The organism is Streptomyces sp. NPDC052910 (assembly GCF_055585605.1).
Genome location: NZ_JBVJJR010000002.1, coordinates 1,050,517 through 1,108,187, shown reverse-complemented (window position 1 = coordinate 1,108,187; position 57,671 = coordinate 1,050,517). Strand labels below are relative to the sequence as shown.

The following is a 57,671-nucleotide window of genomic DNA, read 5'->3' as shown; positions in this document are numbered from 1 at the left end:
CGGGAAGATCAAGTCCAGCCGCGAGTACGCCAATCCGATCGAGCACATGCGGTCGCTGGGCATCGAGACGCCGCACATCAAGCGCGACTGGATCCAGGCGGACCACTGACCCGCGCCCGGCCGACGCCATCCCCCGACGCCACCGCCCGACGCCATCCCCGACGCCACCGACCGACGCCACCGCCCGACGATGCACCACCCGACACCGGAGGACCGCGAACCATGGCCACAGGCGCAGAGGCCCAGCGCGCTGCCGTCGACCTCATCACCGCAGCCTGGCGCACCCAGGCGGTGTTCGCGGCGGTCAGGATCGGCCTGCCCGACCTCGTCGCCGCGGGCGACACCGACGACGCCTCGCTCGCCCGGGCCACCGGGATGGACGAGGACGTGGTCCACCGCCTGATGCGGCTGCTCGTCCTGCTCGGCGTCTTCAGGAAGGACGACGGCTATGCCGTGACGGAGGTCGGCGACCTCCTGCGCGACCGCCCCGGCTCCCTGCGGGACATGTGCCTCCTGTACGGCGACGAGTTCTACGCGGCCTGGGGGCACGCCGAGGACGCGTTCCGCACCGGCGCGTCCGGCTTCGAGAAGGTCCACGGCCTGCCCCTCATCCCGTACCTGCGCGAGAATCCCGAGGCGGCGGACCGCTTCCAGCGCGCCCTGCGGGCGGGCAACTTCTACTTCGACTCCGTCCCCGAGGAAATCGACTTCTCGGCGGACCGGCACATCGTCGACATCGCGGGCGGCAGCGGCCAACTGCTCTCCACGGTACTCAGCGCCGTGCCGCGGGCCCGCGGCACGCTCGTGGACCTCGCCCACACCCTGCCGATCGCCCGGGCGCACTTCGAGCGGACCGTCGGCACGGAACGCGTGGACCTGGCGGCCGTCGACATGTTCTCCGGTGACCTGCCGGCCGGCGCCGACACCTATCTCCTCTCCCGGGTCCTGGGCGACTGGGAGGACGAGCCGTGTCTGCGCCTGCTGTCCAACCTCCGCACGGCGATGTCCGGACGGTCCCGTCTGATCGTCATCGAGCGGCTGACGCGCGACGACGGCACGGGCCTGCTGCCCGCCCTGTGGGATCTGCACCTGCACGTCCTGAACGGCGGCCGCCAGCGCACCCCGGACGCCACCCGGGCGCTGGCCCGGCGGGCCGGCCTGGACGTCGAGCGGAGCGTCCCCCTGCCCGGCGAGAACACGGCGCTGATCCTCAAGAAGCTCCCGGCCTGACCCCCATCGCAGATCGCGGCGCGGACCCGGCGCAGACCCCGGCGTTCCGCCCGACTTCCGTTCCGGACAGGAAACATGGCCATGACCCACTCTGCCGACGTCATCATCGCCGGTGGCGGCATCGGCGGCCTCACCGCCGCCCTCAGCCTGCACGCCGCCGGCATCGCACCCCTCGTCCTGGAGACCGCCCGGGAGATCAAGCCGCTCGGCGCGGGCATCAACCTCCAGCCCGCGGCCGTCCGCGAACTGGACGAACTGGACCTGCTCGACGAACTGGCCGCCCTCGGCGTCCCGGCCGAGCGGCACCTCTTCGCGGACGGCCGCGGCCGCACGCTGTTCACGGAGGCGCGGGGAACGCGGGCCGGCTACCACTGGCCGCAGTTTTCCGTGCACCGCGGCGAGCTCCAGACGATGCTGCGGGACGCGGTCGTCAAACGCATCGGCCCCGACGCCCTCCGCACCGGTGTCCGGGTCGCGGGCTTCGAACAGACCCCCGGGAGCGTCCGCGTCCATGCGCTGGACCGCGCCACGGGCACCGCGCTCGGCCTCTCCGCCGAAGCCCTGGTCGCCGCCGACGGCATCCACTCCACCGTCCGCGCCCTCCTCCACCCCGGCCAGGGCCCGCTCCGGTGGAACGGCGTGACCATGTGGCGCGGCATCACGGAGGCGGACGCGTTCGCTCCCGGCAACACGGTCGTCATCGCCGCCGACGCGAAGAACACCCAGTTCGTCGCCTACCAGATATCCCGCGACGCCCTCGACCGCGGCCGCACGCTGATCAACTGGGTCTGCCTGGTCCCTACCGGCGAGCCGGGGCCCCTCGCCGCCGGCGTCGACTGGAACGCCCCCGGCACGCTCGACGACATCGTGCCGCACTACGCCGACTGGCACCTCGACTGGGCGGACCTGCCCACGCTCCTCGCCGGCAGCGAACGGATCCTCGCCTACCCCATGGTCGACCGGGACCCCCTCCCCTCCTGGGGCGAGGGCCGGGTCACCCTCCTCGGCGACGCCGCCCACCCCGGCTACCCGTCCGGCGCCAACGGCGGCACCCAGGCCGTCATCGACGCCCGCGTCCTGGCCTATCACCTGGCCGTGGCCCCCGACGTCAGCACGGCCCTCTCGGCCTACGAGTCGGAACGCCGCGAGGCCACCTCCGCCATCGTGCTCGCCAACCGCGAGATGGACCGCGTCGGACGCAACCGGTCCGCCGCCCCCGGCACCCCGTCGGGCGAGTCCATCGACAAGGTCACGGACTCCTACCGCAAAGCGGTGGGCGAGGCGGAGAAGCTGAACTCCCGCCCCTCGCTGACACCACCGGGAACCGTGCGCGGCTGACGGGAGGCGGCGGGACACACGTCCCGGCGGCCGGGGCGCAGCCGGGCTGACGCCCGTGTGCACAGGGGGCGTACCGGGACGTGACACCGGACACGTGACACCGGACCGGACGGGCGGGGGAGTTCCGGTGGAACGCCCCTGGCCCGCACGGTCCGTGCGGGGGGTCGGGGGTCGGGCCCCCCGCCGTCCCTGCCGGCCCGACGCCGGGACGGCAGGCTTCCGTCCGGGCCCTGGAGGGCCGATTCCGGTGCGGGGCCCGGAAGGGAGGGCACTCTCAACGGGCTGAGCCTGTCGTCCCCGGACACGGACGCCCGGCGTACGGCCCGTCGTCCCCGGGCGCGGGCGGCCGGCATACGGCCCGTCGTCCCCGGGCACGGGCGCCTGGCATACGGCCCGTCATCCCGGGCGGCCCGGCCGCGCTCGCTCAGCGAGCCGCCGCCCCGCCGCCTCCGCCGTCCCCGCCCCCGGCGATCAGCGCCTCAGCGCCGTCCAACGCCCTCGCCACGGTGAACGCGTAGAAGTCCGCCGCCAGTTCGCGCGGCGGGCGGGGGTCGGCGGCCCGGCGCAGGACGTCGTCGCCCGCCGCCGCCAGGCCCGGCCGGTCTGCCGCGTCGTGGTAGGCGCCCAGCACCTTTGTCATCCGGTCCCGGCCGCCCGGGTCGGCCTCTTCCTCGTCCTCCGTGGCGACCAGCATGAACGCGCTGTTGAGCAGGTACCGGTAGACGAGGGTGGCGTCCCGGCCGAAACCCGCCCGCAGCAGGGCTCCCACCCCGCGGTCGACGGCGGGCAGGGCCGAGGGAACCGTGGGCCCCAGCCGTACCAGGCGCCGCGCCGTCCCCGGATGCCGGCGCAGCACCAGCCGGCCCTGGATCAGGAACTCCTCGAACCACGCACGCCATTCGAGGTCCCCGTCGGGGAGCGGCATCCCGGCGACGACACGGTCCGTCACCATCTCCACGACGGCCTCGCGGTCCCCGACGTGGTGGTAGACGACCCCGGGGTAGACGCCCAGCGCGCCGGAGAGCTGCCGGACCGACCAGCCTTCCAGGCCGTGTTCCCTGGTCAGGTCGAGGGCCGCGGCGATCACTTTCCCGGCGGTGATGGGCGGGAGCCCGGCCGCGGTCCGGGAGCGTGATCGCGCGGGGTGAGCAGTCATGCCGGGCACTTTAACGCAGCGTCGTGAAGGGGTCCGCGGTCGGCCCTGAGGGCTCGTGCGGCACGTCCAGTGTCCCAACCCCCTGCTTCCCTCCGGCGCTTGACTTCCCGGCCCGGCAGCGGGGTAAGGTCCGCCTAACTTCTTGAACACCGTCCAACAGGGGTGTCGATGACCGCGCACTGTGCCGCACTGAGAACCCTGCTCCGCCCTGTCCGACGGCGCCTGGCCGCGGCCGTCGCCCTGCAAGCGGTCTCGGCGGCGGCCGGCGTCGTGCCCTTCGTCGCGGTCGCCGAACTGGGCCGGGTGCTGCTCGACGGCGACGGCGTCGACCACGGACGCGCCTGGACCGTCACCTGGCTCGGCGTGGCCGGCCTGCTGGTGCGGCTGTTCCTGCTGGTGGGCGCGGGCGGGATCACCCACCTCGCCGACAACGACCTGCAACTCCACATCCGCCGCCGCCTGGTGGACCGCCTCGGCCGGCTCCCGCTCGGCTGGTTCACGGACCGCGCCTCCGGCACCGTGAAGAAGACGCTGCAGGACGACGTCACCGCCATGCACCACCTGGTGGCCCACTCCCTGCTCGAACTCACCGCCGCCGTCGTGGTGCCGGTGATCTCGCTGGCCTACCTCTTCACCGTCGACTGGCGGATGACCCTGGTGACGATCGCCCCTCTGGTCATCGGCCTGACGGCCTACCTGTGGACCATGGCCGGGATGAAGGGCCGGCTCACCGCCTTCGACGAGGCGATGGGCCGGATCAACGCCGCCGCCGTCGAGTTCGTCCAGGGCATCGCCGTGGTCAAGACCTTCGGCCGGACCCGGCGCGCCCACCGGCGCTTCGCCGAGGCCGCCGACGGATTCGGGTCCTTCTTCCTGCGCTGGGTGTCCTCGACGGTCCGCCCCAGGGCGGTCTCCGAGATCCTGCTCTCACCCGTCGTCGTCCTCCTGGCCGTCCTCCTCGGCGGCACGTGCTTCGTCACGGACGGCAGCCTCGACGCCGTCGACCTGCTGCCGTTCGCCCTGCTCGGCGTCGGCCTCACCGCGCCGGTGCTCGCCCTCAGTTACGCCACCTACGAGCTGCGCACCGCCCGGACGGCCGCCGAGCGCGTCACCGAACTGCTGGAGACCCCCGAACTGCCGGTCCCCGAGCGGCCGGCGGTGCCGTCCGGCCACCGCGTCGAGTTCGACGCCGTCCGCTTCTCCTACGGCGGCGAAGACGGCGGGAACGAGGTGCTCAAGGGCATCGACCTCACCCTGGAACCCGGCACGGTGACCGCCCTGGTCGGCGCCTCCGGCTCCGGCAAGTCCACCCTGGCCTCGCTGCTGCCCCGCTTCCGGGACGTCACCGGCGGCGCCGTCCGGCTCGGCGGCGTCGACCTGCGCGACGTCGCGCCCGAGGAGCTCCACCGGCGGATCGCCTTCGTCTTCCAGGACGTCCGGCTGCTGCGCGACACCGTGTCCGCCAACATCGCCCTCGCCCGCCCCGACGCCGGCCCGGCCGAGGTCGAGCGGGCGGCGCGCGCCGCCTTCGTCCACGACCGGATCGCCCGGCTGCCACGCGGCTACGCCTCCGTGGTCGGCGAGGACGCCCGGTTCTCCGGCGGCGAGGCGCAACGGGTCTCGATCGCCCGGGCGCTGCTGGCCGACACCCCGGTGATCGTGCTGGACGAGGCCACAGTGTTCGCCGACCCCGAGTCCGAGGCGGCCGTCCAGGACGCGCTGGCCGAACTGACGCGCGGCAAGACCGTGTTGGTGATCGCCCACCGGCTGTCCACCATCGCCGGCGCCGACCGCATCGTCGTCCTCGACGGCGGCCGGATCGCCGAACAGGGCACGCACGACCGACTGGTCGCCGCCGGCGGCCTGTACGCCCGCATGTGGCGGGCACACGAGGCGACGGCCGAACGGCGGCCGGACGCCGCCCGCGCGGCCACGACCCGAAGGGAGGAACCCGCCCGATGATCCGCCGGCTTCTCACCGTCGCAGGCCCCGACCAGCGGCCCGTCCTCCGCCGCATGCTGCTCGCGCTGTGTACCGCCGCCGTCCTCCAGGGCGTCGCCTTCGCCCTGCTCGTCCCCGTGCTGCGGGAACTGCTCGGCGACCACCCGGACCGGGCCTGGCCGTGGCTGTGGACGCTGCTCGGCACGTCCGTCGCCTACGGGATCGCCCACTACGCCGCCCTGCTCACCGGCTACCAGGCCGGCGCCACCCTGTCCCGCGGCCTCCACCACCGCGTCGGGGACCACGTCTCCGGCCTGCCGCTGGGCTGGTTCGGGCCCGAACAGGTCGGCAGGCTGGGCCAGCTCGTCACCCAGAACGTCATGGACATCATGGGCGTACCGGCCCACCTGCTGCGCCCGCTGGTCACCGGGTTCGTCACCCCGGCCACGGTCGTCGCCCTGATGTTCGTCTTCGACTGGCGCCTCGCCCTGGCCGCCGCCCTCACCGTCCCGTTCATCGCCCTCGTCTACCGCTGGAGCGCGAACCTCGCCCGGCGGGCCGACGCCCTCCGGGACGAGGCCCGCTCCGAAGCCGCCAACCGGATCGTCGAGTTCGTCCAGCACCAGCCCGTCCTGCGGGTGTTCGGGCGCGGGCCCGCCGGGCGGCGTGCGCTGGGCGCCGCCCTGGAGAACCAGCGCGACCTGGGGCGCAAGGTGCTGGTCACGGGAGTGCCGGGGATCGTCGGCTTCACCCTGGTGATCCAGGCGGCGTTCACCGTCGTCACCGTCGTGGGCACGTACCTAGCCCTCGGCGGTGAGCTCGCAGTGCCCGAGCTGCTGGCGCTGCTGGTGCTGGCGGCCCGGTTCGTGGAGCCCCTGTCCGAGGCGGCGACCCTGGGATCCAGCCTGCGCATGGCGCGCGACGCGCTGGAGAAGGTGGAGGAACTGCTGAGGGTTCCGGCCCTCCCCGAACCGGCCGTACCCGCCACGCCACGGGACTCCGGCATCGAGCTCGCGGGGGTGGAGTTCGGCTACGACGGCCGCCCGGTCCTCTCCGACGTGTCCTTCACGGTGCCGCCGCGCACCATGACCGCCCTCGTGGGCCCGTCCGGCTCCGGCAAGACCACGGTCACCCGGCTGATCGCCCGTTTCTGGGACGTCGACGCGGGTGCCGTGCGGATCGGCGGCGCCGACGTCCGCGACCTGACCACCGAGGACCTGATGTCCCGGATCTCCATGGTCTTCCAGGACGTCTACCTCTTCGAGGGCACCATCGAGGACAACATCCGCGTCGGCCGCCCGGACGCCACCCCGGCCGAGGTCCGCGAGGCGGCCCGGCTCGCCCACGTCGACGAGATCGCGGCCCGGCTCCCCCACCACTGGGACACCAGGGTCGGCGAGGGCGGAACGGCCCTCTCCGGCGGCGAACGGCAGCGGGTGTCCATCGCCCGCGCCCTGCTGAAGGACTCCGACATCGTCCTCCTCGACGAGGCCACCGCCGCCCTCGACCCGGAGAACGAACACGCCGTACAAGCCGCCCTCGCCGCGCTCACCGCCGACCGGACGCTGCTCGTCATCGCCCACCGGATGCCCACCGTCATGGCCGCCGACCAGATCGTCGTCCTCGACGGGGGTTGGATCGCCGAACGCGGCACACACGACGAACTGGTCGTGCGGGGCGGCCGGTACGCGGCCTTCTGGTCCGAGCGGAACCGGGCCGGCGGCTGGCGGCTGGGCGGAGGCGGGGGAGGTGGGGGAGGCAGAGGAGGCGGGGGAGGCGGAGGCGAGGGAGGCGGGGTGGCGGATGCCGCCGGAACACCGGAGCCGCCAGCCGGGGACCTTGCCGGCCGGGCCGATCCGCTGACGGCGCCGGGGTGAGGGCGCCCGGGCTGAGGGCGCCCGGGTGAGGGCGCTCCGGTGACGGGGTTTCGCGGGCGGGGTTCCGCTGACCGGGGCCGTCGGATGGGGCCGTCGACTGGGGCCGTCGACTGGGGCCCGTCGCCCGGGCGTCGCTGACGGGGTCCCGCTGACGGGTCCCGCTGAGCGTGCGTCGCCGATCAAGCGGGGTCCCCGACCCGGCCCCTGCCCCCGGCTCCTGCCTCCCACCCCTGCCCCCGGTCCCTGCCTCCCACCCCTGCCCACATCCGCGTACCCGCCGAGGAGAGGCGCGTTCCTACGTCCCCGCGGACCCGTGCCGCCCACGGATCCGCTCCCATCACCTGCTCTGGAGACAGCACGTCATGCGCAAGTGGTTGCCCCTGCTGGCCATTTCCCTGAGTACGTTCATGCTGCTGGTCGATGTCACCATCGTCAGCGTCGCGGTGCCCGCCATGGCGAGCGGCCTGGGTTCGTCGTTCGCCTCCCTGCAATGGACCGTCGACATCTATGTGCTGGTGCTGGCCGCCCTGTTGATGGCGGCGGGTTCGGCATCGGACCGCATCGGCCGCCGCAAGGTGTTCCTGGCCGGCCTCGGCGTCTTCGCCGTGGCCTCCCTCCTCTGCGGCGTCGCCCCCGACTCCGGGACGCTGATCGCCGCGCGCGGCGTACAGGGCGTCGGGGCCGCCGCCATGTTCGCCACCAACGCCGCGCTGCTCGGCGCGACGTACGGGGGCCGGGACCGGGGTGTCGCGTTCGGCATCTGGGGCGCGGTCAACGGCGCCGCCGCCGCGCTCGGCCCGGTGCTGGGCGGCCTGCTCACCGAGCACGTGAGCTGGCGGGCCATCTTCCTGGTCAACCTGCCGGTCGCCGCCCTCGCCGTGGTCGTCGGCAGGAAGGCGCTGACCGAGTCCCGCACCCCGCGGGCCGGCCGGATCGACCTCCCCGGCACGCTGGCCTTCACCCTCTCCGTCACCCTGCTCGTCTACGGCCTCATCCGGGCCGGTGACGACGGGTGGGGCGACGAGGTCGTGATCGGCGTGTTCGTCGGAGCGGTACTGGCGCTGGGCCGGTTCGTCCTGCTGGAACGCGGACGGCCAAACGCGATGCTGGACCTGTCGCTGTTCCGCCGCGTCTCCTTCTCCGCCCTCATGATCGGCGCCCTGGTGCTGAACGCGGCGGCCTTCGCCAACCTCGTCTACGTCTCGGTCTGGGCGCAGTCCATCCTGGGGATGGAGCCGGTCGAGGCCGGTCTGGCGCTGACGCCGCTCAGCGCGGTGACCTTCGTGGTCTCCGGCGCGGCGGGCCGCGCCCTGGCGAACATGGCCCCGCGGATCTCCATCGGCGGCGGTCTGCTGCTCGTCGGCACCGGCAGCCTGCTCGACATGCTCCTGGCCGCCGGCTCCGACTGGACGGTGCTGCTGCCCGGCCTGATCGTCACCGGTCTCGGCGTCGGCATGGCCACCCCCGTCCTGGCCTCCGCCGCGCTCCAGGCGGCACCGCCGGAGAAGGCGGGCATGTCCAGCGGTGCCATGAACACCTTCCGGCAGCTCGGCTTCGCCCTCGGCATCCCGGTGTTCGGCACCGTCCTCACCGACCGCGCCAAGGCCGTGCTCTCCGACAGCGGCCACTTCCGGGACGCGGGCGCCGCGGCCAAGGACCTCACCGGCGGCAAGTCCGGCGAACTCGTCGCCCAGGCGCCCGCCCAGACGAGGGACGCCGTGGAACACGTGCTGAGGGAGGCATTCGCGGCCGGCTTCGACCGCGTCTTCCTGGTGGGCGGCATCATGGCGCTGGTGACCGGCGCCGCGGTCGTCGCGCTCGTACGCAGGCCTCCTGCGGCGGAGCCGGCGAGCACTGCGAACGCTGCGAGCGCAGCGGAGGCCGTGGGGGCTGCGGGGGTTTCAGGGGTTTCAGGGGTGGAGGCAGACGCGGCGGGTGCGGCCGGTGGGACGGCCGCGAGCTTGCCGGCGCGGACCGCCGAGTGAAGGCCTGAGCGTGCGGGTGCGCTCTCGGTCCGGTGGAGCGGCGGGGTGAGTGTGGCAGTGGTGTCGCGTGCGAGGGGTGTGGCGGGCGGTGAGTCCCGGTTATGACCAGCCGACTTATGGCCAGCCGATACTTCGTGCCCGTCGGCGACGGCGTCCCGCTCCCCGGCGCCATCGCCGGGCTCGGGTGGGCCACCACGCGGCGGAGGGACGACGGACCGCGCGGGCTGCGTTGACGACGGCCGTCGGGGGATTGCGCGGCAACGTGGAGATCGGCAGCCTGGGGACGGCAAGGAGGCGGGTTCCGCTCGCCGTTGCCCGACCGGCGCTGCCCCCCGACGGGCGTCCGCCGGAGAGCTCGCGGGGGCTCACCGGCGCGGTGGGCGGCGGCACCGAGGCCGTCGTCGGCGAGCGGCTCGGGGGAGAGGACGGGCCGGGAGCGCTCGGCTCCTGACACGTCCCGGGCCGTCCGGTGAAGGAGACGCCGAGATGAGGTGCTCGTACGGACGAGGACGGCACCGCTCTCGTCACTGGCACTGCCCTCGTCACTGGCACTGCCCTCGTCACTGGTACCGCTCTCGTCGTCGGCACCGCTCCCGTTACCGGCACCGTTCTCGTCACCGATGACGGTGTCGACGCCGGCCGGGCTTCCGTCCCCTGGCCGCGCCGTACGCGTCGCGGTGCGCTGCCTCCCGCCGGCGCGGGACGCCAACGCCAACGCCGCACCGACACCGGGGCGCCCGTGGCATCCCGGTCACGAGTCCCGTATCGCCTTGCCGTGCAAGCCGCCGGTTCCCAGCCGGGGGGAGGGGGGGGAGGGGGCCGGCGCGGCCGGACGATCACCCGGGCGTTCATCACCGGCACCACCGACGTCACCGGCACCACCGGCACCACCGCACCACCGGCGTGCCCGACAGCGTCACCGACGTGCCCCCGCGCCGCCGACGCCGGGACCGCACTCGGCGACCTGAACACCACCACCGTCACCCCCGCACGTCACCCCACCCCATCCCACCCCACCGCTCACACGAGAGGACGCACCATGGCCATCCCGGCGATACCCCCGTACCCCATGCCGGCCGCCGACTCCCTCCCGGAGAACACCGCGGACTGGAGGATCGACCCGCGCCGCGCGACGCTGCTCGTCCACGACATGCAGAACTACTTCGTCCGCCCGTTCCCGGCGGGCCAGTCGCCGACCACCGAGCTGGTCGCCAACATCGCGGCGCTGCGCGAGCGTTGGGCGGCCGTCGGCGCGCCCGTGGTCTACACGGCGCAGCCCGGCGGGATGACGGACGAGCAGCGGGGCCTGCTCAAGGACATCTGGGGCGCCGGGATGCCGGCGGGGGAGGAGCACCGGGCGGTCGTCCCCGAGGTGGCGCCCCGGGACGGGGACGTCGTCCTCACCAAGTGGCGGCCCTCGGCGTTCTGCCGCACCGGGTTGTCGGAGCTGATGCGCCGCCAGGGCCGCGACCAGCTCGTCATCTGCGGTGTCTACGCGCACGTCGGCATCCTGATGTCCGCCCACGAGGCGTTCTCGAACGACATCGAGACCTTCGTCGTCGCCGACGCGGTCGCCGATTTCACGGCGGAGTACCACCGGATGACCCTGGAGTACGTGGCCATACGATGTGCGGTCACCCTGCCCACCGCCGCCGCGCTGGCCGCCGTCGCCTCCGGTCCGAGCGCCTGACGGAACCGTGGGTGTCGCGGGGCGGGGCGGGGCGAAGTCAAGGGGATGGGATAAGAGCTCCTAACGCAATGAGGGTGGCCGTGTCCTTGGGCCGGGTGAGACGGTTGCTTGGGTATGAGGAAGCGTGATCCTCAACCCTGGGTGGTTGACGATGGGTTGTGGGAACGAGTCGAGACGCTGCTGCCCGTGCGGCAGCGGCGGCATCGCTACCCGGGCCGGAAGGCGCTGGATGACCGCAAGGTGCTGTGTGGGATTCTGTTCGTTCTCTACACCGGCATCCGCTGGGAGTGGCTGCCCCCTGAGCTGGGCTTTGGTTCGGGGATGACGTGCTGGCGCCGCTTGCGGGACTGGAACAACGCCGGTGTTTGGCAGCGGCTGCACGAGGTACTGCTGGCCGAGCCGCGGGCGGCTGACCGTCTGGACCTGTCCCGGGCGGTGATCCACAGCTCCCACATCCGGGCGCTCAAGGGCGGCCCAAAACCGGCCGGAGCCCGGTCGACCGAGGCCGACCGGGCTCCAAACACCATGTGATCTGCGATGCGAGTGGCGTCCCACTGGCCGTGACACTTACGGGCGGCAATCGCAACGACATCACCCAGCTCATGCCGTTGCTGAGGGCCATCCCCCCGATCCGAGGCAAACGGGGCCGGCCACTGCAACGGGCAGCCCAGCTCCTGGCCGACCGCGGTTACGACCATGACTGCTACCGCCGTCAAGTCCGGGCACGAGGCAAGCCCGTGATTGCCCGCAGGGGCATGGAGCACGGCTCCGGCCTGGGCGCCAAGCGGTGGGTGGTGGAACAGGCCATCGCTCTCCTGCACGGCTTTCGCCGTCTGCGCATCCGATGGGAGATCCGCGACGACATCCATGAAGCACTCATGCGAATCGGTTGCGCGCTGATCTGCTGGCGCCGCCTGCGAACCGCATTGCGTTAGGAGCTCTAAGCCGCGAGGCCGGGGGAGTCGCGGGACCGGGGGATCGGGGGGAGGACACGTCCGGCCCGAGGACCCCGAGAACCCGGAGGACCCCGAGGGCCCCGAGGACGCGTACGAGCGTCGGCATGGTCTGTGCCCATGGGTTCGGGATTGCGTGGATGTGCGCATCCGAAGATCCGTACGCGAGTGGAGGCGAGTGGAGGGGTGAGAGCTCATGACCGGTGACCGGCGAGGACCCGAGGCGCGGACCGCCTGCGGCACGGTGCGAGGCGTACGACAGGGGGCGGTGGCCGCGTTCCTGGGCGTGCCGTACGCGGCGCCGCCCGTGGGACCGGCGCGGTTCGCCCCGCCGGGGCCCGTCGTCCCCTGGCGCGGGGTACGGGACGCCGTCGCCCCCGGGCCGATCGCGCCGCAACCGCCGTCCCGGCTGGAGCGGGTGATGGGCGCGGCACCGTTCGCGCGTATGGCTCAGGACGAGGACTGCCTGACCGTCGACGTCTGGACGCCGGGCGTCGACGACGCGGCCCGGCCCGTGCTGGTGTTCCTGCACGGCGGCGGCTTCACCAGCGGGGGCGGCGGGCTGAGCTGGTACTCCGGGAGGGGGCTCGCCGAGCGCGGGGACATCGTCGTGGTGACCGTCACCTACCGCCTCGGCGCGCTGGGCTTCGCCCGGCTCGGCGATGTCCTCCCGGACGCGGGCCCCGGCAACCAGGGCCTGCTCGACCAGCTCCAGGCGCTGCGCTGGGTACGCGACAACATCGCCGCGTTCGGCGGCGACCCGGGCCGGGTGACCGTCGCCGGACAGTCCGCCGGCGCCGACTCCATCGTGGCCCTGCTCTCCGGGACGGAGGCGCGGGGCCTCTTCCGGGGGGCGGTGCTGCAGAGTTACCCCGGCGGGATGCTGCCGCAGTCTCCGGAGGAGGCGGCCGCGCGGGGCGCCCTGCTGCTGGACTGCCTGGGCGCGCCGCCCGATGCCTCGGCCGTTCCGGTCGGCCGCGCCGCGCGGGACCATGGCGCCGCCCGGGCCGGCCATGCCGCTTCGGCGGACCCAGCCGCTCGGGCCGGTCATGCCGCCGCTTCGACGGGCCCCGCCGCCCGGGGGAACCGCGCCGTTGCGGCCGGCCTCGCCGCCGACCTACGCACACGGCCCGTCGCCGACATCCTCGCCGCCCAGGACGCCGTCGTCCGCCGCCTCCCGCCCGGCTTCCTGGACGTCACCCCCGCCTTCCAGCTCGTGGCGGACGGACGCGTGGTCGCCCCCGACCCCGTCGCGGCCGTCGGTGCCGCCGCCGCGCACGGCGTCCGGCTGCTGATCGGTACCACCCGCGACGAGGGCGCCGCCTTCTTCCCGCCCGGTTCGCCACTGCCGGCCGGGACGGGCCCGGAGGACTTCGCCCGGACCTCCGCACGCTGGTTCGGCGACGCCGGCCGATTCCCGGAGTGGGCGGACCTCACGCCCGCCGAGCGGGCGGTCCGCATGACCACCGAACACTTCTTCCGCGCCCCCGCCGAACGCCTCGCCGGGCTGCTGGCCGACGCAGGCAACCCGGCCTGGCTCTACCGCTTCGACTACGCCCCCGAGGGCAGCCCCTTCGGCGCCTGCCACTGCATCGAACTCCCCTTCGTCTTCGGTGGGCTCGACGCGTGGGCCGACGCGCCGATGCTGCGCGGCGCCGACCCGGAGGAGCTGGACGCGCTGACCGCCCGGGTGCAGCGCGGCTGGATCGCCTTCGTACGGGACGGCGACCCGCGCCACCCGGACGCGCCGGACTGGGAGCCGTACTCGCGGGAGCGGCCGGAGGTGGCGCTCATCGGCGGGCGGTAGGGAGAAGACCGGGGGCCAGAGACAGCGGGGAGGGCCGGGCAGTCCGCGGAAGTTCGCGGAAGCGCGGGGCAACTCGCGGAAGTCCGGGGCAACTCGCGGAAGTCTGGGGCGGTCCGCAGAGGTCCGGGGCGGTCCGGAGCGGTCCGGGAATAGGGCTCGATGCCGCCCCGCCCTTCGCACATCTCGCCCCGAACGCATCACCCACCACATCAGGCATCAATCAACACATGGTCGCCTTACCTGCTTGTCCCCTTACGTGGTAGTACGGGAGGGCCACAGCAGATCAGGGTGAGTCATGGGGCGCCCGGCGCCCGTACCAGCGACCGACGAACGGAGCCTCACCGCGATGCACGACTCGACCGCCGACATCGACCGTCTCGACCCCGTGGCCACCACCGCCCGGATGACCGCCGCCCTGCGCGCCCGTGAATCCGCGCGGCCCGACCGGCTCTTCGACGACCCGTTCGCCGCCGCCCTCGCCGGCGACGCGGGACGGGAACTGGCCGACCAAGCCGGAGCGGTGGAGGCCATCCCGGTCCGCACCCGGCACTTCGACGACCTCCTCCAAGCGATCACGGGCAAGGACGCCGACGCCACCACCGGCACCCCCGCCGCACCCCGCCAACTCGTCCTCCTCGCCGCCGGCATGGACAGCCGCGCCTACCGCCTCCCGCTGCCCACGACCGTCTTCTACGAAGTGGACCGGCCGGACCTGCTGCGGCTGAAGGCGTCGCTGCTCGGTGACGCCCCGCTGCGGTGCGCCCGCCGGGTGCCCGTCGGCGCCGACCTCGCCGGCGAGTGGGCCGGCCCCCTCACGGCGGCCGGGTTCCTGCCCGAGGAGCCCACCTGCTGGCTGGTCGAAGGCCTCACCCAGTACCTGGAGGAGCGGGACGTGCTGCGCCTCCTCGACCGCATCACCGACCTCTCCGCCCCCGGCAGTCACCTCCTCGTGGACTTCGTCGCCGGATCGCTGTTCCACGAGGAGGCCGTGCGTCCCATGCTGGACCTGCTGGAACGTTCCGGCGCCGGGTGGCGGTACGGCACGGACGAACCCGCTCCGCTGTTCACCGAGCGGGGCTGGCGGCCGGAGGCGGTGTCCTACGCGGTGGTCGGCCGGGCGCTCGGCCGATGGCCCCGGACCGGCCCGAGGGGCGGCGACCTCGTCCACGCCGTGCGCTGAACCGCCGCGGGGACCGCCCCTTCTGCGGGGGCGCCCCTCCTCGCGGAAGTCGCCCCTCCTCGCGGGGACCGCCCCCCTTCGCAGGGGTCACTCCTCTTCGCGGGGGTCGCCCCTCCCCGCAGGGACCACTCCTTCCCGCGAGGCCTACCGCTTCCGGCCCACCGCCGTCCAAGGCGCCGCTTCCGGCCCACCGCCGTCCAAGGCACCGCTTCCGGCCCGCCGCGCTCCAGACCCGCCGCGCTCCAGACCCACCGCCCTCCAGACCCACCGCGCGCCAGATCCCTCGCCCTCCAGCGCACCGCCCTCCCCGCCCCGGCAGATGAGGAGCCATGCCCGTGTCCACCACCAAGACCACCGCGTTACACCCTCCCGGCGGCCCGACAGCCGACGTCCTGATAGCCGGCGGCGGCATAGGCGGCCTCACCACCGCGCTCAGCCTGCACGCCGTGGGCATCCGGCCGCTCGTCCTGGAGGCCTCGCGCGAGATCGCCCCGCTCGGGGTCGGCATCAACCTGCAGCCCGCCGCCGTCCGCGAACTGCACGAACTCGGCCTGGCCGGCGAACTGGCCGCCCTCGGCGTCCCCGCGGTCGCCCACGTCTTCGCCGACCGCCACGGCGCCACCCTCTACAGCGAACCGCGCGGCACGGCCGCCGGCTACCGCTGGCCGCAATATTCCATCCACCGCGGCGAGTTACAGATGATGCTGCTGAGGGCGGTGAGGGAACGGATCGGCCCCGAGGCCGTCAGGACCGGCGTCCGGGTGGAGGACTTCGCTCAGACTCCCGACGCCGTCCGGGTCCACGCCCTCGACCGGACCACGGACCGCTACGAGCGGTACGAGGCCGGAGTCCTCGTCGCCGCCGACGGCATCCACTCCCGGCTGCGCGCCCATCTCCACCCGGGCCAGGGGCCGCTCCGGTGGAGCGGGGTGACCATGTGGCGGGGCGTCACCGAGATCGACGCGTTCCCGCCGGGCGACGCCCTGCTCCTCGCCTCCGACGAGCGGAACACCCAGTTCGTCGCGTACCAGATTTCGCCGTCCGCCCGCGCCCGCGGCCGCACGCTCCTCAACTGGGTCTGCGCGGTGCCCACGGACACCCCCGGCCCGATCGCCGGCGGCGCGGGCTGGAACCGCCCCGGCCGCCTGGCGGACGTCCTGCCGTACTACACGGAATGGCAGTTCGACTGGACGGACCTGCCCACGCTCCTCGCCGGCAGCGAGCGGATCCTCGCCTACCCCATGGTCGACCGCGACCCCCTCCCCTCCTGGGGCGAGGGCCGCGTCACCCTCCTCGGCGACGCCGCCCACCCCGCGTACCCCTCCGGTGCCAACGGCGCCTCCCAGGCGGTGCTCGACGCCCGCGTCCTCGCCCACCGCCTGGCCACCGGCCCCGACCCCGTCCGCGCCCTCGCCGCGTACGAGGACGAACGGAGGGCCCCCACCGCCGCGGTGGTCCTCGCCAACCGCGCGATGGACCGCGTCGCCAGGGTCCGTGCGGCCGCCACCGGACCGGACGCGCGGCGCGACCTGGAACGCGCCGCGGCGGCCCACCGGAAGGCGGCGGGCGCGGCCGCCGACCTCAACGCCCGCCCCTCCTACACCCGACCGCCCCGTACATGAACGCGGCACATGCGGGCCCGACGGAAATGTGCACCAGCGTCCAGCCCGTAGGCATCGCTCGCTTACTGGTTTGACCGGGATGACAGGTCACCGCCGCAGCCCCAGCACCCGGTGCGGCCGGTAAGGCGCTTCCAGTTGTGCGATCTCGTCCTCCGTGAGCTTCAAGTCGACGGCGGCGACCGCGTCGTCCACGTGGGAGGCTCGGGTGGCGCCGATGATCGGGGCGGCGACCGTCGGCTTGGAGAGGAGCCAGGCGAGGGCGATGCGGGCCGGGGGGAGGTCGCGGGTGGCGGCTACGGAGCGGACGGCGTCGATGACGTCGAAGTCCGCGTCCTCGTAGAGGCGGCGGGCGAGTTCGTCGTTGCCGGCGCGGAGGGTGCGGTGGGTGCCGTTGCGGTCGCGGGTGCCGGTGAGCATGCCGCGGGCCAAGGGGCTCCAGGGGATGCAACTGACGTTCTCGTCGCGGCAGAGCGGGATCATCTCGCGTTCCTCCTCGCGGTAGAGGAGGTTGTAGTAGTTCTGCATGGAGACGAACGGGGTCCATCCGTTGGCCCGGGCCAGGTGTTGGGCCTTGGCGAACTGCCAGGCCCACATGCTGGAGGCGCCGAGGGCGCGGACCTTGCCGGCGGTGACGAGTCCGTGCAGGGCCTCCAGTGTCTCCTCGATGGGGGTGTCGTAGTCCCAGCGGTGGATCTGGTAGAGGTCGACGTAGTCGGTGCCGAGGCGGCGGAGGGAGGCGTCGATGGCTTTGGTGATGTGTTTGCGGGAGAGGCCGCGGTCGTCGGGGCCGGGGCCCATCGGGAAGTAGACCTTGGTGGCGAGGACGTAGTCCTCGCGGCGCGGGAAGAGGCGGGAGAGCAGGCGTCCCGTGATCTCCTCGCTGAGGCCGGACGAGTACATGTCGGCCGTGTCGAAGAAGGTGACGCCCGCCTCTGCCGCGCGCCGGACGACGGGTTCGGCGGCCTCCTCGTCCAGGAACCACTTCTGCGCGGTGGGGCCGCCGCCATAGCTCATCATGCCCAGGGTGACCCGGGACACCCGCAGGTCCGACGTGCCCAGTTGTACGTACTGCACCTTGCCTCCCGTTCCTCGCGGTCCGTGCCGCTCACAGGGGCATCCTGGGGCCCGGGCCGGTGGTTTTGAAGACGTTTGCGGGTACAACGGCTCGCGGCGGCGAAGGTCAATGGTCGAATGACTTGCGGCATCCTAGGGAAACGCCAACACCACCCAACGCTAAGGCTCGAGTACCGGCAGGGCGCCTGGCCATCAGGACTACCACGAGAATGACAACCAACCCGTTCGCCCACGGGGAGATGGAACCGTGCCCGTGGGCGCAGCCGGCGACGATCGCCGCAAGCAGGCTGTACCAGTCGTACGGGTTAGGGCGTACACCCTGCCTACGAGTAACGGAAAAGTTCATGATCGATCTCCTGGTGAGCGGAGCGGATGAAAGTAGGTGGGCAAGGGAACGCCCTGAATCCCATGAGGAGTTGGTGACTACCTGCCGATGACGGTACAGGTCATAGGGTGATCAGGAGAGTGCGTGAAGTGCGCTTCGGTCACGGGCTTGTTAGCCCGTGCGAATACAGTTCTCAGAACGAGAAGCCAGGTCGGCACTCCCTGTGTGAGCAGGGAGAAACCGCGTACCACCCCCGCGAGCGCGGGGACTGTCGCACCCCTCGGGTGAGCCCTTGCCGAATACAGGGACCACCCCCGCGAGCGCGGGGAGCTCTGATTCGGACGGCTGGGGCGCTACCTCTGATGCCGGTCGTTCACGCCGATCGTACGATCCCCTGTCAAGGCCGTCACCTCGTAGTAAGCCGGATAGGCAACCGCCGTGCGTGCCCTCCGCGCTGTGTACAGAACGAGGGATGGGGAACTCGTGGATCAAGGTGGATGAGATCAGAGGTAGGGGCGCGGAACTTGGCCGGATCGCGATGCTTTTCCCGGCAGTGCGCAGCACGACGCAAACCGCGCCGTGGCAACGCGGCGTTCGGGTGACCGGCACGCGATTGAAGGGCTATTGCCCGGTCGCGCGGCCCCTGCCGCATACGGTGGTTCGATGGCGTGGATGACGGGCGGCGGCTGGATGATTTGGGGCGCCGGGAGGGGTGCGGGGTGCGCCCGTGGCCTGCGGCGTGCGAAGAAGCACGGCTCGGCCGTCCGTCGCAGCACCTCGGAGCGGGCATGGAGCCGTCGCGCCGCACCGCACCACGCCGACCATGTCCGAGGCGATCCGTCCCGTCGTGGTGGGGGCGGTGGAGGAAGCGTATGGCTAGTGGCACGGCAGCGGGAATGGCTGACAACGAGGGGCGGGTGCACGCGCGGGCGTTTGATGAAGTCGTGCGGTTCACCTCCGACCTGATCCGGATCGACACGACCAACCGCGGCAAGGGCGACTGCCGGGAGCGGCCCGCTGCCGAGTACGTGGCGGAGCGGCTCGCCGAGGTGGGGATCGAGCCGTTCCTGCTGGAGCGGAAGCCCGGGAGGACCAATGTGGTGGCCCGGATTCCGGGCCGGGATCCGGTCGCGGGGGCGCTGCTCGTCCACGGGCACCTGGACGTGGTGCCGGCCGAGCCCGCCGACTGGGCGGTGCACCCGTTCTCGGGCGAGGTGCGGGACGGGGTCGTCTGGGGGCGCGGCGCGCTCGACATGAAGAACACGGACGCGATGGTGCTGGCCATGGTCCGGGCCTGGGCGCGGGCGGGTGCCGTGCCGCCGCGTGACATCGTGCTGGCGTTCACGGCGGACGAGGAGGACAGCGGGGAGGCCGGCGCGGGTTTCCTCGCGGACGAGCACGCCGCGCTGTTCGAGGGCTGCACCGAGGCGATCGGCGAGTCCGGCGCGTACACCGTGCACGGCGCGGGCGGGCTGCGGCTGTACCCGGTGGCGGCGGGGGAGCGGGGCTCGGCCTGGGTGGAGCTGACGGCGCGTGGCACGGCCGGGCACGGTTCCAAGGTGAACCGGGAGAACGCGGTGTCCCGGCTGGCCGCGGCCGTCACCCGGATCGCCGAGCACGAGTGGCCGGTCCGGCTGACGCCGGTGGTCCGCGCCGCGCTGCGTGAGCTCGCCGCCGCGCACGGCATCGACGTGGGCCGTGACGGGCCGCGGCCGGAGGAGGTGGAGGAGCTGCTGGGCAAGTTGGGGCCGGCCGCCAAGCTGGTGGCGGCGACCGTACGGAACAGCGCCAACCCCACCATGCTCAGCGCCGGTTACAAGATCAACGTCATTCCGGGGACGGCCACGGCCCACGTGGACGGGCGGACCGTGCCGGGCGGGGACGAGGAGTTCGCCGCCACCCTGGACCGGCTCACCGGCCCGGATGTCGACTGGACGTTCTTCCACCGCGAACGGGCCCTCCAAGCGCCGGTGGACGCGCCGGTGTTCGCCCGGATGCGGGCCGCGCTGGAGCACTTCGACCCCGAGGGGCACGTGGTGCCGTTCTGTATGTCCGGCGGCACGGACGCCAAGCAGTTCGCCCGGCTGGGTATCGTCGGGTACGGCTTCTCCCCGCTCCGGCTGCCGCCGGGCTTCGACTACCAGGGGCTGTTCCACGGCGTGGACGAACGGGTGCCGGTGGACGCCCTGCACTTCGGCGTGCGGGTCCTGGACCGCTTTGTGATGCACGAGCCGTCCCCCCGTCCGTCCGGCCGCCCCCGGCCCGAGGAGGCGTAGCGATCATGGTGCTCACGGCGCCCTGCGGAATCTGGCCGTCCCCCGTGGCCGCCGCCCTCGTGGCGGAGCACGGCGGCCGCCCCGACTTCGTGGGCTGGGTCGGCGACGACCTCTGGTGGGTCGCCGGCCGCCCGGCGGAGGGAGGCCGCCGGACGCTGGTGCGGCGGCGCCCGGGCGGCGGGGAGGCCGTCGCGCTGCCCGCGCCGTGGGACGTCCGCACCCGCGTCCACGAGTACGGCGGGCGCGCCTGGACCGGGACGGACCGGGCCGGCGACGGCCCGCTGCTGGTCTTCGCCCACGGTCCGGACCAGCGCCTGTACGCCTGGGAGCCGGACGGGCCCGACCCGTCGCCCCGGCCGCTGACCCCGACGTCCGCCGTCGGCGGCGGACTGCGCTGGGCGGACCCGGTGCTCCACCCCGAGCGGGGCGAAGTCTGGTGCGTACTGGAGGAGTTCACCGGCCCGGGGCCGTGTGACGTCCGGCGGCTGCTCGCCGCCGTCCCGCTCGACGGCCGCGCCGCCGGCGACCGGTCGGCCGTCCGGGAGCTGACGGACGACCGTCACCGCTTCGTCACCGGCCCCCGCCTCTCCCCGGACGGCCGCCGGGTCGCCTGGCTGGCCTGGGACCACCCCCGCATGCCCTGGGACGGCACCGAGCTGCGGCTGGCCCGGGTGGACGGCGACCGGTTCACGGACGCGCGGACCGTCCTGGGCGGCCCGGAAGAGGCCGTCGCCCAGGTGGAGTGGGCCCCCGACGGCACGCTGCTGGCCGTCACGGACCGCACGGGCTGGTGGAACCTGCACCGGGTCGACCCGGAGACCGGCCGGGTCGCCAACCTGTGCCCCAGGGAGGAGGAGTTCGCGGGACCGCTGTGGCAGCTCGGCCAGCGCTGGTTCGTCCCCCTGGCCGACGGCGCGGTCGCCGTCCTGCACGGGGCCGGGGCCCAGGTGCTCGGCGTCCTCGACCCGGAGACCGGGGCGACGGCCGACGCCGTCGGGCCGTGGACGGAGTGGGTGCCCGCGCCGGCCGCGCACGGCACCCGTGTGGCCGGCATCGCGGCCGGCCCCGCCGGCGGCTACGAGGTCGTCGAACTGGACGCCCGGACGGGACGGGCCCGCGTGGTCGGCGCCGCGCACCGGGACGTCGTCGACCCGGCGTACCTGCCGCGCCCCGAGGCCCGTACCTTCACCGGACCCGACGGCCGCGAGGTGCACGCCCGTATCCACCGGCCGCGCCACCCCGAACGGGCCGTACCCGACGGCGAACTGCCCCCGTTCGTGATCCGCGCGCACGGCGGCCCGACCGGCCGGACGCCGTGCGCGCTCGACCTGGGCGTCGCCTACTTCACCTCGCGCGGCATCGGCGTCGCCGTCGTCGACTACGGCGGCTCGACGGGCTACGGCCGCGCCTACCGGGAACGGCTGCGGGAACGCTGGGGCGTGGTCGACGTCGAGGACTGCGCGACGGTCGCCGGCGCGCTGGTCGCCGAAGGGCTCGCCGACCCGGCCCGGCTGGCGGTCCAGGGCGGCAGCGCGGGCGGCTGGACGGCCGCCCACTCCCTCGCCGGCACCGACCTGTACGCCTGCGGGACGATGCTCTTCCCGTTCCTCGACCTCACGACGGAGGCCGACGGCGGCACCCACGACTTCGAGTCCCACTACACGGAGGGCCTCATCGGCCCACGGGACCGGGTGCCCGAGCGCTACCGCGAACGGTCGCCGCTGCGCCGGGCGGACCGGATCAAAGTCCCCTTCCTGCTCCTCCACGGCCTGGACGACCCGGTCTGCCCGGCCGAGCAGAGCGAGGCCCTGGCCCGGGCGGCACGCGGGCGCGGGGTGCCGCACGCCTTCCTCGCCTTCGAGGGGGAGGGGCACGGCTTCCGCCGCAAGGAGACGCTGGTGCGGGCGCTGGAAGCGGAACTCTCCCTCTACGCGCAGACGTTCGGGTTCACCGCGCCAGGGGTGGAGGGGGTGGAGCTGGAGCGGTGAGATGAGAGGGGACGGTGGGGAGGGGGGAGGGGAGGGCGGAGAAGGGGAGTGCGGCGGGAACGCGAGTGGCGTCCGTGTGCTCCCTCGCCGCCCGGCCGCTCGTGCGACGGCGGTGATTCCCCCAGGCCAGGAGCTCATGTAAGGTAAGCCTTACCTTATTCGCACTGGAATGGTGGGGGAACCCGTCGTGGAGCAGACTGAACTCTCCGGCCGCGTCGCGCTGGTCACCGGCGCCGGACAGGGCATAGGCGAGGCCGTGGTCAGGGCCCTCGTCGCACGGGGAGCCCGGGTCGCGGCCCTCGACGCGGTGCCCGACGGCATCGGGAAGCTGGCGGCGGAGTACGGGCCCGGCCGGGTCACCGCCCACACCGCCGACGTGTCGGACGCCGCGGCCGTCGAGGCCGTCGTCGAGGAGGTCGAGACCTCGGTCGGCCCGCTCGGCATCCTCGTCAACGTCGCCGGTGTCCTGCACCCTTCGCCCGTCGTCTCCCTGACCGACGAGGCGTGGGAACGCACCTTCGCCGTCAACGCCACCGGCGTCTTCGTCGCCTCCCGCGCCGCCGCCCGCCGGATGGCCGCCCGCGGCACCGGGTGCGTCGTGACGGTCGGTTCGAACGCGGCGGGGGTGCCGCGCACCGGCATGGCCGCCTACGCGGCGTCCAAGGCGGCGGCGACCATGTTCACCAAGTGCCTGGGCCTCGAACTCGGCCGCAGCGGTGTGCGCTGCAACGTCGTGTCGCCCGGGTCCACCGACACCGCCATGCAGCGGGCCCTGTGGACGGACGACGAGGCGCCCGCCCGCGTCGTCGACGGCGACCCCGGCACGTACCGCGTCGGCATCCCCCTCGGCCGGATCGCCGACCCGTCGGACATCGCCGACGCCGTCGTCTTCCTGGTCTCGGACCGCGCCCGGCACATCACGATGCACGACCTGTACGTCGACGGCGGGGCCACGCTGCGCGCCTGACGGAACGTTCCGCCGGTGGCCGGGACGCAGCCCTCTTGAGTGAGCCGGTGGAGCCGGGCCCCCGCCCGTCCTTCCGTCCCTCCCGTCCCCCGTCCGCGCGGATCAGGTTCCGGACGCTCGCCGACCCGTCAGCCCCATCGCCCCCGTCGTCCCGGTCGGCCCCGCCGTCTTCTCACGGCGGGCGCCACGCCCCGCCGTCACCGCGGACCGTCCGGCGGCCGGCCCCTCACCCCCACCCCCACACCCGGTGCCCCTCCGCGCCGGAGGAACGGAGCAGTAGGTGACCACGGCTCAGCACGTCACCGCCCCGCCGACCGACCCCGTCGGCCGGAACGGCGCCGGCGCCGGCCCCACCGCCACCGGTGCGATACCCGCGCTACCCGCGCCACCCGCGTCGGTGGCGGCCGCATCGGCGGCGCCTATGCCGGCCTTGCCCGCGTCGGCTTCGCCCGCGTCGGCGGCGACCGCGCCCAGGGCGTCGGCGCCCCGCTCGTCGGCCCCGGCCCCGGCCCCGGTCCCGAACCCAGCCCCGGCCCCGGTCTCCACTCCGGTCGCGTCGCACGCGGAAGCCCCGTACGACGGACAGGGCCGACGAGACGGTGCCGAAGCCGCCGACGGCCCCGCCGTCGACGGAGCGACCCGCTCGGGGCGCGGCGCCCTCGCCGCGAGCCGGTCTCGCGGCGCCGACCGCGTGGCGAACGGCGGGGCGGCGGGCGGTACGGCGGCGCGTGGCGCGACGTCCGGTGGAATGGCGCCCGGTGGAGTGGCGTCAGGTCGCCCTGTGACGGCCGGCCGTGTCGCGACCGGAGTCCCCGCTCGGACCCCCGCCCTCGACCACCGCACCCCCACCCCCACCCCCGACCACCACACCGTCGGCGCCGCCACCGAGCTCCTCGCCGCCTACGACCCCCGTGCCACCCGCTTCTTCGCGTCGCCCACCCGTACCCTCCTCGCCCACGGCGTACGCGCCGAAGTGCCGCACGGAGACGCGCCGTTGGCCCGGCGCGTCGCCGAGACGCTGGAGGCCCAGCGGCTCGCGGGCCACCCGGCGCCCCTCGTGGTCGGGGCCGTGCCCTTCGCCCCGGACGCCCCGGCGGTCCTCGCCGTCCCGGAGACCGTCCGCACCGCTCCCTCGCCGGCCGCCGACCCGCTCATGGCGCTCCCCGCCGCGCCCCCGCCCGTCGCCGACTGGGACGTGCGCCCGGAGCCGGAGCCCGCCGTCTACGCGGCGGCCGTCGCGGAGGCGGTGCGCCGGATGAGGGACGGAGAGTTCGGCAAGGTCGTCCTCGCCCGCACCCTCCGCCTCACCTCCTCCCGCGACCTCGACCTCAACGCGCTGCTCGACCGCCTCGCCCGCCGCGACCCCACGGGCTACACCTTCGCCGTTCCCTCGGGCCCCGGCCGGATCCTGCTCGGCGCCAGCCCCGAACTGCTGGTCTCCAAGCGCGGCGGACGCATCGTCACCAACCCCCTCGCCGGCTCGACGCCGCGCAGCGCCGACCTGGCCGAGGACGTCCGCCGGGCGGCGGCCCTGCTGGAGTCCGAGAAGGACCTGCACGAGCACGCCGTGGTCGTGGACGCGATCCGTGCCGCGCTCGCCCCGTACTGCCGCTCCCTCGACGTCCCCGAGCGTCCGACTCTCGTGCGCACGGCCACCATGTGGCACCTCTCCACCACCCTCCACGCGGAGCCCGCCGACCCGGCCGTCTCCGCGCTGGAACTGGCCTGCGCCCTCCACCCCACCCCCGCCGTCTGCGGTACCCCGACCGACACCGCCCGCCGCGTCATCGGGGAGCTCGAGCCCTTCGACCGCGGCGCCTTCACCGGCATGGTCGGCTGGGGCGACGCCGACGGCGACGGCGAGTGGGTCGTCACCATCCGCTGCGCGGAGGCCGAACCGGCCGGCCGGCGGCTGCGGCTGTTCGCCGGAGCGGGCGTGGTCGAGCAGTCGGACCCCGAGGCGGAGACCGCCGAGACGGGCGCCAAGTTCCGTACGTTCTTGCAGGCTGTGGGAGTTGACCACCAGTGAAGGACCCCGACGACGTCGTGACCCCCGACGTCGTGACCCCCGACGTCGTGACCCCCGACGCCATGGCGGCCGATGCCATGACGGCCGACGTCAGGCCCGGCGCCGTGATCACCGACGCGATGCCCACCGACGCCATACCCACCGACGCCATGCCCACCGACGCAATGGCTGACGACAGCACCACCGACGTCACCGCTCCCGACGCGCCCGGCTACCCCGCCGACTTCGCCGAGCGCTACCGCGCCGCCGGCCACTGGCGCGGCGAGACCTTCGGCCGGATGCTGCGCGACCGTGCGGCCGCCCACCCCGACCGGATCGCGATCGTCGACCCCGGCCCGGCGCCGGACGGCTCCACCACCCGCCGCTGGACGTACGGGGAGCTCGACGCGCGGGCCGACCGGATGGCCGCCGGTCTGCTGGAACTCGGCGTCGGGAAGGGCGACCGCGTCGTCGTCCAGCTCCCCAACATCGCGGAGTTCTTCGAGGTGGTCTTCGCCCTGTTCCGCATCGGCGCCCTGCCCGTGTTCGCCCTGCCCGCGCACCGCGACAGCGAGGTCCGGCACTTCTGTGCCTTCACCGAGGCCGCCGCGTACGTGATCCCGGACGTCGCCGGCGGCTACGACCACCGCGAGCTCGCCTCCCGCGTCCGGGCCGAGGTGCCCACCCTGCGGCACGTGCTCGTCGTCGGCGACCCGGGCGCGCACACCGGGCACACCGCGCTCACCGACGTGCCCAGGGAGCCCGCCGGGCCCCTGGACGAGCTCGTCGACGGGCCGGAACCGCACGAGCTGGCGTTCCTCCAGCTCTCCGGCGGCTCGACGGGCGTGCCCAAGCTCATCCCGCGCACGCACGACGACTACATCTATTCTCTGCGCGGCTCGAACGAGATCTGCCGGGTGGACGAGCACAGCGTCTACCTCTGCGCCCTGCCCGCCGCCCACAACTTCCCGCTGAGCAGCCCCGGCACACTGGGCGCCCTCTACGCCGGTGCCCGCGTGGTGCTCGCCCCGCGCCCCAGCCCCGACGTGGCGTTCCCGCTCATCGAGCGCGAGGGCGTGACCATCACCGGTCTGGTGCCGCCGCTCGCCCTGGTGTGGACGGAGGCGGCGCCCGCCACCCCGTACGACCTGTCCAGCCTCGACGTCCTGCTCGTCGGCGGCGCGAAGTTCAGCGAGGAGGCCGCCCGGCGGGTGCGGCCCGCCCTCGGCTGCACCCTCCAGCAGGTCTTCGGCATGGCCGAGGGGCTCGTCAACTACACGCGGCTCGACGACCCCGAGGAGATCATCGTCGGCACGCAGGGCCGGCCGATCTCCCCCGACGACGAGATCCGCGTCGTGGACGACGAGGACCGCGACCTGCCCGTGGGCGCGACCGGGCACCTGCTCACCCGGGGCCCGTACACCATCCGCGGCTACTGGCGCGCCCCCGAGCACAACGCCACGTCCTTCACCCCCGATGGTTTCTACCGCACCGGTGACGTCGTCCGCCTCACCGACGACGGGTACCTCGTCGTCGAGGGCCGGGCCAAGGACCAGATCAACCGGGGCGGCGAGAAGGTCGCCGCCGAGGAGATCGAGAACCACATCCTCGCCCACCCCTCGGTGCACGACGCCGCCGTGGTCTCCATGCCCGACCCCTACCTCGGCGAACGCACGTGCGCCTACGTGGTGTTGCGGGACGGTGCGGAACCGGTGAGGTCCGCGGCGCTCAAGAAGTTCATCCGAGGCCGGGGGCTGGCCGACTACAAGGTGCCGGACCGCGTGGAGTTCACCGACGCCTTCCCGCAGACGGGCGTCGGCAAGGTGTCGAAGAAGGACCTCCGGGCGGCCATCGCCGCGGAGCTGGCGGCGAAGGAAAGCCGAACGGGCCGGGCGGGCCGGGCGGGGGAGGAGCGGGCGGAAGAGACGGCCGGGGGAAACGGGCGCTGACGGCGCGAGACGGGGGCTGACCCGCGACGCGTGGACGGCAGGCGACAGGTGACGAGGCTTGCCACGGTGCGGGCCGACGGCGAGGTTGAGCCGCAAACGACAGCGAACAAGCAGCAACGAACGAACCACGACGAATAAAACGAACAAGAGGCAGCGAACGAGAGGCAGCGGACAAGAGACAGCGAACGAGAACAGCGAGCGGACGACGACGAAGGACCGACACCGACCGGTCCGGCCCGGGGCCGGCGCGGCCCGAGCCGCCCGCGCTCCCTCGCCGAAACTCCCTCACCGGAACTCCCTCACCGAAATTCCTCCACCGAAAGGCCACCGCACCATGGCGCTCCCCGCCATCGCCCCCTACCCCATGCCCGGCGAGGACGACCTGCCCGCGAACAAGGTCGACTGGACCGTCGACCCGGACCGCGCCGTCCTGCTCGTCCACGACCTCCAGAACTACTTCCTCGGCGCCTTCACCGCCGGCGCCTCGCCGGTGACCGAACTGCTCGCCAACATCGCCCGGTTGAAGAAGGAGTGCGCGCGGCTCGGCATCCCGGTCGTGTACTCGGCGCAGCCCGGCGGCCAGAGCCCCGCCGAGCGCGGTCTCCAGCAGGATTTCTGGGGGCCCGGGCTGCCTGCGGACGGGCACGCCGGAGCGATCGCCGAAGCCGTGGCGCCCGATGCGGGGGACACCGTCCTCACCAAGTGGAAGTACAGCGCGTTCGTCCGCTCCGACCTGGCCGACCGGATGGCCGGACAGGGCCGCGACCAGCTCGTCCTCGTCGGCGTCTACGCGCACATCGGCGTCCTGATGACGGCCTGCGACGCGTGGATGCGTGACATCCGGCCGTTCGTCGTCGCGGACGCCGTCGCCGACTTCTCGGCCGAGGACCACACCATGGCCCTGCGCTGGGCCGCCGCCAAGTGCGCCGTCGTCACCACGACCGACCGGATCCTGACGGGCGCCGAGGAGAACTGACGGCCATGTCCCCGAACCGAGACCGGCGCCGCCCCCGGCGCCCGGGCCGCGGCCGCCCCGGCGGGCTCCCGGCGGCTCCCGCGACGATTCCGGGAGCACGACGGTGACCGTACGCGCCCTCGACCGGTTCCTCCTCCCGGATTCCCCCGCCACGGGCCCCGATTCCCGCCCCACAGGCCCGGGTTCTCCCACCACAGGCCCGAATTCCCCCGCCACGGGGGAGGCCGCGCCGGAGGGTGCCGTTCCGGAGAATGCGGCTCCTGAGGGTGGCGCTCTGGGGGACGCTGCCGCTCCGGGTGCTGCCGCTCCGGAGCACGCCCCGCAGCGGATTCCCGCCCGGGAGGCGGCCGTCGCCCGGACGGCCGCAGCGCCGCAGGGGCTGCGGCTGACGGCGGCCCAGCGGGAGCTGTGGTCCCGGCAGGCCCGCGATCCGCTCGGCGCCGCGCCGGTCGCCGCCGCGTACCGGGAGATCCACGGCCCGCTCGACCCGGTCCTGTTCGCGGAGGCGCTGCACCGCACGGTCGGTGAGACGGACGCGTTGCGGATGCGGATCGTCGACACCTCCGACGGCCCCCGCCAGCGGCCGATCGCCATCGAGCCGCCGGGCCACGGCTTCCCGCTCTGCGCCGCGGACCTGCGCGGCCAGGGGTACGTGGCGGACGCGGCGGTGCAGAGTCCAGGCCCGGGGGACGCAGGGAACGGAAGGGAGACGGCGGCCGACGAACGCCCGACGGCCGGACGGCACTCGGCGTACGCGGCACTCGGGCCCGGCGGAGGAGACGAACCGGAGGACACGGAGGCCGTCCGGACCGCGCTGGCGTGGATGCGCGCGGATCTGGACCGGGGCTTCGGCCCGGCCGGCGGACCGCTGTTCGCGTACGGCCTGTTCCGCGTCGGCGACCGGCGCTGGCTCTGGTACCGGCGGGTGCACCAGGCCCTGCTCGACGCGCACGGCCACCGGCTGGTGGACCGCCGGGTGGCCGAGGTCTACACGGCCCTGGCGGCCGGTGAGGATCCGGGCCCCAGCCCGTTCGGCCGGCTCGCGGACCTCGTCGTGGAAGACGCGGCGTACCGCGGCTCGCCCGCCCGCGCCCGGGACCGCGCCTACTGGCGGAACCGGCTGGCCGGCCTCACCGCAGCCGACGGCGACCGGGAGGGGCGCCCGGTCACGGCGCCCGGTGTCGCGGGGACGGCGTCGGGTACGGACCCGGCGACACCCGGCGGCGTGACCGCCGACCGCCCCACCCCTCACGCCCTCCGCGCCACCTCTCACCCCTTCCGCACCACCCCGCACGCCCTCGGCTCCGCCCCGCAGACCCTTCGCGCCGCCCCTCACCCACTCCACCTCAGCCCCGAGGCCACGGCCGCGCTCCGCGAGCTCGCCGCGTCCGTCCGCGGCTCGTGGACCGGGCTGCTCCTCGCCGCCCACGCCCTGCACGTATGCCGCACGACCCGACGCCAGGACGTCGTCCTCGGCCTGCCCCTGACGGGCCGGACGGGACCGGCGGCGCTGCGCGTGCCCGGGACCGTCCGCACCACCGTCCCGCTGCGGCTGACGGTCACCCCCGGCACCACCTTCGCCGAACTGGTCCGGCAGGCCGACACCGCCGTCCGCGAAGCGCGGGCCCACCAGCGCTACCGCACCTCGGACCTCCGCCGCGACCTCGGTCTCCCGGCCGGGCACCCGGCGCTCACCGGGCCGTCGACCGACGTCGTCCCGGCCGGGGAACCGGTCGCCTTCGCCGGCGCGCCTTCCACCCTGCACCCGCTCGCCACCACGTCGGACGGCCGCCACGACGAGGGTGCCGTCACCTTCCACTGCACGGCCGACGGCGGACTGCGGCTCGGTCCGGAGAACGGGCGCCCGGCCTCCGCCGCGGACACGGCCTCGCTGCGCGCGCTCCACGGTCTGCTGACGCGCCTCCCCGGCCACGACCCCCATGTGCCGCTCGCCGCCCTGTCCCTCGTCCCTGACGAGGACCACGAACGCGCCCTTCGCGAGGGCAACGAGACAGCCGTCGCGGTCCCGCCCACGACGGCGATCGGCCCCTTCGAGGCGCGCGCCGCCCGGACACCCGGCGCGACCGCCCTGGTGGCCGGCGACGAGCGGATGACGTACGGAGAACTCAACGCCCGCGCCAACCGCCTCGCCCGCCACCTCACCACCCTCGGCATCCGCCCCGGCACCTTCGCCACCGTCGACCTGCCGCCGTCCCCCGCCTCGGTGGTGGCGCTGCTCGCCGTCCTCAAGGCGGGCGGCGCCTGCCTGTTCGGGACGGACGGGGAGCGAGGCGACCATCGGCGCGACGCCGGCCCGTGCGACGCCGGCCCGTGCGACGCCTGCCCGTGCGGTGCCGGTCCGGATGAAGTCGGTCCGGAGGAGGCAGGTTCGGATGAGGCCGGACCGTACAGCGGCTGCGGCGGCGGCTGCCGCGTGCAGGACGGCGATCCGTACCGCGGGCTCGACGCCGGTTCCGGCGACGGCATGCGGCGTGACGGCACCCGGCCGGGAGGCGAGCGGTACGACGGCGGGCTCACCCCCGCCTGCGTCCTGACGACGTCGACGACCGTGCCGGCCCGCAGCGGGTCCGTCGGGAGCACCCGGACCGTCCTGCTGGACGACCCCGCGCTGCCCGCCCTCCTCGCCGCCCACCCGCCCGTCGACCCCGCCCGAGCCCTGACCCCCCACCACCCGGCCTACGCCACTCATGCCACCCATGCCGTCCACGCCACCCACCCTGCACACCACCACCCCGCGCACCACCACACCGCCGTCATCCCCCACTCCGCCCTCGACAACCGTCTCCGCTGGCTTCAGCACCACCACCCCCTCGGCCCCGGCGACCGCGTTCTCCTCCACGGCCCGTACGGCCCGGTCACGTTGGCGGAGGAAGTGCTCCGGCCTCTCCGCGCGGGCGCGACGCTCGTCCTGGACACGCGGCGGGAGGAAGGATCGCCGCGTGTCCGGGACGAGCCGTCGGCACGTCGCATACGCGAACTGGACGTCACCGTCGCCCGCTTCACTACCGACGGCCTCCGGCGGTTCCTGGACGGGCCGGAGGCGGGGGAGTGCGTGCGGTTGCGGTACGTCCTCGCCGACGGGGACTCCCCGGACCCCCTGACCGTCGACCGGTTCCGCGGCGTGCTGCCGTCCGCCGTCCTGCACCACCACGCCGGCCCGCCGGAGGCGGCCGGAGCGGTGTACGGCGTGTGCGCGCCGGACGGGGAAGCCTCAACGGCGGCCGCCCCGGTCGGGGACGCCTCAGTCACGGATGCCCGGGCCGGAGTCGTCCGGCCCGCCTGGAACACGCGCCTCCACGTCCTCGACCCGGCACTCAGGCCCTGCCGGCCGGGTGTCGCGGGGGAGTTGTACGTCGCGGGCGCGGCCCTCGCCACCGGGTACGCCGGTCGTCCGGCGCGTACCGCAGGCCGTTTCCCGGCCGACCCGTACGGGCCGCCCGGGACGCGGATGTACCGGACGGGCCTGCGGGCGCGGCGGCGCGCGGACGGCGGCGTCGAACTCCTGGACCCTCGGGGCACGCCGGCCGTCCGCGTCCGGGACGGAGGCGCGCCCCCGGCCGAATGACGTCCGGCCTCCCCTCTCCAAGCCGTCACGCTCCCACCCCCACACTCCGGCCTCGGCGGATGCCGCCGCCGAGGCCGGTCGCACGAACTCACAGGCAGGGGGCCGGGCTTCGGACCGTAGATTGAGCGGATGATCGAAGAGACATCGCGCGAGAAGTCGGAACGGTCAACGGCGCTCCGTGGGCGGCGCCCCAGCTTCAGGCAGCCCATCCCACGACACGCCGCCCCCAGACGCACCGCCCCCAGACACACCGCCCCCAGACACACCACCTCCGGACGCGCCGTTTTCAGGCGTGTCACCCCGCGACGAGCCGCGCCCGGTGGCGGCTTGTCGAGGTCAGCGGCGCTGATGGCCGCCGGAACGGTGGTCTCGCGCGCCACCGGTCTCATCCGGCAGATTCTGCAGGCCGCGGCGCTGGGCACCGGCCTGCTGGCCACCACCTACAACCAGGCCAACACGGTACCCATCAGCCTGTACTTCCTGCTGATCGGCGGCGCTCTGAACTCCGTCCTCGTGCCTCAACTGGTTCGGGCCCGGGCGGAACACCCCGACGGCGGAGCCGCCTTCGAACAGCGCCTGGTGACCCTCGTACTGTGCGCCCTGGGCATCGGCAGCGCGCTGGCCACCTGGGCCGCGCCCGAGATCATCGGCATCTACCAGCAGGACACACCCGCCACACACGACGCGTTCGAGCTGACCGTGGTCTTCGCCCGCTTCCTGCTCCCGCAGATCTTCTTCTACGGTGTGTTCAGTGTCTTCGGGCAGGTCCTCAACGCCCGGAACCGGTTCGGGGCGATGATGTGGACCCCGGTCCTGAACAACGTCGTCCTGATCACGATGTTCGGCCTGTACCTCGGCCTGGTGACCGCCCCGGAGAGCGTCTCGGACATCACCGGCGCCCAGGTCAGGCTGCTCGGCATCGGAACCACCGTCGCCTTGGCCCTCCAGGCGCTCTCCCTGGTCCCGTACGCGTACGCGGCCGGCTTCCGCCCGCGACCGCGGTTCGACTGGCGGGGCAGCGGCCTGCGCAAGAGTGTGAACGCGGCACGCTGGACGCTGCTGTTCGTCCTGGCCAACCTCGTGGCGAGCACGGTCGTCACCCGCCTGGCCTCGGCCGCCGACGCCGCCCTGCCCGACGGCGGAGTGGGCTACACCGCCTACAGCTACGCCCAGCAGATATGGATGCTGCCTCAGGCGATCGTCACCGTCTCCCTCGTCACCGCCCTCCTCCCCCGTATGAGCCGGGCCGCCGCAGAACACCGGATCGGCGACCTGCGCGCCGACCTCTCCCGCGCGCTCCGCGCCAGCGGTGTCGTCATCGTCCCGGCGGCGTTCTTCTTCGTCGCCTTCGGCCCGTGGATCGCCCGGCTGCTGTTCGCCCACGGCGCCGCCGACGCCGCGTCGACCGCCCCCCTGGGCCACATGCTGCAGGCCTTCGGCCTGGGCCTGATCCCCTTCTCGGCCCAGTACCTCCTGCTGCGCGGCTTCTACGCCTTCGAGGACACCCGCACGCCGTTCCGCATGGCGCTGTGGATCAGCGGCGTCGACATCGCCTTGGCTGTGGCCTGCCATCTGCTGCTGTCCCCCCGCTGGGCGGTCACCGGCATGGCCGCCGCCTACGCCCTCTCCTACGGCGTCGGCCTGCTGCTCACGGCGCAACGGCTCAGGCAGCGGACCGAGGGGCTCCTCGACGGCCGGCGCGTCTGCCGCACCTACGCCAAGCTGGCCGCGGCCGCCGTCGGTGCCGGGGCCGTCGGCCGGTTCGTTGTCCACTTCTGCGACCGCGGCCCGGCACCGGCCTCCTGGACGCCGGCCGTCGCACTGGCCGTGGGCGGCGCCGCGATGGCGCTGCTCTTCCTCCTTTTCGCACGGCTCCTGCGCGTCGGCGAACTGCGCCGCCTGCCAGGGCTGGGCTGACCCGGTTCACCACGCGCGGGTAGGCTGGCCCGTCCGGTGCGCCGGGACGGAGGCGCCCGAACGCCGGGCCGGATGCGATGGTGCGGTATGCCGGCGGGGCCGCATGACGGGGACGAAAGAGGACGGGGAGAGGCTCTTGCCCAGCACATCGGGTGGATTCGGAACCTCCGGCATGTCGTCAGGTGCGTCCGGCGCGTCGTCCGGTGCGTCCGGCGCGTCGTCGGGTGCGTCCGGCACATTCGGTACGTCCGCCGCGCCCGCTGCACCCGCCACGTCCGGCACCCCCGCCACCCGCGACGCGTCCGCCACCCGCGACGCGTCCGCCACCCACGATGCGCCCGTCACCCGGGATGCCCCCGATGCCCGGGACCTGCCCGCCCCCACCCCCCTCCGCCCCCGCACGCTGGGCCGCGACCCGCTGCCCGGCCCCTGGACCCCGGGCGCGGACGGGGACGCTCCCGCCCTCTGGCTGCTGCGCGTGCCGGACGGTGAGCCCGTGTCCCGCGCGGAGTACGAGGAGGTGCTGGACGCGCGGGAACGCGAGCGCGCCGCGTCCTTCGTCCGGGACCTGCACCGGGACCGCTACGTCACCGCCCACCTCGCCCTGCGCCGGCTCCTCGGCGCCTACCTGGACGTCGCGCCGGGCGCGGTCGAGCTGATCCGCGAACCCTGCCCCTGCTGCGGTGCCCCGCACGGCCGCCCGGCGGCGGCGGGCGCGCCGCTGCATTTCAACCTCTCCCACGCCGGCGACCTGGTGTTCCTCGCCTTCGCGGACCGCCCGGTCGGGGCGGACGTGGAGGAGGTGCAGCAGGCGTCGGTGGTCGACAGCGTCGGCCGTTCGCTGCACCCCCGGGAGGTCGCCGAGCTGGAGGCCCTCCCGAAGGCAGGACGGACGGTGGCCTTCTCGCGCTGCTGGACGCGCAAGGAGGCGTACCTCAAGGGGACGGGCACCGGGCTCGCGGAGCGGCTGTCCGTGACGTACGTGGGGTGCGGGCCGCGGCCCGCGTCACCGCCGGGATGGACGCTGGCCGACGTCGAGGCGGGCCCGGGGTACACGGCGGCGGTCGCCCTGGCCCGCGCGGACGGGACGCCGCCACCGCCCACCGTCTGAGAACCGGCCCCGAAGCGCCCGCCGCCGCGTCCGTCACCCGTACGGAGCAGTCCCGCACCCGCCGCGCGCGGTACCCCTGCGAAGGTGAGGGCATGGCTTCCAAGCGCAAGTCCTCGACCAGCGATCCGTCCCGCGCCGGCTCCCTGGGAGGCAGGCTGCGGGAGGCGGCGACGACAGGTCGGGTCGTCCTGCTGATCGTCGCCGTGCTGGCGCTCGTCTTCGTCTTCGAGAACACCCGGCACGTCAAGATCCGGATCATCGGTCCCGAGGTCTCCACGCCGCTGTGGCTGGCACTCGCCGCGATGCTGGTGATCGGCTGGCTGCTGGGACGGTTCGTCACCGTCCGACGGCGGTGACCTGTTGACGGCGGTGACCGTCCGACGGCGGTGACCGGTCGACGGGCGCTCCGCCGCCGACCCGTCTCGGCGCCGCCAACACGCCTCGGGCCCCCGCCTCTTGGAGAAACGGGGGCCCGACTCAGGTGCGCCACCAGGGACTCGAACCCCGGACCTGCTGATTAAGAGTCAGCCGCTCTGACCAACTGAGCTAGCGGCGCGGGAAGAAAATTATCAGATCTTCCGTTCGATGCAAATGCGGCCGCTGTCCCGACCCGGACCGGTCGATCCTGTACGAGTCCATGCGCACCTTGTATGGCCCCGTGCCCCGCTCTCGCCCGCCCGCCGCCGGTTCACGCCGGAGCCGAAACCAGCCCCGCCTCGTAGGCGATGATCACGAGCTGGACCCGGTCCCGGGCACCCAGCTTCGTGAGCAGCCGTGAGACGTGCGACTTGGCCGTGGCCACGGTGATGAAGAGGTCCTGTGCGATCTCGGTGTTGGACCGGCCGCGCCCGACCAGGGTCAGCACTTCCCGTTCCCGTTCGGTGATCCCGTCGACGAGGGCGGGGGAGCGGCGGTGGGCGGCGTGCTCGGGGCACGGGCACGGGGAGTGCGCGTCAGCTCCGGGGCGCCCCGCCCCCGGGCCCGTGGGGTGGCCGGCGAAGTCGGCGATCAGACGGCGCGTCACACCCGGCGCGAGCAGCGCGTCCCCCGAGGCGACCACGGGGACCGCCGCGAGGATGTCGTCCAGGGCCATGTCCTTCACCAGGAAGCCGCTCGCCCCGGCCCGGAGGGCACCGTAGACGTACTCGTCCTCGTCGAAGGTGGTCAGTACGAGGACACGGGCCGTCGTCGGACCGGCCGTGATCAGACGGGTGGCCTCGATCCCGTCCATGCCGGGCATGCGGATGTCCATCACGACGACGTCGGGGCGGAGTTCGCCGGTGAGCAGAACCGCCTCGGCGCCGGTGGCCGCCTCACCGACGACCTCCAGGCCGGGATGGTCGGCCATGAGCACGCGCAGTCCGGACCGCACCAGCGGCTGGTCGTCGGCGAGCAGGATCCGGATGCTCATGGGGTCTTTCCTCGGGTGGGTACGGACGGTGGTGTGCCGAGGCGTGTCTGCACATCGTCGGACGCCTGAGCGTTGGCGGATGTCCGCGTGTCGGCGGATGTCCGCGTGTCGGCGGATGTCTGCGCGTCGGCGGGTTTCCGTACGGTGACTGACGCCTGAGTACCGGCGGGTGTCCGCGCGTTGGCGGTTGTCTGCGGATCGGTGGGCGTCCGCCTGCCGACGGGCATCCGTCCGCCGACGGGCGTCTGCCCACCGGACGTTCGCGCGCCGGACGTTCGCGCGCCGGCGGACGCCGGTGCGTCGAGGAGCTCCGTAACGCCGCCAGGCTCCGAAATCCTGCAAGACGCCGCACCCCTGGAAGACGCCGCAACCCCGCCAGACACCGAAACCTCGCCCGGCTCCGAATCGCCCGCGGCGGCCACCACCCCACCCCCGGCCACCACCCCACCCCCGGCCGCCACCACGCCTGCGGACGCCGGCAGCGGCAACCGGGCCGCCACCCGGAAGCCGCCCTCGGGGCGAGGGCCGGCGGTGAGCCGGCCGCCCAGTAGCCCGACGCGCTCGCGCATGCCGACGAGGCCGAAGCCGTGGCCCGACGACACCACACTTCCGCCGCCGCCCCCGCCGCCCCCGCCGCCCCCGCCGCCCCCGCCGCACCCGTCGTCCACGATCTCCACCGACAGCTCGTCCTCCCCGTACTCCACCCTCACCCGACACCGCCCGGCCCCCGCGTGGCGGACGACGTTCGTGAGCGCCTCCTGCACGATGCGGTAGGCGGACAGGTCGAGGTCGGCGGGCAGTGGGCGCTGCCGGCCGCTCCGGTGCAGGTCGACGCGGACGCCCGCGTCCGCCGTAGCCGTCACCAGCCGTTCGAGGTCGGCGAGGCCCGGCGCGGGCCCGAGCGGGGGCCGTTCGCCGGTGGTGGTGCCCCGGCCCGTCCGGCGCAGTGACACGAGCGTGCGCCGCAGACCCGAGAGGGTCTCCCGGCTGGTGGCCTCGATGGCGCGCAGCGCCTCGCGTGCCTCCGCGGGCTGTGTCTCGATCACCCGGCTTCCCACCCCGGCCTGGATGGCGATGATGCCGACGCTGTGCGCGACCATGTCGTGCAGTTCCCGGGCGATCCGCAGCCGTTCGGCGGTCACGGCCTCGGACACCTCCTGGGCGCGCAACGCCGTTTCCCGCGCGCGCAGTTCCGCCGCGTGTTCGCGGCGTTCCCGGGCGAGCAGCGCGGCCGTGCAGGACGCGGCCAGCGCCAGGAGGGCGATCACGGCGTTGACCGTCAGGTTGTCGCCGTGCGCGTAGAGGCCGATCGTCAGGAGCTGGACAAGAGACGTCACGGCCACGGCGGTCACGGAGACCCGCCGGGTGCGGGTCGCGACGACGAGGGCCAGGACGGCGTCCACCGCCATGAACGCCAGGAAACTGCCCTGGAGTGCCGCCGCCTGCTCCGGTCCGACGGGCCGCGGAGTCCCCGCCAACACCGCCGTGGAGCCGAAGAGGGCCAGCCCCAACGCGAGGAGCGGCGCCCGGCGTATCACGCCGGCGAGCAGGCTCACGGCCAGCAGCGCCCCGACGCCGTGCGCCGTACCCGACGCCGCCGGCGCGCCCCCGATCAGCAGACCCACCGCGAGGAAGTAGCAGACGCCTCCCGCCCAGACCGCTGTCCCGGCCCCCGCCGCCTTGTCAGCCTTTGCCCCGACCTTTCCTGCCCCGACCTTCCCTGTCCCGGCCCTCGCCGTCGGCTTCATCGGCGGCGTGCCCCCGACGGCACCGGGAGGACTCTGGGCGCGAGGCCGCCGTGGCGGCGGGCGGCGCGCACGGCCGCCACCGGAATGATCATCTCGGGGTTCACGCCGTGAGACTAACCGGCCGCCTCCCGCGCGGCATCAACCCGGGGATGTACGCCCCAGGGCGAACCGGGTCGCGCGCTTTGCCGCCCACGGCCCCATGACCACACCATGGCCGCCCCGGCAGGGTGGGGCCCGTGATCGAAGTCAGCGAACTCACCAAGCGATACGGCGACAAGACCGCCGTCGACCGGTTGTCCTTCACCGTCCGGCCGGGCGTGGTCACCGGGTTCCTCGGGCCCAACGGAGCCGGCAAGTCCACCACCCTGCGGATGATCCTCGGCCTGGACGGCCCCACCGCCGGGACGGCCACCGTCGACGGTGTCCCCTTCCGCAGCCACCCGCGCGGCCTGCGGCACGTCGGCGCCCTCCTCGATGCCGGCCACGTCCACGGCGGACGCGGCGCCGCGGCCCACCTCTCCGCCCTCGCCCGGAGCAACGGCATCCCGCGGCGCCGGGTGGACGAAGTGCTGGGCGAGGTGGGGCTGGACGCGGTGGCGCACCGCCGCGTCGGCGGGTTCTCCCTCGGCATGCGGCAGCGGCTCGGCATCGCCGCCGCCCTGCTCGGCGACCCGCCGGTGCTCCTCTTCGACGAGCCGGTCAACGGCATGGACCCGGAGGGCGTGCTCTGGGTACGCCGCCTCTTCCGGAGCCTGGCCGCCGAGGGCCGCACCGTCTTCCTCTCCAGTCACCTGATGTCGGAGATGGAGAACACCGCCGACGAACTGGTCGTCATCGGGCGGGGCCGCCTCGTCGCCGCCGAGCCGCTCCGGGACTTCGCGGCCCGCGGTACGCGCCGCGCCGTCGTGGTGGCGACGCCGCAGGCCGCCGAACTGGCCGCCGTGCTGACCGCGGCGGGCGCCACGGTCGAGCCGGAGGGCCCGGCCGGCGCCGGGCGCCTCGCCGTCACCGGGCTCCCCGCCGACCGGATCGGCGCGCTCGCCCACGAGCACCACCTGCGGCTGACCGAACTGACCGCCCACACCGCCTCGTTGGAGGCGGCCTTCATGGAACTCACCGCCGACTCCACCGACTACACGGCAGGCCACCCCCGATGACCACACCCACACCCACACCCACACCCACACCCACACCCACACCCACGCCCACGCCCACACCCGCGTCCTCCCTGAAACCCGCGCCCTCACTCCTCCCCCCGGCCACCCCACCCCCCGCCCGCTTCACCGACCTCCTCGCCGCCGAGTGGATCAAAACCCGGTCCCTGCGCTCCACGCCCTGGATCCTCGTCCTCACCCTCCTCTTCGTCATCGGCGCCGCCGCCGCGGCGACGGCCTCTGACCACGCCGACCGCCCCGGCCCCGCCGACTTCCTCCCCTTCGACACCTTTCCGCCGGCCGGCTCCTGGACGCTGACCCTCGTCGCGGGCAGCGCCGGAGCCCTCGCGATCGTGAGCGAGTACGGCAATGGCCTGATCCACGCCACCACCGTGGCCGTACCGGACCGCGGCGCGGTCGTGCTGGCCAAGGCGGTCGTCACCGCCGCGCTGTGGACCGTGGTCGGCGCCATCGCCGCCACCGGCTCCTTCCTCGTCTCCCAGGCCGTCCTGAACGAGCGCCACGCCGGCGTCCCGATCACCCACCCCGGGGTGTTCCGCGCTCTGGCCGCCACCACGCTCCTCGCCCCTGTCTGCGCCCTCGTCGGCCTGGGTCTCGGCGTCCTCCTCCGACACGCCGCCGCGACCATGGTCACCAGCTTCTTCCTCCTCCTGGTGCTGCCACCCATGTTCTCGGAGCGCCTCCGCTGGTCGGCGGACATCCGGCACGCGCTCGTCCTGTCGGCCTGGTCACGCCTGGTCCAGAACTGGGACCCGGACCCCAACTCCCTCGGCTACTCGGCGACGGTCCCCGGCTCCTGGGCGGTGTACGCGCTCTGGCCGCTGGTGACGGTCGGCCTGGCGGTGTTCGTCGTGCGACGCCGGGACGTGTGACGGCGCGCGTCCGCGCCGGGAGAGGGGCGCGGCGACACGCACCCGCACCCCGACCGGCCCGGACCGCCCGACGACCGCGACCGGCGACCGCGCCGCAGTGACAAGGCGGCCGGCCGAATGGCGACCGGTGTGAGCTTCCTGCCGCCCGGCGACTGGCCGTGGGGTCGCGGTGTCCGGGGGACGTGGGGATAGCGCCCCGACCGGCCCGGACCGCCCGGCAATTGGCGCCCGGCGATTGGGGACCGGCGCCCGATGACCGGCGCCCGGCGACCGCGAAATCAATGAGCGGAGGGGCCGTGCCCGGGCTCCTGGGCGGGGTCCGTCACAAGACGGCTCAGCCGGTAGGTGGTCGGCAGCACCAGGCGCCCGCACAACGTGTCGATCCGGATCCTCGGCCCGTCGACGCCTGTCTCCCGGAGCCGGCGCGCCTGTGCGCGGATCTCCGCCTGGTCCCGCGTCTCGACGACCACCTCCCACTGTCCGGCGTCCGGCGCGGCGCGAGCGGCAAGCCGCTGCCGCGCGTCCTCTTGCCGTCGCCTTCTTTTCCGCTGTCCTGGCACCCGCACAGAATCACCGGCCGGTGTCAGGAGGGCAAGGCGCAGGGGGCGAGCACCCACGTCCCCACTCAGTGGTCGTTTGCCAGACGGCCCGTGCGTGCGATTCCACGCCGGCGGCTACCACGCCCGGCGATTACCACGTCCGGCGGCTACCACGCCGGTGACGCCCGACGACAAGTCAGTCGTCCGCCGGGTCGGGCAGCCGGTGATTCAGGTGGCGGCGCGGCGGCGAGCTCGCCCGGCTCACCGCCCTGCACAGGGGCCGGGTCACTCGGACGGGCCCGAGCCACTCGGACGGCCCGAGCCACTCGGACGGCCCCGAGCCGCTCCGCCGGTTTCCGGTCGCTTCGTGAAGTCCGGCCTGCCCGGCGCAGAGCGCACCTCCGGCGCGGAGCCCGGGTGGCCGTAACCGACTCATGGGCCCACTAAGCCACTTGACGTATCTCACGCCGCCAAAGGATCCTCCGAACCACTGCCACTCCCACCCCTACACCGCACCCTCTCCTTCACGCCCACTCCACGCCCCCACCCCTCCCACCCTCCTCCCACACCACTCCGACCCTCCCCGCTCCACCCCAGCGAAGGGACCTCCCCATGCCGGCATCCACCCCCGAACACCCCGCCCCGGCGGTCTCCCGGCGGGACGTCGCGCGGCTGGCCGGAGCGGTCGCGGTCGGAGCGGTCGCGGCCGGCGCGCTGCCGGTCGGCGCGGGACGGGCTGTCGCGGCCCCGTCCCGCCCGGCGGACCTGGTGTTCCACAGCGGCGACGTCATGACGATGGATCCGAGACGGCCGCGCGCGTCGGCCGTGGCGGTCCGGGCGGGCAGGATCGTGTGCGTGGGCGACGACGCCGACGTCCGCGCCGTCGCCGGGCGCGGGACGGAGACGGTGGACCTGCGCGGCCGGACGCTGCTCCCCGGCATCAACGACACCCACCTCCATGCGGCCGTCCACCGGCTGAACCTGCCGCCGTACGCGCTCGACCTCGGCGTGCCCGCCGTGAAGTCCGTCGCGGACATCGTGGCCGCCGTGGCCGCCGAGGCCAGGCGCGTCCCGAAGGGCCAGTGGATCCGGGGCGCCGGCTGGAACCCCTACCGGCTCACCGAGCAGCGGGGGCCCAACCGGGACGACCTGGACAAGGCGGCGCCCGACCACCCGGTGTTCCTCCAGGACAGCGGCTACCACACCAGCGCCGTCAACTCCCGCGCCCTGGAACTCGCCGGCATCACGGACACCGGCCCGGACGGCCCCCGGAAACCCGGGGTCGACTACGACGCCGCGGGCCGGCCCACCGGAATCCTCCGCGACGGCGGTCAGGCGTTCGTCCAGCTCCTGCTGCCGCCCTGGAGCAGGGACGAGCGCAAGCGCGCGATCAAGGACGCGGTCGGCCGCCTCCACGCCGAGGGCATCACGAGCTACACCGACCCGGGTCTGGGCCCCGGCGGCGAGGGGCTCGGCGGCGGAACGCAGGGGCCGGAGACCCTGGCCGCCTACGCCGACCTGGCGCGTGAAGGCGCTCTCGACGCCCGCGTCAGCGTGTTCTTCCTCCCCTGCTCCCAGTCCGGCGGCTCCGCCGCCGCGGTCGCCCGGGAGTTGCGCGCGTTCACCCCGCCGGCCGGCCTCGACCCCCGGCGCCTCGCCGTCCGCGGCGTCAAACTCTTCTCGGACAGCGGTGGCGACCTGCTGGTCGCCGGTGACACCAACGAGCAACGCGCCGCCGAACTCGCCGAGATGATCCGCGTCGCCCACGTCGCCGGCTACCAACTGGGCGTGCACTGCTACCGCTGGACCTCCACCGTCGTGGACGCCTTCACCGCCGCCCTCCGCCGCCACCCGCGCCCGGACGCCCGGCACATCGCCATGCACGGGGCGTATGTCACCCCGGACGTCCTGCCGACGATGGCCCGGTACCGCATCGGCCTCGGCCCGCAGGCGCAGAGCTGGGCCCACGCCGTCCACGGCGCCGCCCAGGGGCCGGCCGGCGAGGACTTCGTGCCCTGGCGCTCGGCGGTCGACGCCGGCGTCCCCTTCCTCGGCAGCTCCGACGCCCCCGTCAACCCGCCGAACTGGCGCGCCGGCGTCCAGGCCCTCGTCACCCGCCGAGGCACCTGCGGCGAGGTCCACGGCCCCGCCCAGCGCCTCACGCTGGACCAGGCCCTCGCCGCCTACACCACGGCCGGCGCCTGGCAGGATGCCGCCGAATCCTGGAAGGGCTCGCTCATGCCCGGCAAGGCGGCCGACCTGTGCGTCCTCGACGGCAACCTGCGCACGACGGCACCGGACGCCGTCGCCGACGTCCCGGTGGCCATGACCGTCTTCGACGGCCGGATCGTCCACGAGCGGAGAAGCTGAGACGAAGAGGGCCCAGGAGGGCGGGAGAGGGCGGAGGGGGCGGAGGGGGCGGGAGAGAAGGGAACGCCGGCCCTCGTCAGCCTTCCTCCACGGAGGACAGCGCCTCCGTGATCAGACGAGTGGCGAAGTCCGGGTCCTCGGTGAGCCGGTTGATGTGGTCCGCGAGCAGGAAGGCGGTGACCTCCAGCGGGTTCATCTCGGCCTCGGTCCAGAACCCGTACTGCTTCCGCCACAGGCTCGGACTCAGGTCCGCACCCGCGGCCACGATCAGCCCGGCCATCGTCGGAACGGCCTCGGGGCGGACGCTCTTGGGCATCATGCGCATCGTGCCCACGAGATACGGCACCACGTACGCGAAAACGTCCTTGTCGTGCGCCGCGTAAGCCTCCCGCAGCCACTTCATGAACATGTAGATGAGCGTGCAGGCCCCGTCGAGCACATCATGGGCGCCCTCGGCGTCCAGGGAGTCCGTGAACCGGTCGATCATCGCCTGCTGCTCGGGATCCGTCTCGCTCTTCCCGGCCTGCATGGTCTTGAGCCGCGCATCGACCAGCACGAGCGCTGCGCCCACATCGCCGGCGGGAGCGTACTGGGGGTCGCAGGGGGATGGCACGGAGTTCCTCCTCACTCGACCGCGATGGGACGGCGCGGCGTGCCCGTAGCGTAGAGCGCCGGTGCGGCACGGGTCCGGCGAACGCGGAACGACCCGAAACGACGCGCTGCCGATACGCCGCGAGCCCGACGACGGATCGAACGGACCTGCCCAACAAGCCCCTTCATGCAGTCGTCCGTGCTCGCCTGTGCTCGTCTGTGCTCGTGTGCGGACGTATGCGGACGCCGGACAACCGCCGTACTCCCGACATCATTCCCGCCCCAGTGCGGCGATCCGGCGGCAGTCGTCCTGGAACTCGGCGGGCACGTCGTCCCCGCGCGGATCGCTCCCACGCCTCTCCAGCGCGTCGGATCACCGGTCCCCGCCGCTACGCGGGAAGTCCGTCACGGTGCCATCCGCTTCCGCTTGGGATGACACCATAGGGGTCATGCGCTCCTGGACCTCCTTGACCGTCGCCGAACAGGCGCTCATGCGTCGTGCGCTGTCCGGGCGCCCCCTGGCCGGAGCGGTTCAGGATTACGGCCTCGCCCTCCGCTGGGGCGGCGCGAAGGAAGCGGCGCCTCTGCGCAGCTACACCGAGGACGAGCAGCGCGCCCTCGTTCCGCGGCTGGCCGCTGCGGCCCTTGACCTGGCCGGGCGCGGGCTGCTGACCGTTCACGAGGGACGATCCGACCGCGTCCCGCCGGTCCCGGTGGCCGGAGCGGAACTCCACGCGGTACTCGCCGACCCGGCGAACTGGCTGTGGTCCACCCGCCCCGCCCGCAGCCTCGGCCTCGCGGCCCCCCGGCCCGTGCGTGAGCACTGGATCGACGCCGCGTACCCGGTCGCCGACACCAGCGCACTTCCCGCCTGGGACGGACTGAGTGTCGCCCAGCGTGAAGTCCTGGTCTGCGCGGCCGAGTTCAGCGGAATGCTCACCGGGCCGTTCGGCATCTGGGACGACCCGCCGGACGGCCTGGAGCCCGCCGGGCGCCTCGCGTGGGTGGAACGGCAGCTCGCTCCGCTGCTGCCCTTCGTCCGCGACGGCTGGATCGAGGTGCACCACATCCCCGACGCCGACACCGGCGCCTTCACGGTGATCCCCCTCGACCGCCTCCACACCGCGCTCGCCGACCCCGACGTGCGCTACCAGGGGGACGAGTGGGGTGTGGGTGTCGGCTGCGTCTTCACCCATGCGGGGCTGGCCGTCTGGCACGGCGGCTGGAGTGACGAATGGGGACGTCGGCTCGACTTCGACTGACCCCCGCCCCGGCTCGACTTCGACTGACCCCCGCCCCGGCCCGGCGCTGCCTGGGCCGGTCCGCCGCGCACGTCTTCGTCTGGGTGACACGGTCCCAGTCGCCTGGCGGGGGCGGCGTGGGAACGGACCCGCCTGCTTCTCCGTGCGCGCCGGTCAGCCCGGACCCGCCTTCGGCGCGCGCCGGAGCCCCCGGGGCCGCCGCGAGGGTTCTGCCGCAAGGGCCCTGCCTCGAGACCGCTGCTTCGTCCCTCGGGCCCCTCCTCTGCCCCGCTGCCCCACCCCCGCTATCCCACCCCCCGGAACTCCCACGCCCGTTCCGGGCCCCCCGCCCCCAGCGGGCGGAGGACGACGCGACCCGCCCACGCCGGCTCCGGAGCGACGTCGACGGCGAGTTCGGCGGCACCTCCGTAGCCTCCGTAACCGTCGGGGCCGTCGGAGTCGTCCGGGACGACGAGGTGGAAGAGGTCCAGCCCCGGAGCGGGCCGCAGCAGCCAGGACCGGTGCCGGGCGCCCGCGCCCACCTGCTTGCCGGGCTCGGGCTCCCCGTGGAAGCCGAGGAGCGTGCCGCTCCGCACGTTGCGGACGGTCCGCGTCCCGTCGTCCAGTTCCTCCAGGACCCACTCCTGCTCGCCCGGCCCGGCGGTCCGCGGCATGAGGAGGGTGGGCGTTCCCGGTTCCGCGGAGCCGTCCCGCAGAGTGAGGAACCGGCCACCGGGCCGGGCGATCGTGTAGACGCCGTTCGGTACCAGAGCCAAGGCCGACTCCCTTTCTGACGCGCGGCGCCCGCGACGGGCACCTCGGACTTCCGGGCGGAGCCATTCCTCCCCGGTCCCCGCGCCTCGTACCGGGGTGAGGCCCCGGCGTCACCCCTCGGGCGCACGGCGGCCTCACCCGGGGGAGGGCGCGCCGTCAGCGGCCGGGTCAGCGGCCGGGGCGGCGCCGTTCCGGGGGATGGGCCGGGGATGGGCCGGGGGTGAGCTGGGGAATGAGCCGGGGGGTGGGTCGGCGGATGGTGCGACGGCCGGAGGGCCGGCGGGCGGACGGCCATCCGCCGAGACGGGACACCTGTCCGCCGGGATGGGACGCCCGTCCGCCGAGACGAGACGGTCATCCGCCGAGGCGGGGCACCCGTCCGCCGAGACGGGACGGCCATCCGCCGAAGCGATTCGCCGGACGACCCGGCGAACGGCTCAGTCACCGACGGACGCGTACGGGTTGGCCTCGCGCCCCTCCGTGCTGAGCAGCACCACCGTCGACCCGGGCCCGAGCCCCAGCGCGGCCCGCCGCGCGACCGCGTCCGGCCCGGCCAGCGCCGTCCGCAGCCCGGCCAGTGAGGCCGAGCCGCAGGGGCCGGACGGGACGCCGAGCGCGGACAGGTCGGCCATCGCCCGGGCGGCGCCGGCCTCGGTGACCGTGACGGCGGCGTCCAGCCCGTCCCGGAGGAACGGCCAGGCGAGGGCGGACGGCGTCCCGCAGTTCAGACCGGCCATGGCGGTCTCCCCGGTGGCGACGGACACCGGTTCGCCGCGCGTGAGGCTCGCCAGGAGGCACGCCGCGGCCTCCGGTTCCGCGGCGAGCAGCGCCGGTGCCGGACCGGCGGCCGGGCGGCGGGAGCGGTAGTGGGTGACGGCCGCCTGGGCCAGCGAGCCCACGCCGACCGGGACGGCCACCAGGCCGGGCGTGCCGGCACCGGCCGCCGCCACCTGTTCGTCGACCTCGGCGAACAGCGTGGAGTAACCCTCCACGATCCAGCCCGGGATCCGCTCGTACCCCGGCCAGGCCGTGTCCTGGACCAGCACCGTGTCCGCCGCGCGCGCCGCCTCGGCCGCCCGCCGGACCGCCTCGTCGTACGGGCCCGCCACCCGTACCACCTCGGCGCCCTCGCCGCCGATGGCCGCGACGGCCCCGGGGTGCACGCCCGACGGGACGAAGACGCGGGCCCGCAGCCCGTTGACGCGCGCGGCCCGGGCCAGGGCCCGGCCGTGGTTGCCGTCGGTGGCCGTCACCAGGGTCACCGGGGTGTCGGGGGCGTCCGGGGTGTCGGGGATGCCCGGGGCGCCCGGGGCCGCGCCCCGCCCCTCCGCCGCCCGCTCGGCCACGATGTTGCGCACCGCCCAGAACGCCCCCAGCGCCTTGAAGGCCGGCAGTCCCAGCCGGGACGACTCGTCCTTGACGAACACCCGGCCCACGCCCAGTTCCGCTGCGAGGCCCGGCAGTTCGGTCAGCGGCGTCGGCGCGTACCCCGGCAGTGCGGCGTGGAAGTCCCGCACCCCGGCGGGAGCGGGCGCGCAGGACCAGGCCCGGGCAGCCGGACGGACGTACCAGGAGGGGGCGAGGGCGGTGGAAGAAGTCGTCGTGGTCATGGCAGCAGCCTGCGGGACGGGCATCCCTCCGGTCCAGCGCATGATTCCGACCTATATTCATCGGGAAAACCGAACGGAGAGCCAAGGAGCGGAACAAGAACGACCGGAACGAGAACGACCGGAACGAGGCTCACCCGCCTGCCCGGCCCGGGCCCGGGATTGAAGTGCCCGGGCCCGAGAGGACGTGGCCGGATCCGGGAGGAAGCGCCCGGGCCCGGGAGAAGGCGGCCGGGCCCGAGGAGACAAGTGGCCAGGCCGGAGAGGAAGCGGCCGAGCCCGAAGGGAAGGGGAACCTCCGCCCATGTTTGATCTGCACCGACTGCGCCTGCTGCGCGAACTCAAGCACCGCGGCACCCTCGCCGCCGTCGCCGCCGCCCTCTCCTACAGTCCCTCCACGGTCTCCCAGCAACTGTCCCAACTGGAAGCGGAGGCAGGGGTGAGGCTGCTGGAACCGGTGGGGCGACGGGTGCGGCTGACGCACCAGGCGGAGATCCTCGTGGCCCACACCGAAGCGGTACTCGAACGCCTGGAACGCGCCCAGGCGGACATCGCCGACTCACTGGCCGGCGTCGCCGGCACCCTGCGCGTCGCCGCCTTCCAGACGGCCGCGCTCGCGCTCGTTCCCCCCGCCCTGACCCTGCTCCGCACGGCCCACCCCCGCCTGCGGATCCACGTCACCCAGGGCGAACCGGAGACCGCGCTCCCCGCCCTGCTGGCCCGCGACTTCGACCTGGTCGTCACCGAGGAGTACCCCGGCGACCCGATTCCCCACCCGGCCGAACTGGAACGGGAGGCTCTCCTCGACGACACCCTCCGCCTCGCCGTCCCCGGCCCGGCGGGCGGCGGTCCGCCCACCGCCCTGCGCACCCTCGCCGACCACCCCTGGGTGATGGAACCGGAGGGCACGGCCGCCCGCCGCTGGGCCGTGGCGCTGTGCCGGGACGCCGGTTTCGAGCCGGACGTCCGGTTCGAGTCCAGCGACCTCCTCCTCCACCTCCGCCTCGTCGAGGAAGGCCACGCCGCGGCGTTCCTCCCGGATCTGGTCCGCGACGCCCGCCGCCCGACCGTCCCCCTCCACCCCCTCCCACGCGGCCGTCACACCCGACGCATCTCCACCGTCGTCCGACGCGGGCGCACCCGCCACCCCGCCATCACGGCCTGCCGGGCGGCCCTCCGGCAGGCGGCGGAGGGGGTAGGGGGCCAGGTCCAAGGCCGGGGTCAGGTCCAGGTCCAGGGCCAGGGCCAGGACCGGTGACGCGAGACGACGCGCATGCCGAAGGGGGGCGCTCTACCGTCCGAGGAGCACCGCGACGACGGCCGGCCCGCGACTTGACGCGGCATGAGGTCATCGATCCGCCAGCCCTGCTGGCCCTGCTCGGCTTGCGCGCCCTGCTCGGCTGACTCCGCCTTGCTCGCCTTGCTCTGCTAGCCCTGCTGCCTGCCAGCCCTGCTCGGCCTGGGGCCCTACTCGGCTTGCGTGCCCTGCTCGGCCGACTCCGGCTTGCTCGACCGGCTCGCCCCGCTCGGCCCGGCCGACCGGCTCGGCCTGCTCGACTCGGTCGACCCGGCTGGGGCCCCGTCATCCTCGCCTGCGGGATCGACCTGGCCGAGCCCCCCCACGCGGTGAAGGCCCCCGGCGGACTACCGGGCGGGCGACGAGCCACGACACCCGAACGACGACGCGCAGGCGATGACGCGCAAGCGATGACGCCGGAACGGCAACATCCAAGCAGTGGAGCCCCAGCGGAGACGTCCCGCGGCGGGACGCCTGCGCGGTGAGGGCGGTGACGCGCATTTGTGTCGGCCCGGGGCCGGCACCCCCGCCCGTCGCGCACCTCCGTACCCCGGTACACCCCAGTGCTCCCGTGCCCCCGCTCCAGGCGATACCCGCCCCGAAGAATCTCGGATCCACCAGAGCTCCCCACCCCCTCCGCGTCCCAGCCCTGGCCCCCGGCCCCTGGCCCCCGGCCCCCGGCCCCCGGCCCCCGGGTCCAGGCCCGGCCTCGGCCCCCGAGCCCCGCGCTCACCGCGCTCACCGCGCTCCCGCGGCCCCCCGGTAAGCGGCCGGCACCGTCTCCACGTCGGCCGGTTCGCGGGAGGTGACGGCGGGGGAGACGCGGACGAGGGTGTCGGCGAAGTGGCGGGCGCAGAACTGTTCCAGTCCGCCGTGCCGGGTGGTCCACGTGGACATCGCCGCCGTGTCGGCGGGAAGTTCGTCCAACAGGCGGTCGAAGGCGCGCGCGTGGTAGGCGACCGCCGCTCCGCCTAGCCGGCAGACGGTCCAGCGCCGGTCGGCGAGCTCCGCCATGTGCGCACCGAGGACGCTGGTCGCGTCGTGGCAGAAGACCACGTCGTCTTCGAAGACCAGCACGTGCCGGAGCCCCCGCTGTCGCGCCTGGGCGACGGCTGTGCGGTGGGCGAGGGCGTGGGCTGCCGCCGGGTCGCCGGGGACGACGGGTGCGGGGAGGCGGCGGACGCGGCCGGCGATGCCGAGGCGCCGGAAGCGGCGGTGGGCGGCCACCCAGCGGTGGGCGTCGGCGTTGACGCAGACCAGGGAGTCGAACCGGTCCAGCGGGTGGCCGCGTTCGGCGGCGTGCCCGGCCACCCAGGCGTCCACGACGTCGCCGCAGGTCTCTCGGTAGTGGTCGATGACGGGTTCGACGGCCAGGCCCGCCTCTTCCCAGGCGAGGAGGTGGTCGCGGCAGCGGTCGGCGACGGCCACGGGAGCGGCCGTGCCGGGCGGCCGTACGGAACGCCGGGTCCAGCGCAGGAACGGGAGGCAGAGCGCCCGCGCGCCCGCCGCCCGGAACCGCTTGTGCAGTGAGCCCACTTCCGCCCCCAGGCCGCGCAGCCGCGGGTTGAGACCGGGCCAGGCGTCCGTGCGGCAGGCGAACAGCCCGAGGTCCTGCACGCCGATCTCGAACGGCGGCGCTCCCGGGTCCGCCCCGCGCGGGTCGCAGCCCCACGTCCCGAACGCCGCACCGTCGAAGACCGGGTCGAGATGTGTCCGCACGGTGCCCAGGTCGTCGCCGAGCAGCGGCCCGTGCAGCAGGTCGCGGCAGCGGGGGTGTTCGTCGGCGTAGGCGAGGAGGCGGGCGAGGGTGCCGGGTGGGAGCAGGACGTGCGCGTCGAGGGACAGCACCCATTCCGTACGGGCCTCGCGGACGACGAGGTCCCGCAGCGCGCTGCCGCGCAGGTGCCCGGCGGGTACGTGGCGCAGCCCCGGGAGCGTGTCCGCCAGCGCCCGCAGGCCCGCCCCGGCCGGCCCGTCGGGGTCGCCGTCCACGACGAGCAGGTCGACGCGGTCGGCGACTTCGGGGTGGTGGAGGCGGAGGGAAAGGAGCGTGAAGTAGGCGCCGTCGAAGTCGTCGTCGTGGACGGCCGTGCCGACGGTCAGACGCGCGGGTGCCGCGGTGGCCATGGGGCGTCCCCGCTCACCGGGGGCCGGCGACGAGCCGGCCGTGGAAGGCGAACCGGCTGTCCAGCAGCTTCGCCGACGGCGAGTGGACGGGACGCACCCGGTACCAGGCGTCGGCCGGGAAGAACACGAGCGAGTCGTGGTCCGGCTGCACGTCCCGGAACGACTCCGCGACGCCGGGGTGCCCCTCGCGGACTGTCGTGTCGTAGATCCGAGTCTGGCCGCCGGTGAACCCCCGGGGCCTGCGGTGCAGGTGGTACACGAACGTGATGCGGCGCGGGTCGCCCGGGCCCGCGCTGTCGCGGACGGGCGGGTCCTGCCGGCGTACGTCGGGCGGCAGTTCGTTGTCCATCGTGAACTCGAACGACACCCGGGGATCCGTCACCGGCACCCCCAGCATCGTGGACACCATCGGCGCCAGCCGGGTCACCGCGGCGGCGAGCTCGGGGAACCGGGCGGTCTGGTCCGCGCACCGCCACCTCGGCGGAACCGTCACTTCCGCCCCCGCGTCCCGCTCGCGGACCTCGGCCATCAGCGCGTGACAGCCCTCTTCCAGCAGGCGGTCGGCCGCCGCCGCGCCCAGTACGTCCTCGAACCTGCACATCCGCGTCGCCAGCGTCACCGCCGTGGAGGCGGTCGCCGGTGGCGGGCTCCCGCGTTCCGCCGGTGTCCGCAGCGCCCGCGTCCGGGGCTGCGTCCGCGTCTCGGCCTCCGCCACGTCCACGCTCTCGGCCATCCCGCTCACCTCCGCCTGTTCCGGGAACCCGCGCTCAGGGGATCCCCGCAGGGGTACCACCGGGCGTACGGGACGAAACGGGCGCCGGTCGGTGCCATCCGGCCGGGCGAACGCGCGGGTGAACGCATGTGGGCCCCACCGGATAAACCGGTGGGGCCCACAGTGTCCGTGCGCCACCAGGGACTCGAACCCCGGACCTCCTGATTAAGAGTCAGGCGCTCTAGCCAACTGAGCTAGCGGCGCGAGAGGAATATTACCCGAGCTCGTGTTCGAGGCAAACTCACGTTCGTGCCCCTTTTCCGCCCCCTGCGCGTCTTGCGTGGATTCCCTGGGTAGCCACGGCGCGAAACCACGCCAGCGGCCGAAGGAAGCACAGTGACCACCACGGAGTTCGCATCACCGCAGCACCGCATCTTCGCCATGCTCGACGTCGACGGTGACGGCGCCATCACCCACGCGGAATACCTCGCGCGGGTCGACCGCGTCACCTCCGCCGTCGGCCGCGACGCCCACCACCCGGTCGTCGCCGCCTCGCGCGCCGCGCACGAGGCGGTCTTCCGGGACATGGACGCCGACGGCGACGGGCGCGTGACCCTGGAGCAGTACCGCTCCTGGGTGGGGCACGACGCGTTCGAACGCTCCTGCCGGCCCGCGCTGGGCTCCCTGTTCGACATCGCCGACACCGACGCCGACGGCCGGCTGAGCCGGGACGAGTTCACCCGCCTGCGCACGGCGTCCGGCAACAGCGCGGACGACGCCGCCACGGCCTTCGCCGCGCTCGACGCCGACCGGGACGGGCTGGTCGACCGCGACGCCTACCTGGCGGGCATCCACGACTTCGTCACCACCGGCAGCTCGCCCATGGCCGCCGTCTACGGCACCGGACGGTAGCCCTCCGGCACCTGCCGGGCGGTCGGGGGCGGAACGCCTTCCACCCCGGCCGGCCACGGCCGGTACGAACCCGCCGCCCGGTGGTCCGCCGACGGCCACCACAGCGCCGCGTACTCCGCGAAGCGGCGCACCCCGCACACCGAACAGGTGACCACGTGCCCCGCCTCCGTCCATCCGGCGGCCGGATGACGGCAATCGGCGGCCGCCCTCCGCTCCCTCACGCATGTACCGCCCTCTGGTGGCGGCCCATCTCGACCGTCAGCGCCACGGCCCTCGCGTGCTCGCCCGCCCGGGACGCCGCGTAGTACGCGGTCTTGATGCGCGCGCACTCGGCGCACCGGACGCCGCCGCGCCGCGCGGCGGGTCGTGCTGGCGACGTCATCGCTTCTCCCCTCCGAACCGCGCCCGTGCCGCCTCGGGCAGCGACCTGATGCTCTCCGGCAACGCGTGCCACTCGATCCCCCCGCCCGGTGGCCGGAGTTGGTACAGCGACCACCGGTGGTCCATGACCTCACCGACGCGTTTCCGGGCGGCGTCCCATACGAGTTCGCCGATCAGGGGTACGTAGGCTTCGTGCGTTCGTTCGGGGGTGCAGGCCATGGGGGGAAACCTCTCGGTGTTCACTGTCCGTGCCTCTAGAGTCGCCGTGCGCTCGTAGGCTGAACAAGCGCGTGAGTTGGACCAGGGCTGATGTCCCACGGAGCGGCGGGGGTCGAGTGTGACCGCAGGAACGGACAAGGGGCGGGACGGCGAACCGGAGACGCCTCTGGAGTATTTCGGCGAGGAAGTCCGGCAGGAACGGGTCCGGTTGGGAATCAGCCGGGAGGAGCTGGCGAAGGAGGCGTTCTGCGGCTACTCGCTCGTCGCGAAGATCGAGGCGGGCAAGCGGGTGCCTGCGCCGGAGTTCGCCGAGGCGTGTGATCGGCTCTTCCCGGGCTCGCATGGCAGGTACACGAGACTGTGGCGCTTGGTCCTCAAGTGCGCGTTCCCGCCGTCGTTCCGCAAGTACGTGGAGTTCGAAGAAATCGCCACGGTGATTCGGCGGTACAACTGCATGCTGGTGCCGGGGCTGGTGCAGACCGAGGATTACGCTCGGGCCCTCATGGCATGCGGGCGGGCGCGGAACCAGGAAGACCTCATCACGATGCGTATGGCACGACAACGCATCCTGCTGCGGGACAGTCCGCCGGCGGTATGGCTGATCCTCGAAGAGGCAGTGCTCCGGCGCGCGTTCGGTGGACGTGCGGTAATGCGGAAGCAGTTGCAGAGGCTCCTCACCTTGGCGACGTCGGCTCCGCACGTCGTGCAGGTGATGCCTGAGCGGGAGGAGGCCGCCCATGGGGTGATCAACCAGTTCGGAATCCTCTCCTTCGACGAGGGGGCCGACGTGGCGCACGTGGAAGGCTTTCCCAATGGGATGTTGCTGACGGACGTGAGGGACGTGGCGATGGCGAACCAGATGTACGGGTTGCTTTCGGCGAAGGCCTTGCCCCCCGTCGAGTCGGCCGCTTTGATCGAGTCCACGTTGAAGGAGCGCTATTCATGAGCACCGTGCCGCCAACGCCAGGACTGTCATGGCGTAAATCCAGCCACAGCGTCCCGGAACCTGGCGGCGAGTGCGTCGAAGTCGCTTACGCAGGCCATGCCACCGTCCCCGTCCGGGACAGCAAGCGCCCCCGCGGGCCGCACCTTGCCGTTCCGGCCCCCGCCTGGTCCGCGTTCCTGGGCGCGGTCAAGGGGCGAACGCTGGGTGAGTGACGGGGGTCCGGCCCCGCCCCGCCCCTTCCCGTTTTCCGTGGGGGTCGCGCCCTCGCACCGCTGCGCGTGCGTCGCTCGCGTGGCGCGATGTGGGTGATGACCGCGACCGGAGGGCGAGAGGCCGCGGAAAATGATGGAATCATGGGGGGATGTCCGAGATATCCGCCGCCCTGTTCGCCGACCGCTGGCCGCTCGTCCCGCCCCGTGAGGCCGACTGGCTGCGGGAACTGGCGGGGGACGGGGTCACCGGGTTCATGCCGCCGCCCCTGCCGGACGCGGCCTGGGTGCTCAACGCGATGTACGAGCACGAGGGCGGCCCGTCGGACGTGTCGTACGACGAGGAGCACCGGGGCAGGGTCGCGGCCGGCGAGGCGTCGCCGTGGGACCTGCCTGTCCTCGACCTCACCGGGGCGGGCGCCCTCACCGGGGGCGGACTGGGCCGCTCCGGTCACCCGGGCCCGGGCTGGCGGCGGCTGCGCTGGGCGGAGCTGGCCCGGCGCACGGGTGATCCGGTGGTGCCGGAGGGGCTGCCGCCCTGCCACCGCTGCTTTCCTTCCGCGAAGAAGGAGGACAGTTGGCCGCTGGGCATCGTCCCGCCCACCGAAGGCAGCCTGGACCGCGAGACCTGGAACCGGCTGATCGCCGTCCTCGCCGAGCACAGCCCGGCGGGTGCGGACACCCCCTGCCTGGCCTACTACAACCCGATCGTGCTCCGGGCCGACGACTACGAGACCCCGCACGTGCGGGCGGGCCGGCTCGGGGACGCCGGGATTCTGTACGACAACCCGGAGGTGAACTTCAGCCCGTCCAACCTCTGGGCCGCCGACCGCTCCTGGGTGTTCTGCACCGACTACGACCTGTGGGGCACCAAGGTGGCCGGCCCGGGGACGCTCGTCGAGGCCCTGCTGGGTGACGTGGAGCTGGAGGCCGTGCGGCTGTGAGTGCCGGGCCGCCGGCTGGGGGTGGGCGAGGAGGCCGGCGGCGGTGACGCCGCCGGCCTCAAGGGTCACCCGTCGTGCCGCTCGGGTCCGGTCGGCTCGGCCGGCCCGGTCAGTTCGAAGCGGGCCACGGCACCGTCGGTGCCGCACCGGCGGAAGCCGGTCTTCTCCAGCACGCGGAGGGACGCGGGGTTGGACAGCTCGGCGCCGGCCGTCACCGTGTGGACGCCGGGCGCCCGGAGGGCGAACTCCGCGAGCGCACGGGCGGCTTCGGTGGCGTAATCCCGGCCGCGCCGGGAGGGGGCGATGCCGTAACCGAGTTCGAGTTTTCCTTCGCTGGGCGGCCAGAACAGGCCGATGGCACCGACCACCAGCCCGCTGTCCCGTTCGACGATCAGCCGGTGGCCGTACTCGCCGAGCCAGGCCGGGTTCTCCTGGAGGAGACCGGCGATGACGCGGTCGCCTTCGCCGGGGAAGCCGTCCGCCCAGTGCGCCGGCCGGAGGTCACCGACGGCGGCGGCGACCTCGTCGGCCGTCCACGGGCGCAGGGTGAGGCGGCCGGTGATCAACTCGGAGGCCGAACCGGAGGGAGGGGAAATGAGAGAGGAAGGCACGTGTCACCTTTGGTCGTTGCTCGAAACGACCGGACCGCGCTGTACTCAGGCGTGCGCGGGCCGGATGAGGGCAGGGCGAAGACGGCCCATGACGGCCATATTCATCAACCTCCTCATCCGTGAACACGCGTCTCTCGCGTTGCCATGATCATAACGCCTGCCGCAGCCCCCGGAAAGGGGGCGGAGCCTCGGCCGCGGGGCGTTGTCAGTGGTGGGCAGTTGAATGAGAAGCGTGACCGTTCACACGCTGGTGACCTCGTTGCCCGACCCCGCCGTCCTCCTCGCCCGCTGCCGGGCCCTGGCGCTGCTCGACTCCCTCGTCGCCCCGGAGCATCCCGCGCACACGTTCACGGCCGGTTGGCGCGAAGGCGTCGACCTGGCGTGCATGGACACCGCCTCCGGCGACCAGTACGCAGTCGTCTTCGATCCGGCCGGTATGTTCCTCTACGGGTTCGATCACGAGAGCACCGCGACCCCGTGGCAGGAGTGGCCCCGCGCGCACTGGCCCGGCCTCCTCGACGGACTGCCCGCGTCCCTCGCGCACCACACGACGGCACCGGAGTTCCAGTTCGAGGGGTTCTTCGACGCGACGGTGTGCGTGTGGCGGGAGAAGGGCGGGACGGCCTGGCAGCACGGCCCGGTCGCGTTCGACACCGACGAGACGGACGGGTCGGAGTGGCTCTTCGACCTCCTCACCGACGGCGGCGCCGACGCGTACGTCGAAGACGCCGAGCACTGTCACGGGCGTCCCGTCGACCGCGGCGCCGTGGCCGCGATCCTGGCCGGCGCACCGCTCAACCGCCGTACGGTCACCGCGCTTTCGTCCACGGCCGACTTCGAAGCGACCGCCGCGCGGGCCCGCGCGCTGGGCTACGCCGTGGACGACCGTCCGGCGGCGTCCTGAGGTTCCGGGGCGCCCCGGGACGCCCTGACGTCGCCCCGCGACCTTGAGAAGGGGGCGGACCGGGTGAGTACGAGGGTGCCACCCACCCGGATCTCGCCCTCAACGGCCCGGTTATGCCTGCCGATCCGCTTCCGCTGTCAGCCCGGCGTGGACCGCTTCGCCGAGCGCGAGGACCGCCGACTGGGGACGGACCATGACGGTGAACTCCTTGATCCGGCCGTCGTCGTCGAAGTGCAGCAGATCGATCCCGTGGATGTCCTTGCCGCCCGCCCGGGCGCGGAAGAGCAGCACGGCCGACCGGGCGGAGGTGCCGTCGGCGCTGGTCTGCGAGGTGCCCGTGTGGTCGCCGATGTAACGGAAGTCCTCGAACGTGCGGAGCAGGACACCGAAAAGACGGAGCACCATCGGCTTGCCCTCGAACGGGGTGAACTTGACGGGGCTGTAGAAGCGGATGTCCTCGGCGAACAGATCGTCCAAGGCGGCCAGATCGCGGTTGTCGATGGCGGCGCGGAACCGGTCGGTGGTGGTCATGTTCCTCAACTCCCCACTCATGGAAGTGAATAATCAGATTCATGAGTACCATGCTCGTGTGTCCGGCGACAGGGACCGGACGGATGCGTGGACGGGCGGGAGACGAGCCGATGGCGCTACGGCACGCGGTACTGGCGGCGCTGCTCGACGGGGAACTCAGCGGATACGAGCTGACCAAGGCATTCGACCTCGGGGTGGCCAACTTCTGGCACGCCAGGCCGCAACAGGTCTACGCCGAGCTGAGCCGCCTGGAGAAGGACGGATGCGTCGCGGGCCGGGAAGTGGTCCAGGAAACCCGCCCCACCAAGCGCCTGTTCCACGTGACCGAGGCCGGGCGGGCGGAGCTCGAAACGTTCGCCGCCGCCTCCTCGAAGCCCTCCTTCATCCGCGACGACTTGCTGGTCAAGGTCCGAGCCGCAGACCATGTCGACAACGAGGAACTGATCACCCGGCTCACCGAGCGCGCCGCCTTCGCCCAGGCCAAGATCGACGTCTTCGCCCGTCTGCTCGACGCCATGCGCGGGGGCGGTACGGAGGAGGAGTACCTGCGGCACGGCGACCGCATCGGCCCGTACCTGACCTGCCTGCGCGGCC

At 74.0% G+C, this 57,671-nt stretch carries 48 protein-coding genes and 2 tRNA genes (2 of these 50 only partly in view); 33 read left to right on the top strand and 17 right to left on the bottom strand.

Translation table 11 applies throughout. The annotated features are described in order from the left end of the window. From ACZ6X9_RS10330 to ACZ6X9_RS10320, 3 genes are all read left to right on the top strand, one after another. Positions 1–109, top strand: the 3' portion of a protein-coding gene (locus tag ACZ6X9_RS10330) for a PhzA/PhzB family protein (protein ID WP_469777501.1). Its footprint begins 398 nt before the window's first position; only the last 109 of its 507 coding nucleotides appear in the window; its start codon lies off the left edge, out of view; it ends in the stop codon at positions 107–109. A 113-nt stretch (positions 110–222) separates the two neighbouring features. Beyond that, complete coding sequence (locus ACZ6X9_RS10325) at positions 223–1,230, top strand: methyltransferase (RefSeq protein ID WP_469777500.1); 1,008 nt, start codon at positions 223–225, stop codon at positions 1,228–1,230. A gap of 81 nt (positions 1,231–1,311) precedes the next feature. After that, entirely contained in the window at positions 1,312–2,568 is a 1,257-nt protein-coding gene (locus ACZ6X9_RS10320; protein WP_469777499.1) for an FAD-dependent monooxygenase, read from the top strand. 424 nt (positions 2,569–2,992) lie between these two features. Here the strand turns inward: ACZ6X9_RS10320 and ACZ6X9_RS10315 are convergent, their stop codons facing one another. After that, positions 2,993–3,724: a TetR/AcrR family transcriptional regulator gene (locus ACZ6X9_RS10315; protein ID WP_469777498.1), complete on the bottom strand. Its 732-nt coding sequence runs from the start codon at positions 3,722–3,724 to the stop codon at positions 2,993–2,995. A 168-nt stretch (positions 3,725–3,892) separates the two neighbouring features. Between ACZ6X9_RS10315 and ACZ6X9_RS10310 the strand changes: the two genes are divergently transcribed. The 9 genes from ACZ6X9_RS10310 to ACZ6X9_RS10270 all read left to right on the top strand — a co-directional run bounded on the left by ACZ6X9_RS10310 (position 3,893) and on the right by ACZ6X9_RS10270 (position 16,779). Beyond that, positions 3,893–5,686 (top strand): ABC transporter ATP-binding protein, encoded by a 1,794-nt coding sequence (locus ACZ6X9_RS10310; protein WP_469777497.1) that lies wholly within the window; start codon positions 3,893–3,895, stop codon positions 5,684–5,686. Next, positions 5,683–7,542, top strand: coding sequence for an ABC transporter ATP-binding protein (locus ACZ6X9_RS10305; RefSeq protein WP_469777496.1), 1,860 nt, complete (start codon positions 5,683–5,685; stop codon positions 7,540–7,542). The genes ACZ6X9_RS10310 and ACZ6X9_RS10305 overlap by 4 nt, the downstream gene beginning before the upstream one ends. A 362-nt stretch (positions 7,543–7,904) precedes the next feature. Further along, complete coding sequence (locus tag ACZ6X9_RS10300) at positions 7,905–9,527, top strand: MFS transporter (protein WP_469777495.1); 1,623 nt, start codon at positions 7,905–7,907, stop codon at positions 9,525–9,527. Positions 9,528–9,789: 262 nt separating this feature from the next. Continuing rightward, positions 9,790–9,978, top strand: a complete 189-nt coding sequence (locus ACZ6X9_RS10295) for a hypothetical protein (RefSeq protein WP_469777494.1) — start codon at positions 9,790–9,792, stop codon at positions 9,976–9,978. A gap of 588 nt (positions 9,979–10,566) precedes the next feature. Further along, positions 10,567–11,217, top strand: a complete 651-nt coding sequence (locus ACZ6X9_RS10290) for an isochorismatase family protein (RefSeq protein WP_469777493.1) — start codon at positions 10,567–10,569, stop codon at positions 11,215–11,217. Positions 11,218–11,331: 114 nt separating this feature from the next. Continuing rightward, positions 11,332–12,152 (top strand): IS5 family transposase gene (locus ACZ6X9_RS10285; protein WP_469777492.1). Its coding sequence is split into 2 segments (ribosomal slippage): positions 11,332–11,664 and positions 11,667–12,152, totalling 819 coding nucleotides; the frame shifts between segments, so codons are not numbered across the junction. Positions 12,153–12,366: 214 nt separating this feature from the next. Then, positions 12,367–13,977, top strand: coding sequence for a carboxylesterase/lipase family protein (locus tag ACZ6X9_RS10280; protein WP_469777491.1), 1,611 nt, complete (start codon positions 12,367–12,369; stop codon positions 13,975–13,977). Positions 13,978–14,323: 346 nt separating this feature from the next. After that, on the top strand, positions 14,324–15,157 hold the full coding sequence (locus ACZ6X9_RS10275) for an SAM-dependent methyltransferase (protein WP_469777490.1): 834 nt from the start codon (positions 14,324–14,326) through the stop codon (positions 15,155–15,157). Positions 15,158–15,492: 335 nt separating this feature from the next. Then, on the top strand, positions 15,493–16,779 hold the full coding sequence (locus ACZ6X9_RS10270) for an FAD-dependent monooxygenase (RefSeq protein WP_469777489.1): 1,287 nt from the start codon (positions 15,493–15,495) through the stop codon (positions 16,777–16,779). Between the two features lie 87 nt (positions 16,780–16,866). Here the strand turns inward: ACZ6X9_RS10270 and ACZ6X9_RS10265 are convergent, their stop codons facing one another. Continuing rightward, positions 16,867–17,853: an aldo/keto reductase gene (locus ACZ6X9_RS10265; protein ID WP_469777488.1), complete on the bottom strand. Its 987-nt coding sequence runs from the start codon at positions 17,851–17,853 to the stop codon at positions 16,867–16,869. Between the two features lie 1,221 nt (positions 17,854–19,074). Here ACZ6X9_RS10265 and ACZ6X9_RS10260 point away from each other — a divergent pair. From ACZ6X9_RS10260 to ACZ6X9_RS10215, 10 genes are all read left to right on the top strand, one after another. Beyond that, complete coding sequence (locus ACZ6X9_RS10260) at positions 19,075–20,454, top strand: M20/M25/M40 family metallo-hydrolase (protein WP_469777487.1); 1,380 nt, start codon at positions 19,075–19,077, stop codon at positions 20,452–20,454. A 5-nt stretch (positions 20,455–20,459) separates the two neighbouring features. Continuing rightward, a complete protein-coding gene (locus tag ACZ6X9_RS10255) occupies positions 20,460–22,442 on the top strand; it encodes a S9 family peptidase (protein ID WP_469777486.1) in 1,983 nt (660 codons plus the stop codon). A 169-nt stretch (positions 22,443–22,611) separates the two neighbouring features. Next, positions 22,612–23,409 carry a 2,3-dihydro-2,3-dihydroxybenzoate dehydrogenase gene (locus tag ACZ6X9_RS10250; protein WP_469777485.1) on the top strand — a complete coding sequence of 266 codons (798 nt, stop codon included), beginning with the start codon at positions 22,612–22,614 and terminating at the stop codon, positions 23,407–23,409. Positions 23,410–24,190: 781 nt separating this feature from the next. Continuing rightward, positions 24,191–25,438 (top strand): isochorismate synthase, encoded by a 1,248-nt coding sequence (locus ACZ6X9_RS10245; protein ID WP_469777484.1) that lies wholly within the window; start codon positions 24,191–24,193, stop codon positions 25,436–25,438. Between the two features lie 164 nt (positions 25,439–25,602). After that, a complete protein-coding gene (locus ACZ6X9_RS10240; protein WP_469777677.1) occupies positions 25,603–27,366 on the top strand; it encodes a (2,3-dihydroxybenzoyl)adenylate synthase in 1,764 nt (587 codons plus the stop codon). A gap of 334 nt (positions 27,367–27,700) precedes the next feature. After that, on the top strand, positions 27,701–28,342 hold the full coding sequence (locus ACZ6X9_RS10235) for an isochorismatase family protein (protein WP_469777483.1): 642 nt from the start codon (positions 27,701–27,703) through the stop codon (positions 28,340–28,342). 103 nt (positions 28,343–28,445) lie between these two features. Then, complete coding sequence (locus ACZ6X9_RS10230; RefSeq protein WP_469777482.1) at positions 28,446–31,928, top strand: AMP-binding protein; 3,483 nt, start codon at positions 28,446–28,448, stop codon at positions 31,926–31,928. Positions 31,929–32,057: 129 nt separating this feature from the next. Beyond that, on the top strand, positions 32,058–33,845 hold the full coding sequence (gene murJ, locus ACZ6X9_RS10225) for a murein biosynthesis integral membrane protein MurJ (RefSeq protein ID WP_469777481.1): 1,788 nt from the start codon (positions 32,058–32,060) through the stop codon (positions 33,843–33,845). 172 nt (positions 33,846–34,017) lie between these two features. Then, positions 34,018–34,956 carry a 4'-phosphopantetheinyl transferase family protein gene (locus tag ACZ6X9_RS10220; protein ID WP_469777480.1) on the top strand — a complete coding sequence of 313 codons (939 nt, stop codon included), beginning with the start codon at positions 34,018–34,020 and terminating at the stop codon, positions 34,954–34,956. A 92-nt stretch (positions 34,957–35,048) separates the two neighbouring features. Beyond that, positions 35,049–35,312 carry a LapA family protein gene (locus ACZ6X9_RS10215; RefSeq protein WP_469777479.1) on the top strand — a complete coding sequence of 88 codons (264 nt, stop codon included), beginning with the start codon at positions 35,049–35,051 and terminating at the stop codon, positions 35,310–35,312. A 126-nt stretch (positions 35,313–35,438) separates the two neighbouring features. Here ACZ6X9_RS10215 and ACZ6X9_RS10210 read toward each other — a convergent pair. From ACZ6X9_RS10210 to ACZ6X9_RS10200, 3 genes are all read right to left on the bottom strand, one after another. Next, positions 35,439–35,512: transfer RNA gene (locus ACZ6X9_RS10210), tRNA-Lys, on the bottom strand. A gap of 132 nt (positions 35,513–35,644) precedes the next feature. Continuing rightward, on the bottom strand, positions 35,645–36,367 hold the full coding sequence (locus tag ACZ6X9_RS10205) for a response regulator (protein WP_469777478.1): 723 nt from the start codon (positions 36,365–36,367) through the stop codon (positions 35,645–35,647). Continuing rightward, positions 36,364–37,992, bottom strand: a complete 1,629-nt coding sequence (locus tag ACZ6X9_RS10200) for a sensor histidine kinase (RefSeq protein WP_469777477.1) — start codon at positions 37,990–37,992, stop codon at positions 36,364–36,366. Before ACZ6X9_RS10200 ends, ACZ6X9_RS10205 begins: the two co-directional genes overlap by 4 nt. 359 nt (positions 37,993–38,351) lie before the next feature. Between ACZ6X9_RS10200 and ACZ6X9_RS10195 the strand changes: the two genes are divergently transcribed. After that, positions 38,352–39,272 (top strand): ABC transporter ATP-binding protein, encoded by a 921-nt coding sequence (locus ACZ6X9_RS10195; RefSeq protein WP_469777476.1) that lies wholly within the window; start codon positions 38,352–38,354, stop codon positions 39,270–39,272. Further along, on the top strand, positions 39,269–40,162 hold the full coding sequence (locus ACZ6X9_RS10190; protein ID WP_469777475.1) for an ABC transporter permease: 894 nt from the start codon (positions 39,269–39,271) through the stop codon (positions 40,160–40,162). The genes ACZ6X9_RS10195 and ACZ6X9_RS10190 overlap by 4 nt, the downstream gene beginning before the upstream one ends. 278 nt (positions 40,163–40,440) lie before the next feature. Here ACZ6X9_RS10190 and ACZ6X9_RS10185 read toward each other — a convergent pair whose 3' ends face one another. Then, the gene (locus ACZ6X9_RS10185; RefSeq protein ID WP_469777474.1) at positions 40,441–40,722 is read right to left on the bottom strand and encodes a hypothetical protein; all 282 of its coding nucleotides are present in this window, start codon (positions 40,720–40,722) and stop codon (positions 40,441–40,443) included. Positions 40,723–41,313: 591 nt separating this feature from the next. Here ACZ6X9_RS10185 and ACZ6X9_RS10180 point away from each other — a divergent pair. Continuing rightward, entirely contained in the window at positions 41,314–43,071 is a 1,758-nt protein-coding gene (locus ACZ6X9_RS10180; protein ID WP_469777473.1) for an amidohydrolase, read from the top strand. Between the two features lie 76 nt (positions 43,072–43,147). On the opposite strand, the gene ACZ6X9_RS10175 is transcribed toward ACZ6X9_RS10180, so the two are convergent. Continuing rightward, positions 43,148–43,684 (bottom strand): hypothetical protein, encoded by a 537-nt coding sequence (locus tag ACZ6X9_RS10175; protein WP_469777472.1) that lies wholly within the window; start codon positions 43,682–43,684, stop codon positions 43,148–43,150. A 427-nt stretch (positions 43,685–44,111) separates the two neighbouring features. Between ACZ6X9_RS10175 and ACZ6X9_RS10170 the strand changes: the two genes are divergently transcribed. Further along, entirely contained in the window at positions 44,112–44,924 is an 813-nt protein-coding gene (locus ACZ6X9_RS10170; RefSeq protein WP_469777471.1) for a hypothetical protein, read from the top strand. Positions 44,925–45,208: 284 nt separating this feature from the next. Here the strand turns inward: ACZ6X9_RS10170 and ACZ6X9_RS10165 are convergent, their stop codons facing one another. Then, complete coding sequence (locus ACZ6X9_RS10165) at positions 45,209–45,679, bottom strand: hypothetical protein (protein WP_469777470.1); 471 nt, start codon at positions 45,677–45,679, stop codon at positions 45,209–45,211. Between the two features lie 435 nt (positions 45,680–46,114). Continuing rightward, positions 46,115–47,287 carry a diaminopropionate ammonia-lyase gene (locus ACZ6X9_RS10160; protein WP_469777469.1) on the bottom strand — a complete coding sequence of 391 codons (1,173 nt, stop codon included), beginning with the start codon at positions 47,285–47,287 and terminating at the stop codon, positions 46,115–46,117. 301 nt (positions 47,288–47,588) lie between these two features. Between ACZ6X9_RS10160 and ACZ6X9_RS10155 the strand changes: the two genes are divergently transcribed. Next, positions 47,589–48,542 carry a LysR substrate-binding domain-containing protein gene (locus tag ACZ6X9_RS10155; RefSeq protein ID WP_469777468.1) on the top strand — a complete coding sequence of 318 codons (954 nt, stop codon included), beginning with the start codon at positions 47,589–47,591 and terminating at the stop codon, positions 48,540–48,542. 777 nt (positions 48,543–49,319) lie between these two features. On the opposite strand, the gene ACZ6X9_RS10150 is transcribed toward ACZ6X9_RS10155, so the two are convergent. The 3 genes from ACZ6X9_RS10150 to ACZ6X9_RS10140 form a co-directional block, all read right to left on the bottom strand. Next, positions 49,320–50,708, bottom strand: coding sequence for a glycosyltransferase (locus tag ACZ6X9_RS10150; RefSeq protein ID WP_469777467.1), 1,389 nt, complete (start codon positions 50,706–50,708; stop codon positions 49,320–49,322). Between the two features lie 13 nt (positions 50,709–50,721). Beyond that, the gene (locus ACZ6X9_RS10145; protein WP_469777466.1) at positions 50,722–51,441 is read right to left on the bottom strand and encodes a 2OG-Fe(II) oxygenase family protein; all 720 of its coding nucleotides are present in this window, start codon (positions 51,439–51,441) and stop codon (positions 50,722–50,724) included. 169 nt (positions 51,442–51,610) lie between these two features. Continuing rightward, positions 51,611–51,684, bottom strand: a tRNA-Lys gene (locus tag ACZ6X9_RS10140). Between the two features lie 132 nt (positions 51,685–51,816). Here ACZ6X9_RS10140 and ACZ6X9_RS10135 point away from each other — a divergent pair. Then, positions 51,817–52,332 carry an EF-hand domain-containing protein gene (locus ACZ6X9_RS10135; protein ID WP_469777465.1) on the top strand — a complete coding sequence of 172 codons (516 nt, stop codon included), beginning with the start codon at positions 51,817–51,819 and terminating at the stop codon, positions 52,330–52,332. Here the strand turns inward: ACZ6X9_RS10135 and ACZ6X9_RS10130 are convergent. Genes ACZ6X9_RS10130 through ACZ6X9_RS10120 form a run of 3 tightly spaced genes read right to left on the bottom strand, consistent with a single transcriptional unit; the run spans position 52,314 to position 52,932 of the window. Then, on the bottom strand, positions 52,314–52,553 hold the full coding sequence (locus tag ACZ6X9_RS10130) for a DUF6255 family natural product biosynthesis protein (protein ID WP_469777464.1): 240 nt from the start codon (positions 52,551–52,553) through the stop codon (positions 52,314–52,316). The two genes, ACZ6X9_RS10135 and ACZ6X9_RS10130, sit on opposite strands and share 19 nt — an antisense overlap. Beyond that, the gene (locus tag ACZ6X9_RS10125) at positions 52,550–52,714 is read right to left on the bottom strand and encodes a hypothetical protein (protein ID WP_469777463.1); all 165 of its coding nucleotides are present in this window, start codon (positions 52,712–52,714) and stop codon (positions 52,550–52,552) included. The genes ACZ6X9_RS10130 and ACZ6X9_RS10125 overlap by 4 nt, the downstream gene beginning before the upstream one ends. Further along, positions 52,711–52,932: a hypothetical protein gene (locus ACZ6X9_RS10120; RefSeq protein WP_469777462.1), complete on the bottom strand. Its 222-nt coding sequence runs from the start codon at positions 52,930–52,932 to the stop codon at positions 52,711–52,713. Before ACZ6X9_RS10120 ends, ACZ6X9_RS10125 begins: the two co-directional genes overlap by 4 nt. A gap of 118 nt (positions 52,933–53,050) precedes the next feature. Here ACZ6X9_RS10120 and ACZ6X9_RS10115 point away from each other — a divergent pair, with 118 nt between their 5' ends. From ACZ6X9_RS10115 to ACZ6X9_RS10105, 3 genes are all read left to right on the top strand, one after another. Next, a complete protein-coding gene (locus ACZ6X9_RS10115; RefSeq protein WP_469777461.1) occupies positions 53,051–53,878 on the top strand; it encodes a helix-turn-helix domain-containing protein in 828 nt (275 codons plus the stop codon). Next, complete coding sequence (locus ACZ6X9_RS10110; protein WP_469777460.1) at positions 53,875–54,090, top strand: DUF397 domain-containing protein; 216 nt, start codon at positions 53,875–53,877, stop codon at positions 54,088–54,090. Before ACZ6X9_RS10115 ends, ACZ6X9_RS10110 begins: the two co-directional genes overlap by 4 nt. A gap of 149 nt (positions 54,091–54,239) precedes the next feature. Then, a complete protein-coding gene (locus ACZ6X9_RS10105) occupies positions 54,240–55,031 on the top strand; it encodes a hypothetical protein (protein WP_469777459.1) in 792 nt (263 codons plus the stop codon). Positions 55,032–55,096: 65 nt separating this feature from the next. Here ACZ6X9_RS10105 and ACZ6X9_RS10100 read toward each other — a convergent pair whose 3' ends face one another. After that, positions 55,097–55,642: a GNAT family N-acetyltransferase gene (locus tag ACZ6X9_RS10100; RefSeq protein ID WP_469777458.1), complete on the bottom strand. Its 546-nt coding sequence runs from the start codon at positions 55,640–55,642 to the stop codon at positions 55,097–55,099. A 223-nt stretch (positions 55,643–55,865) separates the two neighbouring features. On the opposite strand from ACZ6X9_RS10100, the gene ACZ6X9_RS10095 reads away from it, so the two are divergent. Then, the gene (locus ACZ6X9_RS10095) at positions 55,866–56,546 is read left to right on the top strand and encodes a hypothetical protein (protein ID WP_469777457.1); all 681 of its coding nucleotides are present in this window, start codon (positions 55,866–55,868) and stop codon (positions 56,544–56,546) included. Between the two features lie 111 nt (positions 56,547–56,657). Here ACZ6X9_RS10095 and ACZ6X9_RS10090 read toward each other — a convergent pair whose 3' ends face one another. Further along, complete coding sequence (locus ACZ6X9_RS10090; RefSeq protein ID WP_469777456.1) at positions 56,658–57,077, bottom strand: nuclear transport factor 2 family protein; 420 nt, start codon at positions 57,075–57,077, stop codon at positions 56,658–56,660. 110 nt (positions 57,078–57,187) lie between these two features. Here ACZ6X9_RS10090 and ACZ6X9_RS10085 point away from each other — a divergent pair, with 110 nt between their 5' ends. Further along, positions 57,188–57,671, top strand: the 5' portion of a protein-coding gene (locus tag ACZ6X9_RS10085; protein ID WP_469777676.1) for a PadR family transcriptional regulator. Its footprint extends 86 nt past the window's final position; the window shows 484 of its 570 coding nt (coding positions 1–484); its start codon is at positions 57,188–57,190; its stop codon lies off the right edge, out of view.

Bases quoted from the DNA above. Each gene is read 5' to 3' on its own strand.
- ACZ6X9_RS10155 (WP_469777468.1), top strand. From the start codon at position 47,589: ATGTTTGATCTGCACCGACTGCGCCTGCTGCGCGAACTCAAGCACCGC.
- ACZ6X9_RS10150 (WP_469777467.1), bottom strand. From the start codon at position 50,708: ATGGCCACCGCGGCACCCGCGCGTCTGACCGTCGGCACGGCCGTCCAC.
- ACZ6X9_RS10260 (WP_469777487.1), top strand. From the start codon at position 19,075: ATGGCTGACAACGAGGGGCGGGTGCACGCGCGGGCGTTTGATGAAGTC.
- ACZ6X9_RS10180 (WP_469777473.1), top strand. From the start codon at position 41,314: ATGCCGGCATCCACCCCCGAACACCCCGCCCCGGCGGTCTCCCGGCGG.
- ACZ6X9_RS10095 (WP_469777457.1), top strand. From the start codon at position 55,866: ATGAGAAGCGTGACCGTTCACACGCTGGTGACCTCGTTGCCCGACCCC.
- ACZ6X9_RS10240 (WP_469777677.1), top strand. From the start codon at position 25,603: ATGGCTGACGACAGCACCACCGACGTCACCGCTCCCGACGCGCCCGGC.
- ACZ6X9_RS10300 (WP_469777495.1), top strand. From the start codon at position 7,905: ATGCGCAAGTGGTTGCCCCTGCTGGCCATTTCCCTGAGTACGTTCATG.
- ACZ6X9_RS10315 (WP_469777498.1), bottom strand. From the start codon at position 3,724: ATGACTGCTCACCCCGCGCGATCACGCTCCCGGACCGCGGCCGGGCTC.
- ACZ6X9_RS10105 (WP_469777459.1), top strand. From the start codon at position 54,240: ATGTCCGAGATATCCGCCGCCCTGTTCGCCGACCGCTGGCCGCTCGTC.
- ACZ6X9_RS10305 (WP_469777496.1), top strand. From the start codon at position 5,683: ATGATCCGCCGGCTTCTCACCGTCGCAGGCCCCGACCAGCGGCCCGTC.
- ACZ6X9_RS10280 (WP_469777491.1), top strand. From the start codon at position 12,367: ATGACCGGTGACCGGCGAGGACCCGAGGCGCGGACCGCCTGCGGCACG.
- ACZ6X9_RS10275 (WP_469777490.1), top strand. From the start codon at position 14,324: ATGCACGACTCGACCGCCGACATCGACCGTCTCGACCCCGTGGCCACC.
- ACZ6X9_RS10310 (WP_469777497.1), top strand. From the start codon at position 3,893: ATGACCGCGCACTGTGCCGCACTGAGAACCCTGCTCCGCCCTGTCCGA.
- ACZ6X9_RS10205 (WP_469777478.1), bottom strand. From the start codon at position 36,367: ATGAGCATCCGGATCCTGCTCGCCGACGACCAGCCGCTGGTGCGGTCC.
- ACZ6X9_RS10125 (WP_469777463.1), bottom strand. From the start codon at position 52,714: ATGACGTCGCCAGCACGACCCGCCGCGCGGCGCGGCGGCGTCCGGTGC.
- ACZ6X9_RS10090 (WP_469777456.1), bottom strand. From the start codon at position 57,077: ATGACCACCACCGACCGGTTCCGCGCCGCCATCGACAACCGCGATCTG.
- ACZ6X9_RS10160 (WP_469777469.1), bottom strand. From the start codon at position 47,287: ATGACCACGACGACTTCTTCCACCGCCCTCGCCCCCTCCTGGTACGTC.
- ACZ6X9_RS10250 (WP_469777485.1), top strand. From the start codon at position 22,612: ATGGTGGGGGAACCCGTCGTGGAGCAGACTGAACTCTCCGGCCGCGTC.
- ACZ6X9_RS10215 (WP_469777479.1), top strand. From the start codon at position 35,049: ATGGCTTCCAAGCGCAAGTCCTCGACCAGCGATCCGTCCCGCGCCGGC.
- ACZ6X9_RS10145 (WP_469777466.1), bottom strand. From the start codon at position 51,441: ATGGCCGAGAGCGTGGACGTGGCGGAGGCCGAGACGCGGACGCAGCCC.
- ACZ6X9_RS10325 (WP_469777500.1), top strand. From the start codon at position 223: ATGGCCACAGGCGCAGAGGCCCAGCGCGCTGCCGTCGACCTCATCACC.
- ACZ6X9_RS10190 (WP_469777475.1), top strand. From the start codon at position 39,269: ATGACCACACCCACACCCACACCCACACCCACACCCACACCCACACCC.
- ACZ6X9_RS10170 (WP_469777471.1), top strand. From the start codon at position 44,112: ATGCGCTCCTGGACCTCCTTGACCGTCGCCGAACAGGCGCTCATGCGT.
- ACZ6X9_RS10255 (WP_469777486.1), top strand. From the start codon at position 20,460: ATGGTGCTCACGGCGCCCTGCGGAATCTGGCCGTCCCCCGTGGCCGCC.
- murJ (WP_469777481.1), top strand. From the start codon at position 32,058: ATGATCGAAGAGACATCGCGCGAGAAGTCGGAACGGTCAACGGCGCTC.
- ACZ6X9_RS10110 (WP_469777460.1), top strand. From the start codon at position 53,875: ATGAGCACCGTGCCGCCAACGCCAGGACTGTCATGGCGTAAATCCAGC.
- ACZ6X9_RS10220 (WP_469777480.1), top strand. From the start codon at position 34,018: ATGTCGTCAGGTGCGTCCGGCGCGTCGTCCGGTGCGTCCGGCGCGTCG.
- ACZ6X9_RS10235 (WP_469777483.1), top strand. From the start codon at position 27,701: ATGGCGCTCCCCGCCATCGCCCCCTACCCCATGCCCGGCGAGGACGAC.
- ACZ6X9_RS10320 (WP_469777499.1), top strand. From the start codon at position 1,312: ATGACCCACTCTGCCGACGTCATCATCGCCGGTGGCGGCATCGGCGGC.
- ACZ6X9_RS10290 (WP_469777493.1), top strand. From the start codon at position 10,567: ATGGCCATCCCGGCGATACCCCCGTACCCCATGCCGGCCGCCGACTCC.
- ACZ6X9_RS10120 (WP_469777462.1), bottom strand. From the start codon at position 52,932: ATGGCCTGCACCCCCGAACGAACGCACGAAGCCTACGTACCCCTGATC.